This is a genomic window from Shewanella sp. CG12_big_fil_rev_8_21_14_0_65_47_15, assembly GCF_002783505.1.
GTDB lineage: Bacteria > Pseudomonadota > Gammaproteobacteria > Enterobacterales > Shewanellaceae > Shewanella.
Window position 1 is genome coordinate 1 of the sequence record NZ_PFGL01000027.1, and the last position, 57,671, is coordinate 57,671.

Consider the following 57,671-nt stretch of genomic DNA (forward strand, 5'->3'; position numbering starts at 1 on the left):
AGCCAATGCAATCGGCACAGCCAATGCAATCGGCACAGCCAATGCAATCGGCGCAGCCAATGCAATCGGCACAAGCCAATGCAATCGGCACAGCCAATGCAATCGGCACAGCCAATGCAATCGGCGCAGCCAATGCAATCGGCACAGCCAAGGCAATCGGCACAGCCAATACAATCGACGCAGCCAATGCAATCGACGCAGCCAATGCAATCGACGCAGCCAATGCAATCGACGCAGCCAAGACAATCGGCACAGCCAATGCAATCGGCGCAGCCAAGGCAATCGGCACAGCCAATGCAATCGGCACAGCCAATGCAATCGGCACAGCCAAGGCAATCGGCACAGCCAAGGCAATCGGCACAGCCAATGCAATTAGCAGTGAATACGGGTAAGGCCACTGTCTTAGCGACGGTTATGCCTATGACTATGACGTTCATCCCTATGGCGGCTAAAGTTCAGTCTAGGTTGGCTGTTGATGCTGACAGGGGAATTTCCGCTGAGGAGAAGAATACGTTTATTGCTCAAGTGCTTTTGCCAGTTCATTCAAGTTCGGAAGTGAAGGAGGTCGGTGCGCAAGTCAGTGTGCTATCTAGTCAAGAAGAATCACCAAGGTTAATGACTCGGATGGAGTGCTTCGGTGTAGGAGCCAAATTGGCGGCGCTCGGGGCTGGGCAGATGCCCATGATTGTCCAACCTGTGTTGCCTTCCTCCATGCTGCATTACCAAATTGCGCCTGAGTATTTTACTCAATACGTGCAGCTGAATACCTATCGGGTGTTTTTCCGTAACAAGTACTACGTCTTTCAATTTGAGGATCATAAAGTGACGAATTTTCTTGAGGACTATTATGACCGTCATTGATGTCACCGCGGCCTGCTTAGAGATACTTAAAAACGCCATTATTATTTTCTCCCTGAGCTTTGTGGTGACGGGAGTCATTGTCGGTCTGTTACAAACGGTATTCAGTGTGCAAGATCCTGGTTTACCTATGGCGGCAAAGTTAGTCGTGTTTATCGTGCTACTGACACAAGTGGGTGGGGGAATTTATGATCAGTTCCATCTTCTATTTGGGCAACTCTGATGTTAGGCAATTGTTTTTGCGTTACCTGTTATTAACTTATAAATGGAAAGTATGATGAAAAAATTGAGAGAAATTGTTTATAAAACACTTGTCGATAATTTTAATATTTCACCTAACCTATTATCTAGGATTGAAGGGGATGATCCTATAGCGATTGAGTTGAAAGGGGGAGAGGAAATTTTCGTCTATCTTAACGATAGAACATTGCAAACGTTTATTGAAATTCCCTTACGTGATCAGCGGATGCTCAAAAATAAAGCCCCTAAAATAATCGAGAATCTCATGTCTGATGAAGAAATGTTCTTTAATATTAAAAAAGAAAAATTGATCCTTGTGACTGAATTTTCTGCCGATATCGCTAATGTTGAGCGAGTGTTGGCAGATAAGCTAAAGTTATTTAATAATGTGGTAGCATTTATTAAGATTTAGTTATGCCATTATCATCTGTGACTCAGTTATCTTCCCCCACGGCCATAACATCAACACTAAAAAACTCTGAAAAAGAGATAAGTGATTTTAAAAATAATGTAAAACAGGTTCGTAATATCGTTAATGGTGTTATCTATAGCCCTTTTAACAATGAAGATATGGTCACTCAAGCTATGGGGGTTAATACAGCAAGGGTGCTTAATGGCAAGCCAGCGTTACCTATTATTTGCTCTATGCTAAATAGAGGTGCACTGAAGTCTGCTATTAGTGATTTTAAATCTTCAGAATTATCCGGCCGGCTGAAAGATGGGGCTTTGTATGAAAAAAAAATGGGCCCCTATATTAAAACTATGGGAGTTAAAGAGGTGCATACGGCTTTCCCATTAGAAACAAAAAGGCTTGGAGAGTATCAATCTCTCAATCAGCTCGAAGTTATCGATCCCAAAATGTTAGCCGATAACAGCATTGAGAATATTTATGTGATAGGTCATGGAGAAGCTGGCAGACCACATTTATACGAAGCGGTAAAGTGCAATAGTGGGAGTAAGCCGATAGCTGATGTTATCAGTGATATCAATAGTCTTTTGCGAAAAAAGACGAAAGTTGGCGTAAAAATAAAAATGACGGCGTGTGAAAGTGCTGACAGAGAGACATTGCAGTCTTTTAAGCAGACAAATGAGGCTAGCCAGAGAAAGAAGGGCATTGAGCCTTTAGCCAAGAGTGCAAAAGCAGAAGCAGAAAAACATTTTGCTGAAGCGCGAGTATTTGGGTATCACGGGTTAGGTATTAGTCGTGGGAGTGATTATATTTCACAGGCTCGATGTTTGGATGCGGATTTTGATAAAGAGACAGGTAACGTATCCCAATGGATAAAGGCGAGCTCTGTTAGAAAGGAATTTTAGGGGCATCAAAAGATAAGTGAACCTTCACTATATTCAGCGTTTAAACGTTAATGGATCAAATGAACGCGAGTCGGATATCAGTGCAGTGTTTTTTGTAACCAAGTGATCTTATTAGCAATAATTTTTATCGCAAATTTTCATTATGATTCCGATTTGTTCATTTGCTTGTCAGTGACGCTGGCGATTAAATACTCATTAATTTAAAACCTAATAGATAAGAGGAGCTGCTGAAAATAATGGTAGATCTTAATGTGCAGGCAATCCAGCCGTCCGTGTTTGAAGATACCTTTAATAACATAGGTGAGGGTTTTCAAGAGATTATGGATAATTTACAAAAGATAAATGACGGCAAAACGATTACCTTGCAGGATACGTTAGCCTTACAGCAATCGGTATTTCATTACAGCATGTTTCAGGAAACTGTGACTAAAATTGCTTCTAAGTCTGCGACTGCGATTAATGATGTAATGAAGGCGCAGTGATGAGAAAATTGTACTGGATAGTTTTTCTTGTACTCATTGGATGTAATGATCAGGGACGAGTGGAAGTCGCAAATTTTGATTCAGCCGATTATGCGAATAAGGTCGTTGTGTTGCTGGCTCGATATCAAGTTGCCGCGACCTTATCGACGAGTAAGGATCGACATTTAGTCTATGTAGAGAAAGAAAACTTAGCCCAGGCGCGGGAAGTACTCACAAAGTTTAATTTCTATTTTGAGCGAGAAGATCTCAATGACTTATTAGAGTCAAAATTTGCTAGCTTGAGTAAGTTAGAGATAGTGAAAGGAAACTTACTTGAGAGTAGAGAGATATATAACAAAATCAGCGTTATTCCCAATGTGTTGCGGACAAGTGTGGTTGTAACGGGGGAAAAAAATAAGCGTGTTTCTGTTATTATTTTTAGCTTTGATGAAATTGATCGTGAAAACAAAGTGAGTATTGAGCGGTTTTTGAAGGGCATAGTTTCAGAGTTAGACACATTAACGGTCAGTTATTTTTTTCAGAATACGGGTAATGGAAAAGTATAAAAAGCTGCATCAAACTTATTTGCATTATTTGCTGGTTAATCGACGGCTTTCTCCGAATGAATATAGTGTGCTTACCTCGCTGACTGAGCGTGAGATCCAATTATGGTTTACACCCATAAGGTCGAAAATCACTCATCTAGTGACAGTGTTGGGCCGTGTTGTTATGTACCAAGCTCGAATAAACGATGTTGCGGCTCGCTCTTGGTTATTGAGTCAGCAGTGTCTTAATCAAAGGCAATATCTCTGGTCTAACACGCTGGGGATTGAGTTGAATTCGGATGGTATGACAAGCATGTGCCCCCAAACAATGGGGCTGATATTGTTGGCGGAGCACAATCCGCGTCATGCCATCATTTGGGCGATGAGACTCGGTGTGTCAGTGCCTGCATCGGTATTAGCCGTGCGCTCCCCTGCACGACTTGGGGTGTTTATTGCCCAAGTTGCTAGGGATGCCAGTATCGAACTCTCTGCCCCAAACTCTCAGTCTCAAACTCTTAGCCTTAAACCTAGGGTCGTGTAAATAACGGTTCAAACTTGGATTGAAGAAATATGAAAAAAAATGCAATACGACCCGGTGAAACCTGTGATGACTTTTTTGAACTGCTGAGTGGCACTGTGATTGAGCAAGACATTGCCGCTATGCGCAAGTCGCAGAAAATCACAATAACTCAGTTAAAATCAATTTATGAGTTAGGGGTCAAGTTTTATACTGAATTTCAGTTCAAGGAAGCTGAGATTATATTTTCTGCTTATATTGGATTGAATCCCTATGATCATCGAGGTCCAGGCTGTTTAGCTGCGATACTCTTGGAAAAGGGACAGTTTAAAAGGGCACTGGAAGTGTTGAATATCTTAAAAACATTTCCAACTAATGATCTTGATGAAACTATTCTCAATATTTCCTTGTGTCATTATAAATTGAAGGAATATACCGAGGCTAGTGTCACGTTCATTATAGTGAAAGCCGATAACTTAAATGATTTTTATTTGAAACGATACCACTACCTTAAGTTACAACTACGCCCATATTTACCTTCGTAATGGGTAATGTCACAGAATAGAGACTCTATAAATGATAGCGATGAATTCATTGGCGTTAACAGGCTCGATAAATGTCGACAGAAATAACTCACTTCAGTCTGAATTAAGTCAGGCCGATCTTAATGAGATGGATCGGTTAATTAAATCGGCCGCTCAACAAGAGGATAAGTTAGACCAGACTCTGCCTTTCACTCAGCGCGATGAGGTTCCTACTCAGACGCTGGCCGCTTTTGTTGCCCATCAAAAGCAGTTAGTCCTCTCTATGGTCAGTCAGAATCCAGAAAGTGCCATCGCCTTAGCGTTGGCGGGCAGTATAGAAGCTTATGGTAAGCAGTTGACTGTGCTTCAGGGATGGACCAATGGCGGCTTGCCTATGTTCGAGAGTGCCATGAAAGTGATGTTCGAAGGTTTTCTTAAGGATGGTGTCACGGGTAGTGAACTTGAGGACTTATTTCAGCTAGCCATCATGGATTACATCTCGCACTCCGCAGACTACCCTGGTCTCAGTCAAGGCATGATAGACCAGATGTTACATTACTTAGAGAGCACAGGTTCCGGTTCCCATGGGTACCATGAAGGCTGGGATGGGGCGCAATTTGCAGCCAATAGCACGGCGATTTTTAACGCTATGTTAGCCAATGCACCGAGTGGCAGTTTGTGCCATGAAGTTTTGACTTATATGAAAGATACACAAGGTGCGCCCACTTCCTTGGTTGCTCAGTATCAAAATAATTTTGATAAAAATGGGGGATTTATTGGTGACCCAAGCTATCCGAGTGATGCTGGGATGTCCCCCATGTTACGCATGGCACTGATGGCGGCGTATCTGGAGAAGTATCCTGATGTGAAGCAGGAAACGATAGAGATGTTCTTAACGGCGCCAGTGGGTGAGTTGAATGCCTTTATTGTCAACAATACCCCTGGTGAGACCTATACCTCTGCTATGGATTTCCTGTTTAAGAATGATGGTCAAGCGAGTGGTGGAGGCTGGCGTGAAGTCGATCAAAATGGCCATAAGGTCATTGATTGGTACGGGACCGGATTGGACGCGAATTATTTTAAGGAGATTTATTCTGATTTCCCGCCGCGCGCATTGACCGATGAAGATATTAAAGAAATTAACCGTATCGGTGATCAAGTCAAGATGCTGCAGCAGACCCTCAAGTATTGGTTGCAGATTTGCCGTGATGAACAGTTAGCGGTCGCCCGCAATATCTAACGCTCAATAAGGAGTCTTGCGATGAGTATCAATGGTGTTCCTAGTCTTCAGTCCCAGTGGACTGTGTCATCTACAACCGAAAACGTCTCACCTAAAGCTCTGCCACCCATAGTGGCAGAACCGATGGAACCTAAGCTGGCGATTGCCGACCGTGCACTTGCTTCATTCGATGCTAAAACGGGTGATGTCACTCCATTACTTATGGTTGCGGCGCAGCAAAAGCAAGTGGTTATGGCAATGGCGGGACAAAACGCTGAGGCCGTTATCGCCTCTGCACTCGCCGCCAGTATTGAAGGCTATGGCAGCCAATTGGACATAGTGAATAAGTGGACTAATGGTGGCAAATCGGCATTCGAGGCCGCCATTATGCAGATGTTCACTGCCATGAACGAGGGCGGGCTCAGCGGCATAGAGTACGAAAACATGTTCCAACTGGTGTTGCTCGATGTATTGAGCAATAGCAAAGAGTACGGTTTAGAGGACCCTAGCTTTTTGACCGAACTGGGATTCTTACTGGAAAAAACCGGTAGTGGTAGCCATACCAACTGGGATTTCACCCCCGAGCAACTGGGAGCAAAAGTTAACAGTGTTTGGAATACGCTAAATAACGCCATTCAAAGCGGAAAAATCCCAACGAACAGCATTGCTTACCAAGCGATGTCGGCTATAAGTGGCGGCAATATCTCATCGACGACACCCACAGAGTTATCGCGTCGTTTTACCTCGGCTGTGTATAACGATCCCAATGCAGGCGGTTGGATCACCGGTGGCCTTAATGATATCAGCCCTATGGCACGAATTGTGTTGTTGAGCGCGTTAAACGGCGATCAAACAGTATCGGCGGCCGAAGTCGAGACGATTCTCACTGGCAGTAAAGCCGAGGTCGATCGGCTACTCGTCAAACTAACCACTATGGATGCGATGGCGTACTTGTTCAGTGCTAAGTGTCCTGGTTGGCAGAATTCGTCGGACACCAGTAAACCGTTACCACCAGGGGTGACTCAGGCCTTCGATTATGATGGAACGATTGCGGCCCAATATTTAACGGATCTTTATAACAATTTTTCTCCCAGACAGCTGACCGATGAAGATATTAAGGAAATCAACCGGATTGGCGATCAAGTCAAGATGCTGCAGCAGACCCTTAAGTATTGGTTGCAAATTTGTCGCGATGAACAGTTAGCGGTCGCCCGCAATATCTAGAGGCTGGCGCGGGTGATAAATAAAAGGGCATGGTAACACTGGGGACATGCCGCTCGCATCGCGAGAATTTAGCTGTGCCAACTATCTTGAAAGCCATCGATAGCAAGGGTGCAGCTATTCCCAGTATCGTCACATGAAAGGAAATAAGTATGAGTACATTCATGATCACCATCGCTGCGCCGAGCCTGATTGGCCCAGTCGATGAACAGAGCCAGAGCGTTCAGCGTCAGAGCGCCGAAGCGCCAGAATCGGCGAAGCCGAATCAACCCTTGCCGGGCAATGCTATCGGTGTGTCCGATAGTCAGCTTTGGCGTATGGTGCAAGAGAGTATGAAACTGGCGGCAGAAGCGTTTTCTGGCACAGGTAAAGAAAACTCTGAAGCGAAAAAATCGCTGATCCAGCTCCAAAAAGATACACAAATCGAAGCGCTTAATGAGCGTATGGCACAAATTGAAGAGCAGAAGCAAGCCCAGAAGAGCCAAGGCATTTGGGGCAAGATTGCCATGGCATTCGGCTTCCTCGCGGCAATTATCATGGCGCCCTTTAACCCTGTGATGGCCGCTGTGATGATAGGTGTCATGATTGCTGCGATCGTGATACCTAAAATTGTCGATAAGATCATGGAAGCCGCAGGGGTTTCTGAAGAGATCCGCGGTTATGTGTCTATGGGTCTAGAGATCGCCATCGGTATTATCGGCATGATCGTTAGCTTCAATCCTGGCAATTTTTTGGCGAGTGCGAGTAAAGCAGTCGCCAGTGGTGCTGCCAAAGTCGCGACTCTGGTTGATAAAGCCGTCGATGCCCTCAACACCATCAAGTCATTCAGTACCCTATCGACCAAAATTCAAAATACGGTCAATAAGATCATGAAATTTATCGAGCCTTTGCTCGAGAAGATCAAGTCCTTTGCTGGTACCGGAGAAAAGTTGACGGCCAAAATTGGTCAGGCAAGTTCGGTCAGTTCAAATGTAACGTCTGTCGTGAGTAGTGGTTACGGGATTAAGTCGGCCGATGTCGCCAAAGATCTGGAAATCGCTCAAGCGAACCAAGAGGAGCTGGAAACACGGATCCAACAAATCTTGACCATGCTAAATCAAGCATTACGCGCGGTAAGTCATGCGTTCGAATCACTCTTTAAAGTCAATAGTGATCAGCGCGAATACAACGACAAGATGATTTCAATCAATATGTAAGAGGAAGTTAAATTATGGCAATTCAAATGAGTACACTGTCGTTACAAGCGACAATGGCTGAAGAGACTTCTTCTACTAATCACTTTAAGCCAATAGATCAAAAAGTATGGGGTAACTACGAAAATTCATTGAAGGAGGCCAATAAGGGATCAGTATCAATGGCTGACTTGCTGGCACTCTTGTCGCAAATCATAGAGTCATCGCAGCAGGTTCGCGCCCAAGTCATGAAGAACCGTATTGGTGAGGCGGTGGCTACATCGGCGCTGGCGACTATGCTCGCGCAAGATAAATGTGGTGATGCCAAGCTGCGCTTCGGTATTACCTTAGCCTCCTCGGTCGTTAATATGGGGATGACCACTGCGGCAACTGTGCGCATTGGCCAGACTAAGACGCTTAAGGATAAGCATTTATCTAAAATGGCCGATGCGGGTGGTGCAGATGCGGGCGGAGTGAAGTTATTAAAAACAACGGATCTCGAATCGGGTAAAGTGACGAATGTCGATAAATCCCCCAAAGTGTCTGATTTAACACCAAAAGAGCTGAACAAATACACTGCAAGTCTTCAGCAGCAGCGCACTGCCAAGTACAACTCTGTCACTCAGATGGGTGGAATGGCAGATGGCATGGTGGGCAATGCTAATGAAATTCAAAATGCCGAGCAGGTGAAGGTGCAGGAAGAGACTCAGGCGAGCAAAGACTTGAAAGAGAAGTTTGATGCTCAGCTCGATCAATACCTTCAAGACTTGACGGCAGAGGCCGTGAAGTTAAATGAGATCCTAGAGGCGATAGCGAAAGCGAGTTTAGTGACTAACCGATAATAGGGGGCGGAGCGAGCCTAGCTCGCTCTGATTGACTATGCTGCGACCCGTTTCCTTTGTAATGACCCAACGCACCGAAAAAATTTCGGATATCACGAGAACTCAGCAGACGCGGGATAACCGTCAGCCTCGTCGAGTTAAAGATATAAAGCAAGTCGACAAGAAGACTAAAAAGTATCCTCGGCTATTTAGGGTTAGGCGCAAACCGTTAACCTTTGAACAACAAAGACAATTTGCTCGGCAGCTCAATAGCTATCAGCTTAAGGCATTGCGCGATTGGCAAGGTTTTTCCGATAGCTTGCTCGATGTCCACTCACTAAATGATGCGCAACGTTGGATACTGCATGCGGCTGAGCACTGTGAGCACTTATATCCGTTAGCGTTAAGAAAGATGCTTAAAAAATATGTTGCAGACTTTCAAGCATCTACGGGCGAGATGGAAGCGAATGGTCAGACTGTACAACAACTCGTCGCATACGAGCATAATTTAGATGGTTTACTGTCATTATTAGTGTTATGTCGACGTTACTATATTCCAGAGTCGAATGAACATGTCTGCAAATAAACGTCATAGTCGTATCGCGCATTGTCATCTACAGGGGAAGAAACTCGACCCTTATCAATTATTAACTGCGAAATCTGAACGTCTTAGTTGGAATAGATTATCGGACGTCGAGATATATGCCGATAAACAAGCTGTCATTGAGTGGTTTGCTATATTACGAGACTATTCTGAATTAACGGTTAAAGCGATAGTGGTAGACGGTATATTAGATAGTCAATTTCATAAGATCACCTTTATTTTAACACTAGTGCAAACTGGAGATTTTGAGTCGATGACATCGAAAGAGGCTTATCAGCTGCTCTATGAGTTTGTTTGTCAAACGCCCATGGGCATACGTGATTGGATCGATGAATTAGATTTTAAGATGAGCAGAGATGTATTAGCACTTTTATCCAGGAATCGATAAGTAAGCTATGAAACAAGAGAAAGTGATATTTACCCCTCGCCATCAGATGGGTATTGACATGTATCAAATAATCAACCGGCTAGCTGGGCAATGTTTTAATAATCAATCCATTGTTATTGAAATGGGTACAGTATATAGAAGCAGTCAGCCGCAAGACCTTATATTACTCAGTTTAAGACATTTAGGCATAGAGGCTGAATTATATGTTCCTCTCGGTGAAGCGGGCAGATTGCTCGGCCTAGATTTAAAGCACCTTGAACATGATTATATCGCCTATGTCATAGCGCAAGCATTAAGTCAGTATGGCATTGAATTTAATTCCTGCCTTGGTGTTGACGAACAGGAACTGCCTCTGTTAATGACTTGTCAACTGATCATGGGAGAGATAAATATTGCAGCATTATTACAGATGGACTCACTCGTTATCGAGCCTGACTATTTACAGGCGAGTTTTACTTCATTGCCGACGAATTTATCGTTCACTACGTTTAGCACACTATTTGGAACAAGCTTGAGTGTCGATGAAATTCGAGACTTGAGTGTGAATGAACTCGTATTGGTTTATCCAAAGTAAATGAAACCTAGACCGCGTGATTATATTCAACACTTTTTGCAACGTCTCGAAACAAATGAAACAGTTATTTTAAGAGACCACAAAGATAATCTATTGCTGCCTATCTTTCCGTTTTTTCAGCTAGTGCATGTCGTTAATTTGGAGGTCACCATAGAGTTGATTTTACAATTTGAAATAGCGATGAAAGGTGTGTTTATTCGTGTCGATGGATTCCTGACTCTCACCATAGCCGAGCAAGATTATTCAGAAGATGATGTGAGACGTTTAAGCATTAATTTATTTGAAAAGATGAGATTTTAATATGGCACTGACTCCTACTCCCGTACTGACTCGCAGTACCTCTATGCCTGAGTTATCACGCTTAGATCACGAGACCCTTCCAAGAAATTTCGCACGTTCGGTTTCTTTGTTGGACGTTACCACGCCAACACTTGGCACTGCGGAACCCCAAAACCCAGATGGGGTCAGTCCTGCTCCCAGTATGTTGGAGACGGGGGAGCCCAAATCGATTGCGGAATCTAAGTCTGAAAAGCGTAAACAGAGTAGCAAAAAATCCAATAAAATTAGCACTGAAAAGAAGGCCATGTTGCATTTGGCGGCGGTCACTGGTGCCGTTACCATTGGCGCAGCTCTAGCTCCTTTTACCTTAGGATTCAGTTTATTACCTACGGTATTTGTGGTGATGTATGGTAATGCCTCTGCGATGGCCATGTATGGTGGGTCGCAGTTTGTGGTTGGCGATCAAGAGAAGAAAAAGCCAGAACCTAAGCCCGCCACCTCCACACCTAAGTCAGATACGCCGCCTAAACATCCTTTTTCTCCTTTGGCTGCGTTACCACGCCCCAAGAGCACTAAGGACACTGAGACGGAAACCGACGTTGGACGAGGGGATACTTATAATAACTGTTTCAATACTGTGAATAACTACCATAACAATTGGTATGTCTTCATTAACGCCCCGAGCCAGGCTAGCAATATAGTGCCGGAGGAATTGGGCCATACCCCCTCTGAGCCTAGTACCACTGCCAATATTAGTACTAGCCAATCGACTGATACCTCTACGCTCGAACTGATCACTCGGCCCTTTGCCGATGCAGTTACTGTGACTGAGATGACTGCGCATGAACGTCAAGCGCGGCTGAAGATTTTGATTGCTGGGCGTACAGAGCAGACTGACCCTAACTTATCAAACTTATTACACTCTCTGGACCAAGGAGAGGATACCTGTGCCCAAATGGTCGAAATAATTGGGAAAAATGGCGCCACTGCTTACGCCGTTATTCCTAAGGGCGATATATTAGTGCCTCACGGCCAAGACCTAGGCACTCAAGTCGAGGGCAGTGGTGATTCAGTTAACAGGCCTATCTCGACTCAAACAGACGAAACCTCGACCCAAACAGACGCAGCCTCGACTCAAACTATCGCGACTCAAACAGACGAAGCGCATATTGTGGCGGCGACTGAGGCAATGGGTACGGAAACGATAAAGGGTTATACCGGCCGAAAATGGCAGGTGAATATCCCGACGCCTGTGAGCCTGACAAACGGTGCACAAACGGGCAGCAATTATACTCAAGGGCCGAGACGTAACCTCAATTTAGGGGTAAGTGCAGGGCTAAATTCAGGACCAGAGCTAGGTTCAGCGGTGATCCCTAAGGGCGATATAGTAGTGCCTCACGGCCAAGACCGAGGCACTCAAGTTGAGGGCACTGGCGATTCAGTTAACAGGTCTATCTCGACTCAAACAGACGCAGCCTCGACTCAAACGATCGCGACTCAAACAGACGCAGCCTCGACTCAAACGATCACGACCCAAACAGACGAAGCGCATATTGTGGCGGCGACTGAGGCAATGGGTACGGAAACGATAAGGGGTTATACCGGCCGAAAATGGCAGGTGAATATCCCGACGCCAGTGAGCCTGACAAACGGTGCACAAACGGGCAGCAACTATACCCAAGGGCCGAGACATAACCTAAGTTCAGAGCAAGGTGTGCAAACCGATACTCCTGTGTTGGATAACGGGTTTACAACAGTCGCGCAGGCAAATGTTGGCACTCAAGCGTACCCCGCATCTCTTGCTAGCGACAGTAGTGTTGGGCCTCTTGTGCCATTGAATGTCGAGCGAAGTGAAGCAGAGACTCGAACGATCAGAAAGCAAATTCAGCTTAGTCAATCAGAGCTTGCAAAATCGACTGCGGTGCCGAGCGGTAAGGATTACACTGGCCGTAAATGGCAGGTGAATATACCAACACCTGTGAGCCTGACCCAAGGTGCCCAAACGGGCAGCAATTATACCCAGGGGCTAAAACGTAATTTAAGCTCGGAGCTAGGTTCAGAGTTAATTTCAGATCCAGTTCCAGTTCTAGATAGTGCTGAGCTAGGTTTAGATCTCGGTTCTCCGCGAGTCCTCGCGGCGGTTAGCAAAGATAGCGATATCAGTATTGGCGCTGAGGTTTTATCGAGTGTTGATCGCAGTGAGGCTGAGATACGCGTCGTTAGAAAGCAACTCGAGATCAAGACACCTGCGGTTGCCACCTCAACTCTTGCATCGACAGTCACATCGACAGTCACATCGACAGCATCGACAGTCACACCGACACCTAAGGTTGCCCTAAAGGCGGGAATCTCGGCGCCGCAAAAAAGTGCGTCTAAGTCTGCACTCGATTTAGACAAGATAGAATCACGTATCGTGGGGCGTGCGGGTGGGCATATTCAATATAAGGTGCCTAAGTTCTTAGACCGTCCAGAAGCGGGCACCTTTATGGGGTCTTGGCGGCCGATCCCTGAGTCACTGCGGGGGAAGCGGGATTCAGTCGAATTTGCGGAGTGGCGTAAAAATGATTTAGCGCAGTATTTGAAGAGTTTGAATACTAAGGTCCTACTGACTCAAGGGGCTGTCAGTATGCGCGGCCAAAATCATTTTGCTGGGAAGATGAATAATGTGCGGGAACGAGCAGAGATAAAATCTCAGTTAACGCCAATGAAGCATATGAACAGAACCGATTACTTGCAATTTACTGATTTAAATAGCGCCAGTGGTCGCTCACATTTACTCGAAACTCCCAGTGGCAAATTGATCGTTGCAGCCCCTGTTGCTGTTGACAATTTAGCCTTAGCTTCTTGAATTAATAGCTCAGTTCTAGATTAATCATTGATTAGAAAAAGATTAAATCATAAGAGTTCAGGTTTAATCTTTTTTTTTCTTTTGCTGTGAGATTTCAGGATTGAGTAAGCTTAAATGCCAAACCAGAATGAGGTATGTCTTGTATATAGAAATCAATTCATCGCATCGATTGCTTCCACAGATCGCATTTAAGAAAGAACGTCATTCAAATGTGATCAAGAAGGCTGATCTGCTGATTTATAGCGAGGCTAAGGCATTACTTGCCGCTTTAGAGGCACGAGTCGAGCAATACCAGCAAATGCTTGAAGAACAAGTCGTGCAACTGATTGAGGATAAGGAGCAGGCGCTCAATCTGCATGTCACTACTTTGTATAACGAGATAGAAGCAGAATTACAGGCTGATCAGGCGCATTGGTTTGATGAGGCGAATCAGCAACTCGTCGACCTTGTCGAAGAACAATACCAAGGCTTGAGCCAGTTGAAGGAAGAACTCAAACATCGTATTGCACAAGCCGTAACATTGCGTTTAACCGATCTAAGTATGAATGAAACACTGATTGAACATCTGGTGGCGTTACTCCATGCAGAAATAGACGACGAGGCTAAAAGTTTGGCGGTAGAGCGTACCTATGTCGATGGATTTGCCGTGCTGACGATCGAAAATGACGACAAGGTGATTAGCATCGAAACCCAATCTATCATAGAAGCACTGCGCGCTAGTTTGGAGACGACATGATACAGCGTCTTCGTCGTTACCCCATAAAGTTTAATCCCAGCAGCGTTATCATCGCCTTTACGTTGCCAACTATTATTCTGTTCACGCTTCCTGGCGTGGTGATCGATCTATTTATTTTAATTAGCTTCATCAGTTCTGTGCTCTTGCTGGTGATCATGTTGGAGAATGACCAACCTTTGAGGGTGACCTTTTTACCCACGATAGTGTTGTTGTTGACGACCTTTCGCTTGTTACTGTCGATTGCCACCACCCGCAACATCATTGCAAACGAAGATGTCGGTAATGTGATTGAAACTGTTGGTGAATTTGTAATGGGGGGGAACCTTATTTCGGGGTTACTCATCTTCATTATTATCACCATAGTACAATTTTTGGTCGTGACTAAAGGTGGTGAGAGGGTAGCAGAAGTGGGGGCTCGATTCTCTCTGGATGCGTTGCCCGGCAGGCAGATGACGATCGATGGGGATTTAAAGAGTGGTCTCATCACGGGTGAGCAAGCCCAAAAGTTACGTGCCGATTTAAGCACAGAGAATCGGCTGTTTGGTTCACTCGATGGGGCGATGAAATTCGTCAAGGGTGACGCTATCGCCGGTATTTTGATCAGTTTAGTGAACCTGTTTGGTGGTATTTATGTGGGGGTTAATCAATTTGACCTCTCCTTAGCTGACAGTGTGAGTCGATTTTCGGTATTGACGATAGGTGACGGCCTCGTCTCGCAGATCCCCAGTCTCTTGCTGTCTATCGCCTGTGGCGTATATCTCACACGTATCAAGGGGGACGAAGAATCTAGCTCGTTTATGGGGCAAATGGCTAAGCAGGTGAGCCGTTTTTGGAAAAGTCTGCTGGTGATTGGTGGCTTAATTTTAGTTTTAGGTTTACTGAGCCCCAACTTGTTTTATGTGTGTATCACGCTATTTATACTCTGTACATTGACTGCATTCTTATTATGGCGAGCACAAGGTAAGCCAAAGGCCGTGGTAAACACTGGTATTGCTGGTAGTGGATTGTATGAGTCGCTCACTTTTGTGTTGCGCGAGCCCCAGCATAGCGCCTTAGTGGACATCAGTCGTGAACGGCTTGAGCAGGCGTTGTGGGGGCAGGCACTCGGTGCGCCCTTGATCACAATAGACGAGCAATTGAGCGCCGATATTGAGGTTTATATTTCGGGTATTCGTATCTACTCTTTTTCACATGACGAGTCATTAGAGCTGATCGAAGTTCTTGGCGATGAGGTGTTTGTGAGTGATGCTGCCACCCAAAATGTCGCTACTATAGTGCAATATTTCTTACATAAGTGTTTGGTTGAAAAGTATAATCTTCAATACACCAGCAATATTATTCAAGGGCTTGCGAATCAAAGCGAGGTGATTAAAAACGAAATCGACTCGGCGCTCGGCTTAAATCGTGTTCATGATGTGATTAAGGAAATGATCCGTGCGCGGGAATTTTTCCTCGATAGGGTGACCTTCTTTGAGGCGTTAATCTATTGGTCGCGCATCGATAATGAGCCTAAAAATTGGCTGAACAGGATCCGCAATCAGGCTAAATATGAGATCACCTCACGCCTGATGAATGCCGAGGGGAAAATATATGTTGCCCTGCTGAGTTCTGAACTGACCGAGTGTATTGAGGCTTTTGTCATGGGGGAAAGCGAGGATTTGGACCGCTTAATTGAACTTCAGTCGGCATTACGTCAAGAAATTTTGCGCATGACATCGCTTTACGGCAGCAAGCCAGCCTTAGTAGTGAACGACAATGAAATTAATTCGGTTAAATCCTTTTTCCAACAGGTGGTGTCAACGATTTCTGTGTGTAGCCATGGCGATATCGCCGATCCTAGTTGTGTCGTGAGTTCTGAGCCATTGCAAGTTGTGATGTAACCCTATGTCAAACGAATCAACCGAGCCTAAAAAATATCCTCCCACGGAGAAAAAACTGCGGGATCTCAGGAAAAAAGGCCAGTTTCCCAAAACAGAACTGGCCGAACCGACCATGGAACTGGTGGTATTTGCGCTGATCTTTATTGGTAGCATTTATTTTATATTTGATTCAGCCAATGATTGGTTTGAGGTGATGTTGTATGCCGATATATCGACTGGTTTAGATATTATCTATGTGGTGATTGCCTGGGGGATATTCATTCTATTAATGATTAAACTCGTCATGGCGACCATAAGTTGGGTGATGCTGAATAAGAATGTGATTAATACTGAGTCTTTAGGTCTTAAAATGGAAAAAATTAGCCCGGTAACTGGGGCTAAGAATATATTCGGTATTGAGGCCATATCCCGCTCACTGCGTAAGGTTCTAGAATTAGTTTTTTTGTTATTCTTATTAAAATATGTCTCAGATATCGGCGGTAATGAGTTAACCGTATTAGCACAAATCAATAATACGTCTTACTTTATTTATAACTTAATGCTGTATGTCGGTTTAGTGTCATTATTGTTTTTTGTTTATGGTGTGAGTTTAGGTTGCGTGGATTTTATGGTGGAGACTTATCACTTTAATCATAAAAACCGTATGACTTTTACCGAAATGAAAAATGAAATGAAAGAAACTGAAGGTTCGCCAGAAATGAAATCTGAGCGCAGGCGACAAATGCGAGAAGTCATGGAGACTCCTATGACTAAAGGGCGCAGGCCGACCTTTGCGATTGCAAATCCGACGCATATTTTAGTGCCTATTTGTTATGACCGATTAATAGATAAAGTGCCTGTAGTACTCAAAATTACCACGGAATCGTTTGCGTTAGAGGAGCGTCGAAGATTAGAAGCACTCAATATTCCCATCTTAGAACATAGAGGGCTGGCAAGGGCATTTTATAAGAGTATGCGTACGGGAGAAGACTATATTCCCAAAGCGTTTTACCGTGATATAGCAATTATTCTCTTAGAGTTGGACAGGCGGGCAAATGCAAAAAATGGGTAAAACTTGGCTTTTGATTGGGGTGATGCTTGGACTCACGTCATGTGCTCATAATGTACGAGAGGATTCAATAATATGGGATCATGAGTGGAAGCAAGATATTTATAATTTATTGTTTTCCGAGGTTGATGATATTGACCATATGCGTTATTGGGTGAAGAGAAAACCTGAATATGTCGACGGCTCACCACATCAGACTGCATGTATTGAAGTTTCGGTGCCTTCTCACCCTAGTCGACACTATTTAGCGAATCTGCATACCTATGCTTTAAGCGAGGTAAATAATTGTGAAGCTGATTATTGGCGCTATTCAAATCTTGTCGCTGCCATCGGCGGAAATGCCTTGATTGGACAGGGAAGCACGGCTGCAGATGGGCGACAATCTATGGACGGAGATAATTTTAATTCGGCTGATGGGGAATCTTGGATATCGGACGATGGCGTGTCTTGGATATTAGACAATAACGCGGCTTGTTTGGCTGCTAATAGCGTCGAGTTCTGTCGGACTCGATTGAAACATTTGCGTTTAGTGTTTCAGGGGTTATTTCTGGTGAATGAGTCTGCGCTCACTCCAGAGGGAAAGAATATGTTAGTGCGTATGATTGAAAATCTGCGTGGAAAGCCAGTGGAAAGTATATTGGTTTATGGCATTGCTGACTCATCGGGGACCTATGCGACTAATCGACGCTTGGCCGATGCTCGGGCCAATAGTGTGAAATACTTTTTACAAACCGAAGGTATGGGAGATACACCCATCTTGTTACGTGGCAGTGTTGAAAATGGTCTGCCTAGTGCCGAACAACGTATGACTCAGCGGCGTTTTATGATTGAGATGAAGTTTAATTACGATGAAAAATAAGAAATTTGCCCTATTAATGATGGAGTTTACCCACTTAGTGCAAGGTGCATCAATATCGTTAGATGAACACCAAGCATTACTGTGCCGTTTTGGTGACCTGAACTGTCGGATTGAAGATGCCGCCCGGGTCGGCCTCTCTAATACCATTTTGATCATGGTTACGCTCGATATCGAGTGTTTCCCCGCAGAAGCGGCATTGAGGATCAATGCCGACTTTGCGCTGACATCGGGTGGTTATATTGCCAGGTTTAAGACGGATGATTATTTTTTTGTGCGTGCGATGCCTCTACCGGATCACCCACAAGGCTTGTTAAAAACCTTGAGCGATACTGTGGCAATCACGACTGCATTGAGACAAGAGTTGAACTTGCATGTGGTTAATTGAATTTGTTGAAGGGCACTTACATGGTGTCACTCTGCCCATAGAGCCTAAGCTGATTATTACTGGATCGAATGAAGGGATTGATTCAGAAACGCTTTATGTTCCAGAGGTCCTGCCTACTGGCGTACGCTGGGAGCTGTTTAATGATGGCAACGGTATCGCCATTCGTGGTCTTAAAAAAGGCGATAAATCGAAAAAGCTCAGGGCTGGGCGTATCTATCGACTGAGAGGCATAGCCTTTTTTGTCTATTTACAAGGCAAGCGTCAGCCGCAGTGGATGAGTTATCGAACTCGGAAATATCGCGCCATCATCATCTTGACCTTATTGCTTAATATTGGTTTGGGCATAGGGATTGCTATGGCATATCAGGCCAATCAAGATGCGCTGATGGCTGAACGCTTTACTTTGCTCAATGGTAGCTATATTAAAAATGGCAAGCTTAAGGTACCTAATTCTGCCGTATTCGCTGCGTTGCCGCCAGCTTGGCAAGCCAATGCGGACGTCGTGGAGGGAGCAAACTTTAGCCATCTTTCTCAACCTGTGGTGGAAGTCGTATCCAGCTACTCTAAGCTGCCCGTCAGTCACAAGGTCATAGAGAATACGGATCGCGATCAAATTCAAGTTGAGACCTTTGAGGCGGATAACAGGATCATGGCGATGTTGGGGGAATATGGATTGTCGTTTAATAAGGTCAAGGATACTTGGTTTGTCAGTGATAGTGCCAAGGCGGCAATAGTGCTGCGGGCTAATGGTTTACAGGAAATTATTCCCTTTATTTTGGCACGCAACGACAACACTCAGGTGATAGACAGTGCTAATTTCCCTTATTCGATCTTTTATTCATCGACATCCAGAGGCTATTTATATGACGATAAGTATCGATATTGGGTTGGCAGTGATGTCCCTAGTATTGGGGTGATCCAATCTATCACGCGTGACAAGGTTGTTTTTAAAGACAGAGATCAAACACGCGTTTATTTTATTCAACAATAATAGGAAAATTCACATGCTAGATATCCAAGCTAAACCTATGACTAGTGTTATTTCTGCGCCAGAATCCGAGACTAAGGCGCTCGAATTGGCCTTGAGTCAACATCCCGTTGCGGCCAAAGCCTTTAAGGCATCGCCTTCTAACTACTTATTTTCAGCGGGTAGCCGAGATCCACTGAATCTAATTGATATTATCTTGTCTAAATATATTTCTGAGCAAACTCAAAGTGCCGAAGCTAAGGCCGATAATATCTCAATAAAGTCAGAGGCCATTGCCGAGATTAACCGCCTATGGGGGTTAATTATGAGTGATCGATTACCCAATACTAAGCCGGGTGATAATAAAACTACTAAGTTAAATGAAGGCAATGCTGCGGGATTTTTGAGTGAAATTGATAATATTATTAAGACTAAACTCGGTAATCCTGCGGGAGTAGGAGAGATTGCGGGTACAGATTGGCGCACAAAAAACGTGACTTATGATCAATTGCAATCAATGAACGCGACCATGACTGCATATTGCGACACCATCCAAGTCGATTTGGATACCGAACAGCAAAAATTTAAAAATACTATGACCGAAATCACCTCGGCTCAAGAAGAAATCCGAGACGTTCGTCGTTCGATCATTTCTGTTTCTCAGGGAGGTTGATCTATGCGTATCGCGATAGATGTAGTTATTGCTAATTGTACTATGACACTGGATGAGCTTCATCGGTTACAAACGAGCCAAATTAAGCCCATAAACGATTTCGTTCAATCCGAAGTGTTATTAAAAAGTGGCAATGAACTGATAGCGACAGGAACCTTAGTTAAAGTTGATGACCAGTTCTATGTTTCTATCGAGCAAGTGAATAAATTTAACTGATTGTATATTTATGCATTAGTTTGTATAGCTGTTAATGCAGGCTTAAAACCTGCTACCTATACATTAATTGATTATCAAAGGTGCAAGTGTATTCTAGAATACTTTGTACCTTTCTGTTTGCTAGTAAATTGATTAATCTGTATTTATCGAATACAAAATAGAGGTCGAAAGGTTTTACTATAGTGAGTGTCATCGTCTTGTTTGACCCTATGTGTCGGTTCTGTGTTGCCTCAGTCACAGAATATACTGTACATCAAACAATAATATAAGGTAGTGGCATTAAATTAGGGAAAGCTACAAACCTAAACATCTAGAGTAACATTTTAACTAGTGATTAAGATTGTAGAACATGCGTAGTTGATTTGTACCAATATTTTTTGAACTCGATTAAGTTTAATAACACATTTAATTTGATGAGGACTTATGCCAATAAATACTAATTTGCCTTCTATTATTTCAGCGAAGATGGACCTTCAACCTGCCCAAAATCTAAGACCCGAGATAGACATTGTATCGGTGAGAAATTTACCCAGTGAGTCTGTAAGTCCTCTTCCTTTAATATCACCAAATAAAAAAGAGAATAAAGGGAATAGTCGAACTCAGAAAAAGATAACCAAGCCTACGGCTGGCTCTTTATTAGCAAAAAGAGAAAAACATACCTTCAACTCAATTGGCGCACTATCTCGATCTAAGCCCACAAGTGGGCAAAGTGATGAAATGCATAAGCCACTGCATTTACCGCCGATCATGAAACCAGCAGCAGAGATTGGAGGTTCAAGTAGGGAAACAGTCAATATTCTCGACAAACCCTTACTCGAAAAAAGAGGTGATATTGCTTGTGGTATGATCAAGATGTCACACGATAGTGAAAGCATTACGTCGAGTATTGTTGACTCTTCTACACCCCACGTTAGTAGCTTAACAACAAGAGGTTACGAGGGGGAGTTCTACGTGACAGATCAATGTAACGCCCCAATACCACTTGTCCATGTTCCCCTTGTTCACAGTACAAAAATGTGGGGGGGATGTCGATTTACCCTTGAAATTGACAATGATAGTGTAATGGAACTGGTGACCCCACCATTTCTAGAAAGTGAAAATGTTAAAGGTCAAGACTTTTCAAATTTAGTTAAAAAATATAGAACGGATGTAGGTAAACTTCTGCAGGAAATATCAAAAGCATATGATACAGACTTTGAAGTTCACCCAGAATGTGAAGAAAAAATAAGAACCATGCTCTTTGATTCAAAGAAATATAAAGATTTTGAAAAATCAAAGGGAAAGATTGCTCATTTATCAGGAAATGCGCTTGAAATGAGAAAAGAGAGCATTAAACAGGATGAAAAAAGATGGGAAAGTGGCAGAAAGCTTATTAAAACAATTCGTGACCTTAGTGACAAACCTTATGCCTTGGCAAGCAAGATGGCGACAAATCTAACTGGTGGAGTATCAAAAACGGTCCAAGTCAATGTCGGCCAACCTTATAAAAATTTGGTGAGCTGGGTTCGTTTGAATGCCGAGGCCATATCGACAACGAGGGGAAACAAAGAAGAGCTACAAAAGCTTGCTGGTGTAGCAAGTCAATGTAAATTTCAACACTCACATAAAGATACCATGCAAGGATTTGTTCTACATTCACTGATAGGACTTCAAGAATTGAATTGTAGGAAAAATGGGGTACAAAAAAATGTAGGCGTAATGTTTCATCCAAAAACGAGCCCAGAAGATGGCTTTTGTGCTTTGCCTATGATGAGTGAAAAGGCATTTAAAGAGATAAAGGTTGCATTACTAGAGGCCAATCAATCAATGAGGGGGGAGTTGAAGTACGTCAATCATTTGATTGAAAATTTAAATGATATTTACGCCACGCGATTGAAACAAGAGGGCGGAACACTCATCATCGAAAGAAAGAGAGAGTTTAATGATGTAGAAATTAAAAAACAAGAGAGATGGCATACGATGAACCGTCCAGACACGAGAGTTTCAATACCTATAATGAAAATTGGAAGTGCGATTGAAATAGGGACTGTATTTGAAATAAGAGATGTTAATGCACCTATTAATGTGGTTACATAAATAAGAGGTTGTTTGAGGTAGAATTAATCAAAACTCAGCTCGTTGTTTGTCCTCCTCTGATAATGTGCCTATTGCCATACCTTTGGGGAATAGCAATAGGCTAATTGCTATTCTCACTCACACCATGTTGTTAGGGGCATTTTAAGCTTTGGCAAATTTATTGGCAATATAGTCACTCATTCGAGATGCTAGCATTTGATGTACCTCTTGGCTTGGATGGACTTCATCATGAAATACATGTCGATGTGCAGGATCAAAAGCTTTACTCGTGCCACAGAGATCCACATAACCAACACTATTAGCTGTATGAGTGTCATAACCTATCTCATCGGCTTTATCTAGTAATTCAGTGAATTGATTATCGAAATCGAAAAACTGTATGTTCACTCCTTCGGCTTTATATCGATCTGCGAGTTCTGCTATTTTTTGACTTAGGCTAGCATTATGTTCACTGGCGAGAGCACTATTGCTGGTGCGATATGCTTCGTCTTGTTTCTGGGCATAGGGCGTCTTCGAGTAATCTGCAATACCCGTCACTAGAATATGTTTCACATTTTTATCTTCTATCAATTTTGTGATTTGTTTTTCATAACAGCGTACCACTTTTTGAGTGTCTTGCTTATTGAACGTCATATAATCATTGCTGCCCAGAGCGAGTATGACTAAGTCATCGGATTTAAAATCATGTTTTTTAATTTGACGTTCCATGTTGGAAATAAACCAAAAGGTAGGATTTAACTTGGAATATTTAGCCGCTACGGCACCACCTTCTGCATAATTTACCAGTTCTTTATTTAAATAGGCCGGTGAAGAGATAAAGTCTGGCCATACGAAACCATTGGTAAAACGGCCATCGTGATATTGTTTCGATGAAAGCATGATACCAAATGTTTTCGATTTCATGCGACCTTCGGAATCCGACAGGCTGTCTCCGATCACGACCAAACGTTTAATATGATCCAGTGATGCTTGCGGGGGGCTTATTGTATTCGTGGCGAGCATTTGTTGGCGTTCTTTGTGATGATTTATCGCGACTTCAAATAAGGGGGGCAAGGTGACAGGTGCAGTGGGTCCATCAACTGTATCTTGTACCGACACAGATCCCTCATTACGGGACTGATAATTTGGCAATGGATATGTGGGCTTAGATGAGGTTGATAGCGGTTGGATTTGCTTGATGGCCATTGTCGGACTGGGATTTTGGGGGGCTGCGCTGAGTGGGACGAATATTTTTCCGCGAACGATACTAAGTGGCATATGACTATCTCCTATGGGTTATCTGCCTATCACTATGACTATCAAGCTTTTTCGGCAGATAAACACCATGAAAATAATGAAATACTCTGATGAGATTTGAATGAGCACCTAATCGGTTTACATATTTTGCGAATAGGGGGAGCCTCTAGGTAAAGGCATTTTTGATGTCATAAAATGCTTTTATTGCCACAATTTACTACAATATTTCAGCGATTTTCTTCGGTTGCTTGAACCAAAGTCGACCACATTAAGAGACGAGTCATTCTTGTGGTTTTTATGGAACTTGGCATGATGTGTGCGGGATTTTATTTATTGTTCAATGCAACACTTTAGGCTCATTAGTCGCCTTAATTGGCGGTGTGATCAGCTCGATTCAGTTTCACTTTAGGGCTATGTCGGCCTTCGATTTGATTGTGATTTTAGTATTAGCCTTTGGCGGACTCGGGCTGTTCTTACGTTCGTTAAAAGAGGCGCCCGCCGAGCAGAATGATCCCAAATAACGGCTACACTGAAATCTATATTCCACCCCCATTGCCTAGGAAATCCAATGCGTTGGCGTAACAGTAATCGCAGCTCCAATATCGAAGACAGACGGGGCCAACAGATGGCCTCGGCGGGTGTGCCCAGTGCACTCCTGCTCAGGTTGTTACCTTTTCTGCTGAGAACCAAGATCGGCCGAGTGGTATTGCTGCTGGGCGGACTGTATTTCGCTTTTCAATATTTTACCGGCGGCTTATCCCTAGACCCGAGCAATCAAGCGGGATTTAGTCAGTCACAATCGGCGAGCAACACTGCGGCTCAAGATGAAAATGCCCAGTTTGTGGCGGCGATCCTCGGCACGACAGAGACCGTTTGGAACCAATTACTGCAGGGACAATATGTAGAGCCTAAGTTAGTGCTCTATCGCAATATGACTTCCACTGGCTGTGGCATGGGACAGGCGCAATCAGGGCCTTTCTATTGCCCCGCCGATAGCAAGATTTATATCGATCTTAGCTTTCTCGATGAGCTTAAAACCTTAGGCGCGCCCGGTGATTTCGCCTTTGCCTATGTGATTGCCCACGAGGTGGGCCACCATGTACAGAACCTGCTCGGCACTAGCACTAAAGTGCGTCAGGCCCAACAAGCCGTCGGCAAGGCGCAGGCCAATCAACTGAGTGTTGCCCTCGAACTGCAAGCCGACTGTTATGCCGGCGTGTGGGGACATTATGTCGATAGACAACTTAATCTACTCGACGTTGGCGATGTGGAAGAAGGCATTGCGGCGGCGAGTGCCGTCGGGGATGATCGCCTGCAAAAAATGGCGGGGCGCGCCGTGCAACCCGAAGCCTTTACCCACGGCAGCTCTGCGGACAGAGTGAAATGGTTTAATACCGGTTTTACCTCCGGCAAGCTTGCCAGCTGCAATACCTTTAATCACAACTAGTGATAACACTGCCTTAACGTGGGATTGAGACATGGCATTTGAAGATAGGTTTCGGCTCAGTAGCCATGGGGTGATCACTAACGATGCGGGCCAAGTGTTACTCCTTAAGGCAAATTACGGCAATTGCGCCTGGGGCCTACCCGGTGGCGCCTTAGAGCCCGGCGAAACGATTCATGAAGCACTGTTGCGTGAATGCCAAGAGGAACTGGGGCTGGCGGTGAACGTCCACTACCTGAGCGGTGTGTATTATCACAGCGCCTATCAATCCCAAGCCTTCATCTTTCGTTGTGAGTTCGCGACTGCGGATGCGGTGATTCACTTAAGTCATGAGCACTCAGAATTTGCCTTCCATGATATCGACACGCTCAGCGCGGTTCAGCAGCAAAGAGTCAAAGATTGTCTTAATTTCAACGGTGTTGTGATAAGTGCCAAGTTTTAAGGCTTTGCCAGCAAGCGTGGGCGGTTAATTCGGCTTGATTGCTTTTAAAAGAAAAGTCAAAGTCGTGGGGTTTCACCCCACACCCGACCAAGAGGGGATCAACAGCAATTCCCTCTTGGATCTCCCTTGCCGCCCCTAACGGAGTTGAAAGCCCCTTGGGCATTAAGCGTTCTAATGCTATCGCGTCAGACGCTCGTCCCTGATTCGACTGACGCTATCTCGGCATCCATGCCTCGATCACGCAAAGAACGCAAATGCCCTGCGGCAACTCCGAGGGGATGGTGTATTCCTTTGATTGCTGAGTTGTCTTTTGGCCACTTAAAGCATTAAAGAGTTGTGGATGTTCTGTTTCACCCGCAAAATTTAACAGTGGGTGTCTCGTTAAACTCCCTCTCGTTAAACTCCCTCAATCCATTTTGAGGGGCGCTTAGAAAACCATATCGATCTGTGAAATTAACCTGACACAGAATTATGAACAGCCTCGTTAAAAAGTGTAATCAAGCCCTGGAGACAGATGGGGATGTCCTATTTTACTTTTTCATGTAGATCGTCTAAATACGATTCTAATCCGTATCTACCATTCAATATTTCAGGTTCATCGTTTAATAATTTCTTATAGTTTATCGTTTTTAATGGGTCTTCGTAATTTCGTCTCCATCGAGCAAATTTGAAAACAACAACAGCAGAATCTGGAGATATATTTTCACATGAATTAAACATTTTATTTCCCTTAAAATATGCCCCACTCATTAGTTCTGAGTGTTGCAGTATTTTATAAAACTCATGTTCCCAATGACGTTCATTTTCTTTAATAGCTCAACCAATTCAATCATGAAGTCTCCTTTTCGCATATAACGTTGGAATTGAGGGAGCCGCTTTTTGACTGCCCCTCTAGAATGACTTGTATGGCATCATTTTTTCGCGGCAGATGGTTTGATCGTTGAGCCGAATGACTTTACATCTTTCACATCAACCATTCTGAAGCGTCTATTTTGAGCCTCGTCAGTGAGCATCATAAGGATTGCTTTATCACCCACCAACTGAACCAATCGCCAATCGGATTGTTGGAGCGAAGCATCTGGCTCTACAACCGGAAGTGGAGACGACAAAGGTGCTGCATCGCGTAATGCCCGCGCTTCACCCAAGCGGTCAGGTGCCCAGAACAGGCCAGTGAGAACAAACCAATAGATAAGCCACAGATGGCCGGAAGATATCGGCAGGCTCGACTGCCGAATATGGCCAATAAGTTCAGATATTGTTACTCCCGCAGAAATTGCGAAGAATTGCGATCCCACTGATGCAAGGATATGCGCGCCCGAAGGTGGCGCATATCCAAACAGCCCTTGGGATGCCGCCAAAAGGATGCCTGCAATTCCAAGACAAGCTGCACAGAACCAACTGAGTTTTCGCAGTGAGACTTTATGATCGAGGACGAGGATCTGGGAGAAAAATGCTGCAGCAGCAACAGTGACGATGGTGCTAGCGCTCAGTTGCAAAAGCGCCAACGGCGAAACCGAGGCGACACCCCACGCGGCACCCAAGGTGGTATAGTAGGAATTCGCTTCTCGCCAGCCAACAAAGTACCCCAAGGCGGACAAAGAAAGGATCGCGGCAATTGCTCTTGGCAATAACTCCAACCAAGCACCAAATTGAAGAGGCCATCTGCTCAGTTTGTGGTGTCATATGATTCCTAACGTCTTAGTATTTATGCGCTGCGCTGTTTGCAGGGCATAAGTCGCTTGTTGGACTTGGCCACTGCCACATCCATGTCAATTGGTATAAATGATGCTATAGGAATTTGCTTTTTTGCGGTAGCGGTTTTTTATACAGTTTGCTGGGTAATTACTTGATATTGTTTTAGCTTTCTCAGTCTTTGCTGGCTGGCAGAGATACGCAAAGGTTAATAGGATTAAGCACTGACATGGAAGTGACCGTCCGTGACAGGGATGTCACGGTCGAGCACACAGGGATGTGCTTGCTGCGTGTCACTGGAATGACAGTGCTTAATTGCTGATACAGAATTATGAACACCCTCTCTATGAATCATTAATACAGCTTTGCCCTTGTTTAATTCCTCCTCTAGACAAAGATCTGTTACCGAAGAGCTGGATTCCCGCCCACAAGCATTGCGGGAATGACGGCTATAAGAAGACAGAAAATTAACGAATTAACGAGCCACCCATTGTTAAATTTACAGAGTACATACTCGTAGAAAGGGGTCTGATTACTGTGGGGGTAGCAAGATTAAGTGCTGGCATGTAAGTGACAGACCAAAGACCGGACAGGCATTTTTCATTCTTACTTGTTACTTGCTTTTCGGTTCATTTCTAGGAACGATCCATAGAATAGCTAGCACTGGTACTAAATATAAAAGGTTTTTGCCCCACTCTTGTATTTCAGCATTTGAGTTAGCTGATACTAAAATGGCTGCTAGGATAGTTATTGTTGAAACAGTGCATGCCTGAATTTTGTACCATAAATCAAATTTTTTACCACCGAGTAGTCTCAGTAGTAATGAATAAGCGATAGCAACAATATTTAAGTACAAAAATGGATCGAACACTTTACTTCCTCGATGTAACTAACATTTTATTATTTATGCGTTGTTTGCAGGGCATAAGTCGCTTGTTGGACTTGGCCACTGCCACATCCATGTCAATTGGTATAGATGATGCTATAGGAATTTGCTTTTTTGCGGTAGCAGTTTTTAATACGGTTTTATGTGTAATTATGTGATATCGTTTTGTTTTCTCATTTTTTGCTGGCTGACGAAGATACGTAAAGGTTAATAGGATTAAGCACACAGGGATGTGCTTGCTGCGTGTCACTGGAATGACAGTGCTTAAGAATAGACTGTGCCATACCGATCATCTTATGGCTCTTGTCTCGTACCTCTTGGCTTATGCCTCTTGTCTTGTGGATCAGGCGCGCAGGCGGGTTTTCTTCTGTTATAATGCCACCTCGATTTTTTGGAGGCGAGAATGGACGTATCTTCTTTACTTGACGGCCTGAATGATAAACAGCGCGAGGCTGTCGCGGCACCGCAATCTAGCATGTTAGTGCTTGCGGGCGCAGGCAGTGGTAAAACGCGAGTATTAACCCACCGTATCGCGTGGTTAATGCAGGTCGAACAGCAGAGTCCTTACTCGATTCTTGCGGTGACATTTACCAATAAAGCCGCGGCCGAGATGCGTGAGCGGGTTGAAAAGGTCGCCGGTACTAATATGGGCCGCATGTGGATTGGTACCTTCCACGGGTTAGCGCATCGTCTGTTACGTACTCACTTCCAAGATGCGGGTCTGCCGCAGAGTTTCCAAATTCTCGATTCGGACGATCAGCTGCGTTTGCTGAAACGCATCCTTAAAAGTTTGAATCTGGATGAAAAACAATATCCTCCCCGTCAGGCGCAGGGTTATATCAATGGCAAGAAAGACCAAGGATTAAGACCAAAACATATCGATGCGGGTGGCTTCCCGATTGAACAGAATCTGCTGAAAATTTATCAGGTCTATCAAGAGTCCTGCGATCGCGCAGGCCTAGTCGACTTTGCCGAAATCCTGCTGCGTGCCCACGAACTTTGGCTCAATAAGCCACATCTATTGGCCCATTATCAAGAACGCTTTAAGCATATTCTGGTGGACGAGTTCCAAGATACCAACGCCATTCAATACGCCTGGATTAGAGTGCTTGCCGGCCAAACCGCCAATGTAATGATAGTCGGTGATGACGACCAATCTATTTACGGTTGGCGTGGTGCTCAGGTTGAAAACCTGCACCGCTTCCTTCAAGATTTTCCTACCGCAACCACCATTCGCCTCGAGCAAAATTATCGCTCCAAGGGCAATATTTTGAAGGCATCGAACGCCCTTATCGCCAATAACCCCGAACGTTTAGGCAAAGAGCTGTGGACCGACGAAGCCGATGGTGAGCCCATTTCCCTCTACTGCGCCTTTAACGAAATGGACGAAGCGCGCTTTATTGTCGGCCGGATTAATGATTGGTACGAAAAAGGTGGCAATTTAAGTGACTGCGCTATTCTCTATCGCTCCAATGCCCAGTCGCGGGTGCTCGAAGAAGCCTTATTACACAAAGGTTTAGCCTATCGTATTTACGGTGGCTTGCGTTTCTTCGAACGCCAAGAGATTAAAGACGCTATGGGCTATATGCGGCTTATCAGCAATAAAAATGATGATGCTGCCTTCGAGCGGGTGGTCAATACGCCGCCCCGCGGGATTGGCGACAGAACCTTAGATATTCTGCGTTCTACCGCCCGTCAACAGGAACTCACCCTGTGGCAGGCCTGTTTACGTCTGCTGGATGAGAAAGTACTTGCAGGCCGCGCAGCCTCAGCGGTGTGTGGCTTTATGGATCTTATCGTCACCCTGCAGGAAGAAACCCAGGATATGGCCTTGTATCGCATGGCCGACACTGTCATTCAAGCCTCTGGCCTTAAGGCCATGTACGAGATGGAAAAGGGCGAGAAGGCCCACGCCCGTATCGAAAACTTAGAGGAACTCGTCACCGCCGCGCGCACCTTTGAAATGCCAGAGGAGCTTGAGGATATGGGCGAGCTTAATGCCTTCTTATCCCACGCGGCCTTAGAGGCGGGCGAAGGTCAGGCCGATGCCTTTACCGATGCGGTGCAACTGATGACACTGCACTCGGCCAAGGGGCTGGAGTTCACTATGGTGTTTATGGCGGGTGTCGAGGAGGGCATTTTTCCGAGCAAGATGGCGCTCGAAGAGGGCGACAGACTCGATGAAGAACGCCGCCTCTGCTACGTGGGCATGACCCGCGCCATGGAAAAACTCTATATCACCTATGCCGAATCCCGCCGTATCTATGGCCGCGAAGATTACGCCCGTCCCTCGCGCTTTATTAAGGAAATCCCGCCGCAATATGTGGACGAAATTCGCCTAAAGGCGCAGGTTTCAACCCCGATGGCGAATAATCGCTTCAGTGCGCAAAAATCGGCCGCGGCCAATGATACGGGTTTTAATGTCGGCCAAAGAGTCAATCACCCTAAGTTTGGCGAAGGCAAAGTGACTAACTTTGAAGGCAGTGGCGCGCAGGCTAGGGTGCAGGTGAATTTTAACGATTTTGGCAGCAAATGGCTGGTGGTTGCCTATGCGCGCCTAGAGGCGCGTTAAGATAAGGTGTTGGCTGGCTTGTTATTTTTATGACAGATTTTACGGCCTTGAAACTCGCTTCAGGGGGAGCTTGGGTATATGATGCTCACCCTGAATGCTAAGACAAAATGTGAGCAAAAATTAGGAGTGGGAGTACCTAGTTAATGAATTTAAAGCAGAAGTGGGATGTGTATTCCCGCCTGACTCGACTCGACCGCCCCATTGGTACGCTGTTATTACTGTGGCCATGTCTGATGGCCTTGATGCTAGCCGCCGGGGGGATGCCCGATCTTAAGGTCTTGATTATCTTTGTGGTTGGCGTAGTGATCATGCGAGCCTGCGGCTGCATTATTAATGATTATGCCGATCGCGACCTCGACTCCCACGTTGAACGCACTAAATCCCGTCCCCTCGCTAGCGGCGAAATCGGCACCAAAGAAGCGCTACTCCTGTTTGTGGTTTTAGGCTTGGCAGCCTTTGGGTTAGTCTTATTGCTCAATGGCTTAGTGGTTAAATTGTCCGTCGTTGGTATCATTCTCACCATTATCTACCCCTTTACTAAGCGCGTGACTAACATGCCGCAGATGTTTTTGGGTGTGGTGTGGAGCTGGTCGATTCCTATGGCCTATGCGGCTCAAACGGGTGAAGTACCGATCGAGGCCTGGTGGTTATTTGCGGCCAATTGGTTCTGGACCGTCGCCTACGATACCATGTATGCCATGGTCGACAGAGATGATGATCTCAAGGTGGGCATTAAATCCACTGCGATTTTGTTTGGTAAATATGACCGTCAAATCATAGGCTTATTTCAACTAGCCGCGCTGATTTGTTTTATCGCCGCCGGTTGGAGTGCCGACCGAGGCTTAATATATGGTCTCGGTTTACTGACTTTTGTAGGTTTTAGCACTTACCAGCAGATACTGATTTTTGGTCGTGAAAGAGCACCTTGCTTTAAAGCCTTCCTCAACAATAACTGGGCGGGTCTGGCGTTATTTGTTGGTTTGGGCGCCGACTATCTGATTTAGACGACTCTTATCAGTTTTGAGTCGATAGGAGCACTCTTATCGACTCAGAATATGCTTATAACATATTGTAATTTAGCTATTTTAATTATTGATCTCTTAGCTTTAACATCAAGGTGTACCTCTAAACACTCGTGCTTTAGCCCCTGCGACTGGTTTTTACACTATGGCATAGTTTATAGTGAGACTCTGTTTTTACCTTAGGTAGCGTCACAGGGAGTTGCTATGTTTATACCGCCAGGATTTGCACTCATCAACCCGTATATGATTGTCGACAATGCACAACTGTTAGTCGAATTTTTAAATCAAGCCTTTGGCGCAAAAGTTATCCACCTTTCCCATAGACCCGATGGCAAGATAGCCAATGCACAGATACAGATTGGTGACTGCCAATTTATGTTAAGCGAGGCGACAGCGGCATTTCCAGCCATGCCTGCCTCCTATTATGTGTATGTGGAAGATGCTGATAAGTCGGTGCAACAGGCAGTAGCCGCGGGATCTGAACTCATTATGGCCGTTACAGATAAGCCCTATGGTGATCGCCAAGGCGGAGTGCGGGATCCCGTTGGCAATTTATGGTGGATCTCCCAGCGTTTAGTTGCTGGCCCCTATCAGGATTGAGCCCCAAGGAGGTGGGATATGCCGTGTCAGCTAACCCGATTATTTGGAATCGAATTTCCTATTATTCAAGCCCCTATGGCGGGTGTGCAGGGCAGTGCACTTACCATCGCCGTATCCCAGGCGGGTGGGCTTGGTTCCTTACCCTGTGCCATGTTGTCCCTTGAGGCGCTCGAGGCCGAACTGGCAGTCATCCGCACAAACACGACTAAACCTTTCAATGTGAACTTTTTTTGCCATAGCGAGCCCTTGCCACAGGCTGCCAAGCAAGCGGCTTGGCTCGAACAACTTAGTCCTTATTTTGCAGAGTTTAATCTCGACCCGAATGCGCAGCCTGCTGGCGCGCAGCGTACACCCTACAGTAAGGCGCAGGCCGAGGTGTTAGCCAAATTTAAGCCCGAGGTGGTGAGCTTCCACTTTGGTCTGCCCGATGAAGAGCTACTGCTGGAAATCAAATCCTGGGGCTCAAAAGTCATCTCTACAGCGACCACAATCGAGGAGGCGTTGTGGTTAGAGGCCCGTGGCGTTGATGCGATTATTGCCCAAGGCTTAGAGGCGGGTGGGCATAGGGGGCATTTCTTATCTGAGGATTTAACCGAACAGTCGGGGACCTTTAGCCTACTGCCGCAAATTATTGCGGCGGTAGATATCCCAGTTATTGCCGCGGGCGGCATAGTGGATACGAAAACCGTGCGCGCCGCCATGGCAATGGGGGCATCTGCGGTGCAGGTGGGGACGGCTTATTTACTCTGCCCCGAGTGCACTACCACTGATATTCACCGCGACGCACTACAAAGTGACGCGGCGCAGCATACGGCGCTGACGAACTTATTTTCCGGCCGACCCGCTCGCGGCATAGTGAACCGTTTTATGGCTGAAATGGGACCGATTAACGATGCCGTGCCCGATTTTCCCTTGGCATCCTCTGCGGTTGCAGGCTTAAGAACTGCGGCAGAGCAACAAGGATTCGGTGATTTTAGCCCACTTTGGTGCGGCCAAAATACCACCGGCTGTCAGGCGATTCCCGCCGCTGAACTAACAAGGCAGTTGGCTTTAGGTGTGATGGTTTAATGCTTGATATGGTTTAGCTATTTTTGGATTTTAGGTGGCCATAGTTCCGTTGCTTTTATGCCTCTACTACCTGCATTTATATTACTAAAAGTGCAGAAAACATCGAATTCAAAGAGCAATGATTAGTTTCAGCTTTTTATTCTCCATAAGAGTTTCACTGCATGTTAGGGCGTACTGGTAATCTAATGCTTTCTATTGGATTCCAACTGAATATACCGAAGTAACATGTCGCTCTCTATGTTTATTATTTGTTGATTTATTTCTAAGCCAGCCTTGTATTCATTCTGGTCTCCCCCAATGTACTTGATAAGCCAAGCTACTTTGTTGGTTTTCACTATCATAGGTTTGGCAGTTATGCTTTAACTGCCATATGTTGAATAGCTCAACTTACAGGGATGTTAAATGCTAAAAATCCGACTTAGACGCCCAGTTAAATATCGAATAGCCTTCCTCTTACTGATGATTTCGGTATATGTCCTAGGCTTTAATTTGCTGCCAGAACAGATAACACAAACAAGCGAGCAGTTGTCCTTGGTTGTCGTTAGCGCGCTATATTTTGTGTTGTTGCCTCTGCTCTATTGGTATTGGATTATCAAAATAGGTGCGCAAAAAGCTTGGAAATTATTGTTCATCCTTAGTTTGAGCAGCCTAATGGCTCGCCTTAGTTATCCTGATGAAATTGCAGAGTATTTCGAATTTATCGCTTGGTTGCGTTTCCCTATTATCGCAGTATTATTGCTCGTCGAACTGTACTTAATGGTGAGTATTATTAAGGGATTGTGGCAGGCGAGAAAGGCGACTGGCGATCCAAGATTAGCGATAATTGCTCAATATGCTGCAACTGTGGAGCAGGAGAAGGGCAAGGGGTCGAATGAACCTCGATCGCTTAACATTGAGGGCACATCAAATTCTGAATCTTCAAAGGATAAAATGCCTGACGATAAGAAGCTGACCTTAGGTTTAATGCTCGCCACTGAACCTGCGAGTTGGTATTACGCCATTCCCTATTTTTCCCGTCGTCATCCATCGGCTATCACCCAGCTTAAGTTGCTTAGTGCTCAGCCTTGGCATGTTGTAATGTCCATCGTATGTTTAATGGCCTCATCCTTGTTGAGTTACTGGCTACTCGATAATGTTAGCCATATTGCAGCCATATTGGTTTCTGGTTTGCTCTTGTATTCAATGGTATTAATCGCTGCCAACTATCGTATTAGCCGTTATTACTCCCTATATCAAAGGGAAGGTAAGCTGATTATCAATAACGGCATCTGGGGTTTTATGTCGATTGATTTAACCCAGATAAGCGATCTGAAATTGGGGGCGTTTTCGGCTCTGACGCCGTCCCTGAAAGTGGGTGATAAATCGTTAGGTATGGTATCTACAGCATCATCACCAGAAATATTGACTATAGGTCGTGGCGATACCGCCAATGTGCAGCTGCTATTTAAGCAGCCCCAAGTTTATTATGGCGGGATGGGACAATTGTCAGAGTCGTTAACTATGGTTAACCTCGTTGTGGATGATCCTCAGGAGTTAGTCGATACACTGTTAGCCTATACTCCCAAAATGCAACAAGCCTCTTAGGATCAATTTATAATGCCCTAATTAGATGATTTATTGGCTTATCTAAGTTAGTCTGCTGTGCGTTTGTTGGATATCTTTATACAGTTAGGGCATTCGCTCTTACTTACTATCGTTAAATCGAGGAGCAGTTTGACTATGGCACCCATTTTCAGTAATGCCGCAGTTGGCCGTACCCTCCTGATCCTATTGTTATGTGCCGGCGTGTTCTTTTTTATCGACTTTTTAGTCCCCGCCTTAGCCGCCTTGATTGTGTGTTTTTCGAGTTGGCCCCTCTATCAAAAACTGTTGGCAAAATGCGGCGGTCGCTCGGCATTGGCGGCGAGTATTGCTATGGTGTGTATTGTGTTTGGATTGGTCACACCGCTGGTATTCGTATTTTCCTATGCTTTACAAGAGATTAGAACTTGGGTTGAGTGGTTGGTTCATGCTAATCAGCATGGTGCTGCCGTGCCTATATGGATCAATGATTTTCCAGGGATAGGGGAGTGGTTAACCCTAAAGTGGCAGCAATTTATTGGCGAGCCCCACGAACTGGGTAAAATAGTCAGCGCGATTAGCGGGCAGAATCTGAGTGGGATTTCCCGTTGGGTGTTGCAATTGGGCTGGAATACCTTGGGATTATTATTGACCTTACTCTTTATGCTGATCACTTTGTTTTTCTTGTATAAAGATGGTGAACAAGTCGCAAGGCAGCTGGATATTGTCGGCGAACGAGTGCTACCGGCACGCTGGCATAGCTTCTCCCGCGTGGTGCCGGCCACGGTCAGTTCGACTGTGATTGGTATGACGCTTATCGCGATTGGCGAGGGGATTGTGCTTGGCACAGCCTATTGGATTGCAGGTGTTCCTTCTGCCGTGGCCTTTGGAGTATTAACGGCATTTATGGCATTGATCCCCGGCGGTGCGCCCACTATGTTTACCCTGATTTCCCTCTATCTGGTGGGGACGGGCGATCTTACTGCGGGTGTCGGTCTGTTTCTTTGGGGGAGTATAGAGCTGTTTATCGTCGATAAAACTCTGCGGCCTAATCTTGTCGGCGGACCGATTAAATTGCCTTTTTTACCGACTTTTTTCGGTCTGATCGGCGGTGTAAAAACCATGGGGTTTGTCGGCTTATTTGTCGGCCCAGTATTGATGGCCCTGTTGGTGGCCATTTGGCGTGAGTGGCTAAGGGAAGAACCTGAGATTATACAAATAGATTAACAGGCAAAAGCTAGACGCTAAGACTTAATCTACTGCTAAGGTACTTTTCCGCTCATCGGTGTAAAACCACCAAGGTTTAGGATCTTCGCCCGCCATAAAGCGGGTGATGGAGATAAACACATCTATCATGCACGGGTCGTGTCTCTGGTTCGTTTGGTCGCACAGTGTTTGGTACATTTTATAGGGATTTTGACCTAACAGTTGCTCAGGCTTATCTATGCCAAGCAAACGTAAATCCGCCGCACAGGCTTTACCAATATTCGGTAAATCAGTTAGTTGCTTAACCTTTGCCCGCACGACTTTCGCAGGATTCATAGGAATTGCCTCATTAAAGCATATGCTGAAAAGTCAGCACCACCGGATAATCGCCTTGGCGAAATAAGAGCCTGCGAATAACAGGCTCCTCACCTCAATAGTAAAATTTAGGCTTTAACCAGTTTAGTGAGATCCGCTGGGCGGTAATAAACTGATTTGAGTACCTTGCCTTGGCGAACCACTTTACCCGCCATTTCCACATCTTTAGCGCATTTTGCAATGATAAAGTCGCCTTGTTGGCTACCCACAATATCAACACCTTGCTCGGCATAGAAGGTAATTGTCTCAGCAAGTTCCTGCTCGTTGCGGCACACTTTACTCATATTGCTCGAGTGGACTTCGTTCCAGCAGTTAATAAAGTCGATTTCACGGTTTTTAGCGACGCAAAGTAACAAGTCAATCAGGTAACTGATCTCGAGCCTGTCGGTGATTGCTTGCGCACCCAAATGCACTAAACGCCCCATTAATACATATACAGAATCGACAATGGCATCGGCTTGCTCGATACGGCTATCGGCTTCGGCAAGTTCAGTTAATTCCTCAATAATCAACGAGGTATGTAAGGTATCGGCCTTGTCGTCTAATGAGCTTAAATCATTTACCGCTAAATCGAAGGTGCAACGAAACTCACTGATATCACGATATAAGTGGTCATAAATAGGTTGAGTTAAACAGGTGAGTTTCATTTGGATTGCCTTGGAATAAAGAGTTTGATGGCAATTTTAAAGAAATGCACCGCAAAATACAAAGTTCAGTCTGTCTCGATAGACTGGCTCAAAATGTTTGCATTAACTTTTTATCATAAAAAGTGGCTTTATTTTACTTCTTCATTCAGTGCCAGTTACACTGCCCAACTTAGTCATATAAGATAAATACAATAATAAAAGAGAGAGGAATCATTCATGTCGGACCGTCTTATTCCCGTGTTGTTACTGTCTACTTCAGTACTGACGGGGCTCACTGCTTGCAGTGATAACACCTCAGAAAACACCGTAAAAACTAGCGAAGGTGCACCCCAAAGCCAAGAGGTTGCCACTCAAATGCCGGTTGGTATCAATGTCGCGGCGATGACGCCCACGGTAAAGCCTGGAGATGATTTTTATAGCTACGCCAATGGCGAGTGGATGAAAACGACGATGATCCCAGCCGATCGCTCAAGCACAGGTGCATTTTTAGTCGCCTTCCAAGAGACTGAAAAGCATAAGACCAGCCTGATCGCCGACTTAGTGAAGGCCGAACACGCCGCTGGCAGCGATGATGCCCGCATTGCCGATTTCTACAAGGCCTATACCGATACCGCGGCAATCGATGCGGCGGGAACGAAGCCAATGGAGGCCGATTTAGCCCGTTATCAAGCGATTGCGGACAAACAAGCCCTGTCGGCGGCGCTCGGTGCTAACCTGCGTGCCGATGTGGATCCACTCAATGCCACCGACTTTTTCACCGAAAACCTCTTTGGTATTTTCGTGACCCAAGGTCTGGCGACACCGGGTGAAGTATTACCTTATATTCTTCAAGGTGGTTTAGGGCTACCCGAGCGCGAATACTATCTCGCGGACGACCCTAAAATGATCGAGATCCGCACCGCTTACCGCGCCTATGTCGAAACCCTGCTGGCCGATGCGGGAGTGAGCGATGCCGCCGTCCGTGCCGATCGTATTTTTGCCCTCGAGCACAAGATCGCCACCGCCCACGCCAGCCGTGCAGACAGTGAAGACTTCACTAAGGCATCGGGAGTATGGAGCCGGGCCGACTTTGATGCTAAAGCCCCAGGTATCGACTGGACAGCCTTCTTAGATGCCGCGCAGCTTGGCATGCAAGACAAATTTGCCGCCTACCACGCCAGTGCCATTACGGGACTTTCGGCGCTGGTGGCCTCAGAGCCGTTGGATGCCTGGAAAGACTGGTTAGTGTTCCACCATATCAATAGCCATGCGGATGTGTTGCCGTCCACTATCGATAACGCTTCCTTTGCCTTTAATGGCACTAAGCTGTCGGGCACGCCTGAGCAGCGCAGCCGTGATAAGCGCGCATTAAGTGCATTGGATGAGTACCTTGGCGATGCCGTCGGTCGCGCCTATGCCGAGCATTATTTCCCTGCCTCGGCCAAGGCCGAAGTCAGCACTATGGTGGATAACATCGTCAGTGCCTTTGGCAAACGTGTCGAAAAACTCGAGTGGATGGACCCTTCGACCAAGAAGGAAGCGCTGGCTAAGGTCGCGACCATCGCCGTTGGCGTGGGTTACCCCGATAAGTGGCGCAATTACGATGCCTATGCCGTATCGCCAACGAATGCTTATGCCAATGCTATCAATGGTGAAAAGGTGGAATACGCCCATCAACTCGCCAAAATCGGCAAACCTATGGATAAGGGCGAGTGGTGGATGACGCCGCAAGTGGTTAACGCGGTCAACCTGCCAGTGCAGAACGCGCTTAACTTCCCAGCGGGGATTTTGCAGCCACCATTCTTCGATGCTAAGGCCGATGCCGCCTATAACTATGGCGCGATTGGTGCCGTGATTGGCCATGAGATCAGCCATAGTTTCGATAACAATGGTGCCGCCTTCGATTCGACTGGCGCTATGCGTAACTGGTGGACTCCGGCGGACTTTGCCCAGTTTGCCAAACAAGGCGAGGCACTGGCGCAGCAGTTTGATGCCTATGTGCCATTCCCCGATCTGCATGTGAACGGCAAGCTGACCTTGGGCGAAAACATTGCCGACGTAGCGGGCTTAGCGGCGGCACTCGATGCCTATCATGCGTCCTTAAAAGACCAAGCAGCGCCAGTGATCGAAGGCTTTACTGGCGATCAACGCTTCTTTATCGGCTTCGCGCAAACTTGGGCGACTAAGATGCGGGACGAAGCCCTGCGTGCCCGCGTCGCGACCGATGGTCATGCCCCCGGCATGTATCGCGCGCTAACGGTGCGTAACTTAGATGCTTGGTATACGGCATTCGATGTGAAGCCCGGCGATAAGCTGTATTTAGCGCCAGAGGATCGGGTGAAGATCTGGTAAGTCCAATGCGGTAAAAGCAAGGGGAACACTATGTTCCCCTTATACATTGAATGATTCATCCATAACGAGATTTTGTGGATGGATGAAGTCCTGTAAGATAGCGGCTTAGCATTTTCATTGTGATTAAGGGATGGAATATGACCGCAGAAAACCGCTATTTCTATGAGCCGAGCAAGGGACATGGACTATCGCACGACCCCTTAAATGCCATTGTCGCACCCAGACCCATAGGTTGGATCTCCTCGCGCAGTGCTCAGGGGCAACGTAATCTCGCGCCCTATAGTTTTTTCAATTGTTTCAATTACAACCCCCCTATCATCGGCTTTGCCAGCACAGGCTGGAAAGACAGTGTCGCTAATATTGTCGACACGGGTGAATTTGTGTGGAACCTCACTACCCGCAGCCTTGCCGAGAAAATGAACCAAACCTCCGCCATGCTGCCCCGTGGTGAAGATGAATTTGCCTTTGCCGGACTCACCCCTAGGGCGGGCACTATTGTAAAGGCCGACTTAGTGGCTGAAAGCCCAGTGAATTTTGAATGTAAGCTCTCCCAATGTATTCAACTCACTGCCGCCAACGGTGACAAGATCGATACTTGGTTAGTGTTAGGTGAAGTGGTGGCCGTGCATATTGCCAAGCATTTACTCGATAATGAAGGCGTGTATCAAACCGCCCTCGCTGAACCCGTACTGCGCGCCGGCGGCCCATCGGCCTACTATGGGATCTCCGAAGATCTGCGGTTTGATTTGAATAGACCACAAGTGTAGGTATTGGTACTCAAACTTCGTTTGAGTTTTTAATTCAAATCAAAGTCGTGGGGCTTCACCCCCTGATTTTTGATAACGAGTCGACCAAGGAGGAGTAACTTACCTCTTTGTTAACAAGAGTCCTTGCCGAACAACGTCCATGCCTAACTGCCAGTTCGCCGTCCATGGCTCTCGTTCGAAATGCTGCTACGCAGCACTCACCCTAGCGAAGTTACATGCATTGGTGAGTGGCTTCGTGCTTATTCGAAAATCGCTAACGCTTCCGATGGTACATCCCCTTTGCGCTAAACAGAGAGTCCGAAAGCTAACTCGGCATCCATGCCTCGCTCACGCGATTTTCTTCAACACCCTTCAGCAACTTCGCAGGGGGAGGTGAACTTCTGTAGCCTTGGTATGTGGGCTGTTAATCCCCACAGATTTGTGCCTGTCCTATCTTTTAATTGGCAACCATGGCCCGATTGGTAATGGCGATAACATTCATATCGCGGGTAATCATGGTGGCGGTGCTGTAGGCAACGTTGTCGGCCGTGTTCTGTAATCGCACCCGCTCGGTCGCGACCACACCTGAGTCATACAAAGAAAATACCGCCAAACCAATTGCGGCAAATATCGCCAGAAAAAGGACGCTGGCGTATCCTGCCTGCCGGTGAGGGAATCGACTTAAATTAGCTTTTGCAGCGGCTCTGTATAACAGGTAGCGGTAGAACACTTGCATGGCTCAATCCTTGACCGTGGTTTCTGTCCTTCGAGTGGCGCACGCCGTGAACTCTTCCGATATTGAGAGCATGGAAAAGCCGACGGCGATGCTTGAATGCTCAGCCTTTATTCACATTAAATTTGTTGTTTGGGTGTAGGAATGCCTGCTATTGATATTCTGCCTTCCATAAAGTCAAAGGTTCGGCAGAGCACCATTGCCAGAATTTCGTTTCCACCATGTCACTGGCCTCGGCAGCATCCCGCCCCTCAAACAAGCGCCAATTTGCCTCTGCAGATTTCAGGGCATACTGTCTCAAGTGATCGGTGACAGTCTCGAAAGCGGATGGCTCAAGAAGAAATATGCTGCCATCTCTGTAATACTCCCAGGGCACCTGATCTTTAGGTTGTCGTTGATGATTCTGGAAGAACGCCTCGCTGTAGATGCTGGCCGAACCGCCTGCCGACACACAGTCGTCCCAACGTTGGCAGCGAAAGAAATACTCGTCCTCAGCCTCAGCCGTGCCACTTAATTCACTGTAGGGGCATGGCCGCTCCCAAGCCTTATCGATATTGGTTTCGGCTATACCTTTACGCGCCAGTTCAACCTCATGGGGCTTAGGAATGGCCATTTCCAATAACAAGTCATAGCCGGATTTTTCCTCTGCGATGGAAAAAGCTGCGGCGCTGAGCAGCGAGACACAAAGTAAAAATTTTGTCTGAAATAACCTTATTCTGAATCGCATTTTTACACCTAAGTCACTGTTGATATGAAGTTGAAATACATGCCAATCCTAATCATCTAATTTACTTTTCCAAATAGACAAAGGTTCGACCGCGCACCATTGCCAGAATTGCTTTTTAACGAGTTTGTCGGCTTCGCCAGCACTGCGCCCTTCAAACAAGCGCCAGTTTTTTTCGGCAAACTTCAAGGCATGGTTATACGAATGCCCCGAACCGCCACCAAATTCTGCGTCATTCTTGGCCAAGTCTTCGCCATCTTGTTTCCACTGCTGAGGAATTTTCTCCCCCGTTTTATGGTGCTTGAAAAAACCTTCAGTAAACCGACTCGCATTAGCGCCCGCTGTTTTACAATCTTGCCAGCGGCGACAACGGAGATGAATTTCGTCTAAGTCAATATCGCCCGAATCGTCAAAGAGCAAGCGAGAACTGTTATATGGGCATGGCCGCTCCCAAGCATTCTCTATGCTTATCTCTGCCACACCTTTACGCGCAAATTCAACCTCATGGGGTTTAGGTGCATTAGCAAGGATACTTTGCACAGTTAGTACTTTTTCTTCTGCTATAGAAGTAGGTGTCGCGCTGAGCATTGATACAAAAAGTAAAAAATTTACATGAGATAACTTTATTTTGAATCGCATTTTTGCAAAGTCCTTTGAGCATGAGTTTAGCTAGCCAGAAACGGAAAAGACCAAATAAAGTGATAGCCTTAGTTGCATTATGCCTTTGTTATTGACGACCCGTTTCCGGCATCGTCTTTGTATCCGTTAACGTCACCCGTGTTTGCTGAATGAGTAAACATTTTCTATTTGTAATTTCATCAACATATAAAGATAAGGCTTTCGGAAAAATTTATTTCCCTTTTATAAGGTGATGTATTGCTGATGGCTATAACACTAAAGAGGGATTTCTAACTAGTTAACTGCATCGGTCGTAAATGGAAATACCTGTTGTCGAAAATGTCACTCGCTCAAGCGGCATAGCAAAACTACCCTAGGGCAACTTATGGGTGAGATGACTTTTTGCTAGGTGGCTATGTTTCGATATCTTTTGTGCAGTTTTAGTTTAGTGCTCCTGTATCCGACGGGGATTGATATGTACTTGGTCGGCTTACCACAAATCGCCCAGGATTTAGGGGCAAGCGAGGCTCAGCTGCATATTGCTTTTTCTGTGTATCTCGCGGGGATGGCGACCGCTATGTTATTTGCTGGCAGTTTAGCCGACAGAATAGGGCGCAAACCTATTACGTTGGTTGGCGCGCTACTGTTTGCCATTGCGTCTTACCTTGCGGGTAGTGCACAGACAAGCGACCTCTTTTTAATGGCACGATTTGGACAGGGGATTGGTGCAGGCACTTGTTATGTAGTGGCTTTTGCGATTTTACGTGATGTATTAGACGAGCAGCACCGGGCAAAAGTGCTCTCGATGATCAATGGGGTGACCTTTGAACTCGTGCTCGAGTCGCCGTTATTGCTCATTATGCTTAATGAGTTAACGCAGGCTATTTATGGGCGATATCCCGATGCCAAAGTGAAGGTGCGCAATTGGGACTATGATTCGCTAGAGGCCATTATTCGCGGTGAGGCCGATATAGGGTTTACCGGCCGAGAGAGTCATCCACGTTCCAAGGAATCCCTCGATCTCTTACCCTATTTTATCGATTTTGAAGTGTTATTTACCGATCTACCTATGGTGTATTTACGCCGCGATCATCCCGCCTTACAGGAAGAGTGGAATCTAGACACCTTTCTTAAATATCCCCATATCAATATCCTGTGGGAAAAGAGTGAAACCTGGGCCTTGGATGATGTGCTTATTGAATTTGGACTCAGTCGCAATATCGTGTTGACCTTGGCCAGTTTTGAGCAATCCCTCTTTATGGCCGCTAAGCCAAACCACAGCATGATGGCAATAGCGCCGCAATATTGTGGGCAGTATGCACAGCTGCTGCACCCTGAGTTAGTGTGCAGGCCCATACCGATAGCTGCGGAATATCTCGATAAGCTCGCCATTCCTTTTACCTTGATTTGGCATAAGAGAAACAGCCATAACCCCAAAATCACTTGGCTGCGAAGCAAGATAAAAGCGATTTATGGTTCAGAACAGTTGCGATAGCCGGGCGAACTAAGTGCTCGCTTTGACATAGTCAGGGTAATTTGTATCAAAATCTCGGCCAAAAAGTGTGGTTTGTATCACTATTTATGGTGTTATTGAAATGTTTGTTAAGTGTTTGAGTTTGTGAAATATTTGTTTTTGTTTTTAGGGTAAATAGCCATTGTTGTGACGGCAAATCTGCGTAGACTGAAGTTGATTTTTCACTGGTCTATGAGGGACATAATGATAAAAAGTAAATTAAAGGGATTTGCAACCTTTGCAGTCGCATGCTTGGCCATGACGGCCTGTGGTTCAGATGATAAAGATGAAGGCAGCACAGATCAAAGTGGTACTTATGTGCAATTTTATAACGCTGTGGCTGGCAGCACGGCAACTGCACTCAAAGTCGCCGATAAAACCTATGAAAGTGTAAGCTACGGGGACGCTATGCCGCGTTTCACCTCGAAGGCGGGGGTCACCGCGATTGACATCATAGCTAAAGATGCCGCAAATAACGATACATCTATCTATAAAGAAGATATTGATCTAAAAGATAAAACAGATCATTTCTTTGTACTGCATGGTGATTTTGCCGAACCTAAATTACTCAATATCAACTATTCCCGCACTGAACTCGATAAGCTTAACGAAACCGCTGAAAACAGTAAGATGCAGCTCTTGATTGCGAATACGGCTGTGCATGCCCAAGCCTTTGATGCCTATATTTCTAAGTCGAGTGAGACCTTTGCCGATGCCGCTTTACTGGGCAGTGTCGCCTATGGCGAAGTATCTTCACCGCAAATTATGGACACAGGGGAATACAAGTTGTACCTCGCACCAGAGGGAACGACCAATGTGTCCTACACGACGGCGAGCATTAAATTCAATTCTAAGGTGCCCTATAAGCTGATCATCCGTGAAGGTTTTGGCGCTTCGGATGCAAAAATCACCTTAGACAGCGTCGATTCAAGCACCAATGTACGTAACCATGTGGCCCTCGAAGCTAGCGTCGATTACCGTGTATTCAATGGCTTAGGTTCACACGCTGTGGATGTTAAAGTCGTTAGCAATACCCAGGATACGCTATTTAGCGCAGTGCCATCATTTGGGGTGACTAACTATCAGAGTGCTGAGTTTAATGACTTTAGTGTAAGTGTGTTCGAAAGCGGTACCCAAAATAAGTTGCTGGATAATGTGCTTATTACCCTGAACCAAGATGAAATCAAAACGATCTTTATCTATGAACAAACTAATGACGAGGGCAGCCAAGTCAAGGCGATGGAGATGAAACAAACTCAGACACCTAGCCCCTACAGCTTTAAGTTCGACATAGTAAGTTTTGCCGATAAAAGCAATCTCACTGTATATTTCTTAAAAGCAAATGACACGATTGAAACTGCGGTAAATAAAATCACTGCGGTCAACCCAGCTAGCCCTCAGTCAGTGACTGTACCTGCAGGCGAGTATTCGATTAAAATCATCGCAGTCGAAAACGGTGTTAAAACTGTTGTTTATGCATCGGATTTAATGGATTTCAGTAATGAAGACAATGTGACTATGGTGCTGAATATCGATCCTTCTACTAGCTTTGGTTATAACTTGATTAAGATCTAACCGCTATGGTGAGTAAACTTAGCTAATACAACAGCGCTACTTAGGTAGCGCTTTTTATTGATTGTGGCGGTGGGGTTAATGTAGGCTAACCGGCAAAAATTTAGCTGAGCATTGTTGCTGTGTGAATAGTGCTGTTGTGTGAATAACGCAAGCAATATAGGAAAAGGAGTTCACTGTGATGAGTAAAGGATTTAAAGACGGCCATTTCCAAATTGGTGAAGGCAGTATTAGCGGTACCATAGCGTGTATGTTAGCCATATTATCGTTTCTGGGTGTATTGGCGTTTCATTTCCCCGAATATCTCACCACCCCTGAATTACGCCAAAGCTATAATGTCGATATTATTCGCAGTTTGATATTTGTCGCCTTAGTGGTGTCGGGCAGTTTAGGTTTATTGAATTTTATTCGAAATAAAAATAAACGATTTGGCTTTGTGGCTTGGGTATTTGTGAGCTTGGCGATTGCCTTTGGTGGCCATCAAGTCGAAGTCGAGCCTTTTGCCAATCATAAGGTCTCACTGGGGTTAGATTGGTTTATTTTAGACTTATTAGGTTCAACCTTAATTTTTATTTTTATCGAAAAATGGTTACCCCATAAACCAGAACAGCCAATATTGAGACCGGAATGGCAAGGGGATTTAAATCATTTTTTGGTGAATCACTTAGCGATTGGATTTGTATTATTGGTGGCAAACCAATTTGTGCAGTCGAGCTTTTCTTGGGCCATTTCCAGCACAGTGCAAAGCTTTATCGCGGGTCTTCCCTTTGTGTTGCAACTGTTGTTGATTCTACTAGTCGCCGATTTAATGCAATATGCGGCGCATCGCGCTTACCACGAGATCCCATTCCTGTGGCGTTTCCATTCGGTGCACCATAGCGCCAAGCATTTAGATTGGTTGGCGGGATCTAGGCAACATATGTTTGAGTTGATTGCCACCCGCTGTTTAGTGCTTACGCCGATTTTTATATTGGGATTCTCCAAAGATATCATCAGTATTTATGTGATTATCGTTGGCGTACAGGCGGTATTTAACCATGCCAATGTCCAAGTTAACTTTGGCTGGTTGCGTTATTTAATTGTCAGTCCGCAGTTTCACCATTGGCATCATGCTTCCGATAAGGCGGCCATAGATCGTAACTATGCAGCCCACTTTTCATTTTTAGATTATCTATTTGGGACCGCAGTTCGAGGTCATAAAGAGTGGCCAGAGCAATATGGTGTCGTCGGCGATTACATGCCCGTTGGCATGTTTAAGCAGCAATTATATCCCCTCGGTTTAGCGAAGAAGGACACAAAATAACTGCGCTGCATTTGGAGTGGTTTGTTTTGGAATGATTGCCTGAGAGTAAATATTAGGTCAACTGAGTAGCAACGCTTAAGTGATGGTTAACTCTGACACTGGACAGAAAAAAGCCCAACACAGCGTTTGGGCTTTTTGTCGTTCAAACTGCAAGCGTTATTCGCTGATTTTCAGTTCTTGGCCGGGCTTAATAATGCTCTTGCCATTGAGCTGGTTCCACTTCATTAAGTCAGCCAGTTTAACCTTGTTCTTACGGGCGATTTTATCCAGTGAATCGCCGGATTTCACCTTGTAGGTTTTCGCTTTTGCGGCAGGCTCGGCTGTTGTCGCGGCTGTGCTTGGCGTGTCGCTCGCTTTTACCTTAGTTGATGACTTCTTACTCGTGTCAGTTTGAGCCTTATCATTTTCGGCCATTGGCGTTAATAGCATAAGCTCTTGGCCTACTTTTATCCGGTCCGATGTCAGGTTATTGGCTTGTTTTAATGCACTGACTGAGATATCAAATTTGGCCGCAATTGCGCCTAAGCTATCACCGGATTTGACTATGTAGCTTTGGCTGTCATAGCGTTTTTGGGCGTAGAGTTTGTCGTGATTTTCCTGATATTGACCTATGTTTTCCAGCGGCAGGGCGATTTGATATTTGCCTTTGCTCGGGATCACGCCTTGGCGAAAGCCAGGGTTATAGGTTTTAAATTCGGCCTTACTCAGCCCTGCCGCATTGGCTATCTGGTCGATATCCACGCCATTGGGTGCAGGGACTCTATCTAAGAAAGGACGGTTAGCGATTGGCGGCACTGTTAGATTGTAATGATTAGGGGTGCGAATAATTTGAATAAATGCCAACCATTTAGGCACAGTTTGCACCCGCTTGGCCGGAATGCCCAGCGACCAAAAGTCCGTTGGTTTACCCTTGGCTTTGTTCTTGTCGATGGCGGCTTTAATCACCAGTTCACCGGTATTGTAGGCGGCGACGGCGTTGATCCAGTCGTTATCTAAGGTGTCGTATAAATGCTGTAGATAGTCGAGCACGGCATCGGTTGAGGCCAGCGCATCTTTACGGCCATCGTAGGCCGAGTTGATGCTAAGGCCAAAATTACGCCCTGTGGCGGGGATCATCTGCCACAGTCCCGCTGGACCGTTGGCTTGTGCTAAAGGGTTGTAGCCGCTTTCGACTATGGGTAATAAGGCCAATTCTAATGGCATATTACGGGCTTCAAGCTGGCTGACGATGTAATACAAGAATGGCTCGGCACGTTCGCCGATTTGGTTCATAAATTTTTGTTTATCATCGAAAAAGTTACGCTGTTTACGCACTTCGGCATCGTCATGTACATCAATGGTATTGGCGTGCTGGATTTTTTCCCAAACGTCGCTGTACTGCTCAACCACAGCGGGTGGCGTGTGCTGCTGTTGTTGCTGTGAGTGCTCGTTATCGCTGCTCACCTCATTTGCGGGGGCACTGAAGTCAGTGGTCGATGGGCTTGCCGATGTGGTCGCGCAACCGCTCAGTTGGGCCATAAGCATGGCTAGCATAAGCAGGGTAAAAGAGTGCATTTGGCGAAAAGGTTTCCGCATGATTGTCCTGTGATGAGTTAACTGGGCATTCCATATTGGTGCACATGCTAATCTGTTTTCGAGTTTCTGAATAGCTTTCCACGGTTTTCCTACTGCCTAGGGTTCAGTTTTAAGTCGATTGCACCGCCCTTTGGCTGGGGATCTTGCGTTTAGCTTTAGCCATTAATGCGCTACCATAGCGGCGATTTTTCATTGACTTGGGTAGCAGAGTGCAGACGTTAGCGCAATTAAGAGCAGGGCAGTTACAGGGGATCACGCGTTTACAATTGGTCGAGGAGTTAACCGAGTTTCCGCGGGAGATTTTTGACTTAGCCGATAGCCTCGAAATCCTCGATTTATCGAATAATCAATTGAATGCTTTGCCCGAGGACCTGCACCGTCTATCGCGTTTAAAGATACTCTTTGCTTCTAATAACCGCTTCGAACACTTACCCGAGGCATTAGGGCGCTGTGCAAATTTAGAGATGATTGGCTTTAAGGCGAATCAAATCCACACTGTGACTGCCGCCGCGTTACCGCCACAAACCCGCTGGCTCATCCTAACCGATAACCAAATCGAGACCTTGCCTGCGGCTATGGGGGATTTGCCTCGTCTGCAAAAATTAGCCTTGGCGGGCAATAGGTTAACGGCCTTGCCCGAGTCGATGGCCAATTGCCGTAACTTAGAATTAGTGCGTCTATCGGCCAATCAACTGCAGATGCTGCCAGCTTGGTTACTGGGTTTGCCTAAGCTGACTTGGCTCGCCTTTGCGGGTAATCCATTTAGCCATACCTTGGTCGATCCCCATGCCGATGTGGCCACAGTGGCGAATGTGACTCTGGGTGATATTAAGCTGGCTGAAAAGCTGGGCGAAGGCGCCTCTGGGGTAATTTACCGTGGCGATTGGTTGAATCAAGCCATGGTCACTACGACGGGTTCGTCACAGGTTGCGGTAAAACTCTTTAAGGGTGAAGTGACCAGTGATGGTTATCCCGCCGACGAGTTAGATTGCTGCCTGACCACGGGAGATCACCCGAGCCTTATTAAGGTGGTGGCGCACATCAGTCAAAAAGATCAATTGGGCTTAGTGATGGAGTTAATCCCGCCGGGATTTAGTAACTTAGGCTTACCGCCAAGCCTAGCGACATGTACCCGCGATACCTTTCACGCCGATACCCAGTTCAGCCTCGATGAGGTGGCAATGATTGCACTCCAACTTGCCGATGCGATGGCGCATATGCATGCCAAGCAAGTCAGTCATGGCGATGTCTACGCCCATAACATTATGGTTGATGCAAAGATGAACCTGTTGTTTGGTGATTTTGGCGCGGCATCCAATTTACGTCATCTGTCTACAGTCGAGCGCTTGGCGATGGAGGCGATTGAAGTGCGTGCGCTGGGCTGCTTGATTGAAGATCTGCTGGCCTATGTGGATGCGTCGGCCTATGTGAGTACCTCGATGGACCCTGAATACTATAAAAAATTGAGCGCGATTAAGGACGAGTGCATGCAATTAGATATGACTCAGCGCCCCAGTTTTGCAGAGGTGAAAAAGGCGTTAGAGGCACAATAATAGAGCTAAATGCTGCCGTTATACCTGTCTTTTACATCTGTATTTTATTTGTTGCGTTTTACACTTCTTTGTGAGATTTGGGTTTTCTCCATTAAAGTTAGCGTTAACCCATTGTTTTATCTGAATGTGTAACCGAATTTTTACTGGCACAGACAGGGACTATGCCTATAGGCTGTCCCTTGAGTCGTAGAAAGATAGGTTTGCATACTATGTTTAAACAGAGTGCCCCGAAACAGATCCGCAGCACATGGGATATTCCACTAAAAAGCCCCCCCCAACATCTTCCTAGGACGTCCTTATTCGCGCAGTCAGTAGTTTTACTGGCGAGTCTGTTCATCTTTGTCCCTATGGCTTCGTTGGCTGTGGATAAGGTCGATACGACCCCTGTGACTGTCGAGGCCATTAGGGAGGCTGCTCTCGCCGATGTGGTGAAGGAAGTCGGTAAAATTAACGCCATCGATTCGGCGATACTCAACTTTAACGCCAGCGAAAAAATCAGCGCCATCCATTTTAGTAACGGCGATAACGTCACTAAAGGCCAAGTGATTGCCGAGCAGGATAACACTAAGGCCAAGGCGGATTTAGACAAGGCCAAGAGCACCTTAGCACTGGCAAAAACTAAGCTTGAGCGTATTGAAGACCTGCTGATCAAGGAACCCTTTGCACTCGCTAAGCAGGATGTGGATGAGCTGAGGGAAAATGTGAATCTGGCCGATGCGGATGTTCGCCAGAAACAGGCGACCATGAAGGACTATCTGATCATCGCGCCCTTCGATGGTCAATTGACCAGCTTTAGTCAGTCCATCGGCAGTCAAATTGGCGCTGGCACGGCGTTAGTCACCCTCTATAGTTTACATCCCGTCGAAGTGCGTTATGCCATCAGCCAGAAGGATTTAGGCAAGGCGCAGAAGGGCCAAGGGGTGGATGTCACCGTTGAAGCCTATGGTAATAAGGTGTTTAAAGGATTAGTGAATTATGTGGCCCCCGCGGTGGATGAGAGTTCCGGGCGGGTTGAAATCCATGCGACCTTAGATAACCCGGAGTTCAAACTGGCCCCCGGTATGTTCGCCAATATTAAGCAATTCTACAGCCATGATATTAAACATTTATTAGTGCCGCAAAATTCAATTATCGCCAATAATGACGAACGTTTTGTCTGGTTGGTACGCGGCGATAGCGCCGTAAAGCAAGTGGTTAAACTCGCGCAAAACACCAATGATGGCTATGCGGTTGTGGCCGAAGGTTTAACCGAAGGCGATCTCGTGGTTAAGACGGGTATGCAAAACCTCAAGGCCGATAGCAAGATCAAAGTCATTCAGGATAAAAATACGCTAGAAGATATCGCAAGCGCGAGCCCCAACCCAAAGGCTAGCGTAGACACTGAGCCAAGTGCTAGCACTAGCTTAAATCCAAATCCAAATCCAAATCCAGACACTAGCACTAACACAAGCTCAAGCAGTGGGGGCGCCAACTAATGCGTTTACCCGAAGTCTGTATTCGCCATCCTATCTTCGCCTCCGTGCTCAGTATCATGGCAGTGTTACTGGGCTTGATTGCCTTTCAAAAACTCGATATCCGATATTTTCCTGAGCACACCACCCATTCGGCATCGGTGAATGCATCGATTGCAGGGGCGAGCGCCGATTTTATGTCGAGCAATGTGGCCGATAAGTTGATTGCGGCGGCTTCGGGCATAGACAAGGTCGATACTATGTCGACCGACTGTAGCGAGGGGCGCTGCTCGTTAACCATTAAGTTTGTTGATGATACCAACGATATCGAATACACCAACTTAATGAATAAGTTGCGTAGCAGCGTCGAAGGGATTAACGATTTCCCCCAGAGCATGATAGATAAACCGACCGTCACCGACGATACCTCGGCTACCGATGCTGCCAGTAATATCATTACCTTTGTGAACGCGGGTGGCATGGAAAAGCAGGCCATGTACGACTACATTAGCCAGCAGCTAGTGCCGCAGCTCAAGCAAGTGCAAGGTGTTGGCGCTGTGTGGGGGCCCTATGGCGGCTCACAAAAGGCGGTTCGAGTCTGGCTCAACCCCGAGCAGATGAAGGCGCTGAACATTAAGGCCGCCGATGTGGTGGGCACCTTAGGCTCCTACAATGCCAGCTTCACCTCGGGGGCGATTAAAGGTAAGTCGCGGGATTTCTCGATTAACCCTTTGAATCAAGTTGAAACGCTCGATGATGTGAAGGACTTAGTGATCAAGGTCAGCGAGGGCAAGATCATCCGTGTGGCCGATGTCGCCGATGTGGTGATGGGCGAAGAAAGCCTGTCGCCGAGTCTGTTGTCTATCGGCGGACATAGCGCCATGTCGCTGCAAATTTTACCTTTGAGTAATGCTAACCCTGTGACTGTGGCCTCGAACATTAAGGCCGAAATTGCGCGCATGCAGCAGCACTTACCCCAAGGGTTAGAAATGACCTTGGCCTACAATCAGGCCGATTTTATCGAGGCTTCCATCGACGAAGGTTTTTCCGCGCTGATTGAGGCGGTAATCTTAGTATCCTTAATTGTGGTGTTATTTTTAGGTAGCCTGCGGGCGGCATCGATCCCGATTATAACCATTCCTGTGTGTGTGATCGGGGTGTTTGCCGTGATGTCGGCCCTCGGTTTTAGCATCAATGTGTTGACCATTCTGGCGATAATCTTGGCCATTGGGTTAGTGGTAGATGACGCCATTGTGGTGGTGGAGAACTGCTATCGCCACATCGAAAACGGTGAAACCCCTTTTAATGCGGCGATTAAAGGCTGTCAGGAAATCATCTTCCCGATCATTGCCATGACCCTAACGCTCGCGGCCGTGTATTTGCCGATAGGACTCATGTCGGGGTTAACCGCCGATCTGTTTCGGCAATTCTCCTTCACCTTGGCCGCCGCCGTGATGATCTCTGGTGTGGTGGCGTTGACTTTGTCGCCTATGATGAGCGCCTATCTTATCAATACCACCGAGCAGCAGCCTAAATGGTTTAGCCGAGTCGAGCATGCACTGCAGCAGTTAAATAATTTGTATATCAAAGAGCTGGATAAGTGGTTCGGCCGTAAGCGTTTAATGCTCGGCGCGGCAGTGGTGCTTGTCGGTCTTGCGGGCATTGCTTACTGGCAGCTGCCGAAAATACTCTTGCCCGCGGAAGATTCAGGCTTTATCGATGTGGCGTCCAATGGCCCAACGGGTGTGGGTCGCCAGTATCATCTGAACCATAATGCTGAGCTTAATGGCGTGATGGACGAGCATTCTGCCGTTGGAGCGAACTTGTCTTACATCGAGGGCGAGCCAGTAAACCATGTGCTACTCAAACCTTGGGGTGAGCGCAGCGAGGGCATAGATGAGGTGATCAGCGACTTGATGACTAAATCGAAGCAAAGCGTTTCTGCCTACAACATGTCCTTTAGCATTCGCTCGGCGGATAATCTCAGCATTGCCAATAACCTGCGCTTAGAGTTAACGACCTTAGATCGCAATAAGGATGAACTGAATAACACCGCCGCCAAAGTGCAAAAGTTACTCGAGGATTATCCAGGGCTGAACAACGTGGGTAACTCGGTGCTGAGGGATCAACTGCGTTACGATCTGTCTATCGATCGCAATGCGATTATCCTCTCGGGGGTGAGTTATGGCGATGTGACCAATGCGCTTTCTACCTTCCTTGGCTCAGTCAAGGCGGCGGATTTACATGCCACCGATGGCTTTACTTATCCCATTCAAGTGCAAGTGAACTTAGATAAGCTAAGTGATTTCAAAGTATTGAATAAGCTGTACGTCACCTCTGAATCGGGGCAAGCATTGCCGTTATCGCAGTTTGTGTCGATTAAGCAGACCACGGCAGAGTCGAACATTAAGACCTTTATGGGCCTCGATAGCGCCGAGCTGACGGCGGATATTATGCCCGGTTATTCCACCGATGAAATTAAAGCCTATTTAGACGAGCAACTGCCGACGCTGCTCAATGACGCCCAAGGCTTTAAATACAATGGGGTAGTGAAAGATTTAATGGATTCGCAGGCGGGGACTCAGTCGTTATTTTTGCTGGCACTGGTGTTTATCTATTTGATTTTAGCCGCGCAGTTTGAAAGCTTCGTCGATCCCTTAATTATCTTACTGACTGTACCTTTGTGTATTGTTGGCGCGCTGCTGACCTTAACCTTGTTTGGCCAGAGCGTGAATATTTACTCGCAGATAGGGTTATTAACCTTAGTGGGACTAGTGACCAAACACGGCATCTTGCTGGTGGAGTTTGCCAATAAGCAACAGGTCCAAGGCATGAGTGCGATTGAGGCGGCGCTAAGCAGTGCCAAATCGCGCTTAAGACCGATCCTAATGACGTCGTTAACCATGATTTTAAGTGCCATTCCCTTAGCGCTGGCTTCTGGGCCTGGCTCATTAGGGTTAGCCAACATAGGTTTAGTCTTAGTCGGAGGCCTGTTGGCGGGGACCTTCTTCTCGTTATTTGTAGTGCCTGTGGCCTATGTCGCTATGACTGAGCTTAAAGAAAAAGATGTGCTGTCCATATTGCGCTGAGCTTAAGTTATTTCATCTGCGACGATGTGAGTCGGTTACATTTAAATCAGTTCGTTGCTCGCTCCATTTTCGCCAATAAAAGTCCCTGCCGTAGCAGGGATTTTTTTATTTAAAAGGCTAGGTCTAAACGACTAGAGACCCACTAGCGCAAGTCAAGCTGCAATGCGACGCCCGAACTTTGGGGTTCACTCTGCACTGTGATGTAATACCAACCCAGGCTTGGTGCATCGACTGTGATACTTTCTTGAGTGTTAGCTGGCGTGACAGACGCTGCATCGAAGTGTTGAGCATTGGCCCAAGTCGTCCCCGAAAACAGGCTCACATCACCACTGCCGTGGGCCGAGTTGATGCTTAACTGACTCGTACCTTCTGGCACTCAAAGATAGTAATCGCTGCGGCCATCGGCGGTGCAGATGGCTTTGCCTGAACTCAGCTCACCATAACTCAAGGGAGATTGCGTCGCGCAGGCATTGGCGATGAGAGCCGGCGTAGGTGTGTTGCTTGCGCCTGTATTGAGGGTGAGTGTGACGCCGCTAAACTCAGTGGCAGTATCTACTGTGATATAACGCCAGCCGCGATTGGCACTAAAGTTAAGCGACTCTTGATTACCCACTTGGGTGCTCCTAGCATCGGCATTATCGGCGTCGGCCCACTGACTGGCATTGAAGTAAAGATTGGCATCCCCAGAGCCGCCCTTAGTGGTGACGGTGAACTGGGTATTATCTTCCTCAACCCAGAAGTAGAAGCTGTTGCGTCCACCACTGATACACTCATTTTTGCCCAGTGTGAGCTGGCCGTAATCTAAGGTCACTGCACCGCAATTTGCTGGTGGCTCAGGATCTACGCCGCCATCTCCCAGATCGGGATCGACATCAGCGAACAGCTCAGTGGTGCTGACTTGCATATCGACACCACCAAAATCCCCCGACAAGGTAATGTAGTGCCAATATTCGTCAGGGTTTAACTGCACTTTAATGACTTGATAGTTACCGTTGCCGATCCCCGCGCCTTGGTTTTGCTCTGGGCTTGCCCAGCCTCTAGAATCGAAATAAATGTCGGCATCACCCCAACCGCCGCCAATCTTGATCCAAAGATCTTGGGCCGAGCGATCGGTATTAGTGAAGCTAAAACTGGCGCGGCCGAGTTTAGAATCAATACATTCCATCGGCACATCGATTTTCAGGCTAGCCGATTCAGTGTAACGGTAGGCTTCGTTCGTCACTTGGCAAGGTGAGTAATCCTTACTGATAGTGCCCGCAGGGCCAGTCCAATTACCTTCTCGGCCACTGGGCTCAGCGTCGACATCACTCGGGCCTTTATCGACAATGCCATTGTCAGCCGTGCTCAAGCCGCTGGCGAGCCAACCTTGCCACTCGTTGTCGTAACCTGTGCCAATACCATCCATAAAGGTTTGATATTCAGCGTATTGGTCGTTACGTAGGTAGGCCAGAATCTGTCTTACATCGTCCCTGTGGTGCTCAAACATAAAGCGCACCGCCAGATAACCCCAGCGATAGATGCGGTCTTGGCCCGATTCATAGTTGTTTTTGAATATGGTCGACAACATAAACTCACCGGTTTCGCCCATGGCAATCGCCGCTGGATTTGCGTCACGGTAAGAAATGTATTCTGCGAGGCCTTCAATCCACCAAATAGTATTGGCCGACGTGCCGCGGCTAAAGTCACCAAACAGGTTATAGCGCCCGTCTAGGTAGTGCACATATTCGTGTTGCAGGTTCCAGACGTGGAAATCCGGCGTGCGCCATTCGGCTTCATAGGCGATAAAACGTGCCTGATTTTTGAGTCCGGCGGGCGAACCTTCGAGGTACATGCCGCCGTTGTCGGTATTGATACCAAAGATACTGTTGGCTAAGGATTGATATTCGGACGAACTGCCGAAGATCACTAGCTCTAAGTCATCGTTGTTATCTTGCCCCACGGGTTGCATGCCCGTTTCGAGCTTACTGTGGAAATAGCTTTCTTGGCTGGTCAGCACATCACAGGCCCACTTGGCTTGATCTTGATAGAGATCTTGGGCGCGGATCTTAAGACTGTCGGAGCATTTCCAATTAAAAGGTAAAGCATCGGCCTCTAACTGCGCCTTAAAACCACAGATATTGTAATCGTTACAATGGCTGCGATCGTAATAGTCGGCCATTTCTGCCGCCGCGTACCAAAGCACTTTACTCGGTTCGGTTTTGCTGGTGCTGTTGAGGATGTTTTTAACCAGCTGGGTCACTCGCGGGCGCATGGCATCAATGTAATACAGTCTAGATAACTCTTTGACTGAGTTGACTAACAGATACTCAGCATTGGTACCTAACAAGTCGCGATGTTCGAGCTGGAAATTATTTAGCGCATCTAAAATACCTTGATCGCGAGCGAACAGCGCCTGCATGTCATCATTCCACTGGGCGCGGAATAAGGTGGTAAACACTGAGTTTGCTGCGGCGTTCATCGCGAAACTGGCTTGCCAGTTAGCGTCGTAGTCCGTTAGCACTTTAATGGTGACATGATTAAAATCGGCGCCGAGTTCGGCTGAGTCAATCAGGATTAAGGCTTCTTTCAACACGCCAGCATTGTCATCGGAGACAGTCCAAATTGCAGCGTTCGCAAATAAAGCGTTGAGGGTCGATTTTAAGCTGGCCTTTGCGGCGCTGCTGTAAGCGGGCACATCATTTGGGCTGTAAAACTGCACATAGAGGGCGGCGCGGACAAAGTAAATATGTGATTCGAGATGCTGAACATCGACCCCAGTGTAGTCCTTGGCTTTAGTGGCAATGGCATTAGCCACACTGATCACATTGGCCTCGCTAAATAGCACGGTGGCGCTACTGCCTTTGAGGCTATAGAGCTTACCGACGCATTCGGGTGTCGATTGGCTCAGTTCATCGACTAGTGCCTGACCTGATTTCCCAACAAAGTCACTGCAGTCGCTGACTTGCATCGCGGCGCTATGATTCTGCAACTTAAGTGGCGGTTGCTCAGATACTTCTCGCTTCTTGCGCGAATGCATCTTAGGCGGTTCTGTCACTGTCTGTTCTGTCATAGTTGGCTCATTCGGGGATGCCATCAATGGCGTCTCCCGCAGCAGTGGTCTATGTGATTCAATTAAGCTAATCGGTGCAGAGGGCGGTGGTGGGACGGGTTGAACTGGTGAACTGTTTGATGTGTTGTTACCGAATGGGGGGCTTGCATGAGTGTTATTGGCAAGAACGGGGGTTGCAATCGCTAAGCTAATCGCTGCGAAGAGTAGTGTGTTTTTCATTGTGTATCCGTAGTTATCTA

General features: G+C 46.2%; 53 protein-coding genes and 1 pseudogene. 44 read left to right on the top strand and 10 right to left on the bottom strand.

Annotated features, from left to right (window positions below; all coding sequences use genetic code 11):
- From COW15_RS07685 to COW15_RS07815, 27 genes are all read left to right on the top strand, one after another.
- On the top strand, nucleotides 1–392 hold a 392-nt coding region (locus COW15_RS07685), incomplete at its 5' end, for a hypothetical protein (protein ID WP_293631472.1).
- A complete protein-coding gene (locus COW15_RS07690; protein ID WP_293631474.1) occupies nucleotides 367–861 on the top strand; it encodes a hypothetical protein in 495 nt (164 codons plus the stop codon). The genes COW15_RS07685 and COW15_RS07690, both read left to right, overlap by 26 nt.
- Complete coding sequence (locus COW15_RS07695; protein WP_293631477.1) at nucleotides 848–1,081, top strand: flagellar biosynthetic protein FliQ; 234 nt, start codon at nucleotides 848–850, stop codon at nucleotides 1,079–1,081. The genes COW15_RS07690 and COW15_RS07695 overlap by 14 nt, the downstream gene beginning before the upstream one ends.
- 54 nt (nucleotides 1,082–1,135) lie before the next feature.
- Nucleotides 1,136–1,510, top strand: a complete 375-nt coding sequence (locus COW15_RS07700; protein WP_293631479.1) for a hypothetical protein — start codon at nucleotides 1,136–1,138, stop codon at nucleotides 1,508–1,510.
- Nucleotides 1,511–1,512: 2 nt separating this feature from the next.
- The gene (locus COW15_RS07705; RefSeq protein ID WP_293631481.1) at nucleotides 1,513–2,412 is read left to right on the top strand and encodes a hypothetical protein; all 900 of its coding nucleotides are present in this window, start codon (nucleotides 1,513–1,515) and stop codon (nucleotides 2,410–2,412) included.
- A 236-nt stretch (nucleotides 2,413–2,648) separates the two neighbouring features.
- Nucleotides 2,649–2,894: a type III secretion system inner rod subunit SctI gene (gene sctI, locus COW15_RS07710; RefSeq protein WP_212601786.1), complete on the top strand. Its 246-nt coding sequence runs from the start codon at nucleotides 2,649–2,651 to the stop codon at nucleotides 2,892–2,894.
- Nucleotides 2,894–3,439 carry a type III secretion protein gene (locus tag COW15_RS07715; protein WP_293631490.1) on the top strand — a complete coding sequence of 182 codons (546 nt, stop codon included), beginning with the start codon at nucleotides 2,894–2,896 and terminating at the stop codon, nucleotides 3,437–3,439. Before sctI ends, COW15_RS07715 begins: the two co-directional genes overlap by 1 nt.
- Nucleotides 3,426–3,959 (top strand): regulator, encoded by a 534-nt coding sequence (locus tag COW15_RS07720; RefSeq protein WP_293631492.1) that lies wholly within the window; start codon nucleotides 3,426–3,428, stop codon nucleotides 3,957–3,959. Before COW15_RS07715 ends, COW15_RS07720 begins: the two co-directional genes overlap by 14 nt.
- A gap of 29 nt (nucleotides 3,960–3,988) precedes the next feature.
- The gene (locus tag COW15_RS07725) at nucleotides 3,989–4,480 is read left to right on the top strand and encodes a regulator (RefSeq protein WP_293631494.1); all 492 of its coding nucleotides are present in this window, start codon (nucleotides 3,989–3,991) and stop codon (nucleotides 4,478–4,480) included.
- 31 nt (nucleotides 4,481–4,511) lie between these two features.
- Entirely contained in the window at nucleotides 4,512–5,699 is a 1,188-nt protein-coding gene (locus tag COW15_RS07730; RefSeq protein WP_293631495.1) for a hypothetical protein, read from the top strand.
- 21 nt (nucleotides 5,700–5,720) lie between these two features.
- On the top strand, nucleotides 5,721–6,902 hold the full coding sequence (locus tag COW15_RS07735; RefSeq protein ID WP_293631497.1) for a hypothetical protein: 1,182 nt from the start codon (nucleotides 5,721–5,723) through the stop codon (nucleotides 6,900–6,902).
- Between the two features lie 149 nt (nucleotides 6,903–7,051).
- Nucleotides 7,052–8,095, top strand: a complete 1,044-nt coding sequence (locus COW15_RS07740; protein WP_293631499.1) for a VspD — start codon at nucleotides 7,052–7,054, stop codon at nucleotides 8,093–8,095.
- A gap of 14 nt (nucleotides 8,096–8,109) precedes the next feature.
- The gene (locus tag COW15_RS07745) at nucleotides 8,110–8,913 is read left to right on the top strand and encodes a type III secretion system protein (RefSeq protein WP_293631501.1); all 804 of its coding nucleotides are present in this window, start codon (nucleotides 8,110–8,112) and stop codon (nucleotides 8,911–8,913) included.
- 37 nt (nucleotides 8,914–8,950) lie between these two features.
- A complete protein-coding gene (locus tag COW15_RS07750; protein ID WP_293631503.1) occupies nucleotides 8,951–9,478 on the top strand; it encodes a hypothetical protein in 528 nt (175 codons plus the stop codon).
- On the top strand, nucleotides 9,465–9,884 hold the full coding sequence (locus COW15_RS07755) for a hypothetical protein (protein ID WP_293631505.1): 420 nt from the start codon (nucleotides 9,465–9,467) through the stop codon (nucleotides 9,882–9,884). Before COW15_RS07750 ends, COW15_RS07755 begins: the two co-directional genes overlap by 14 nt.
- A gap of 7 nt (nucleotides 9,885–9,891) precedes the next feature.
- The gene (locus tag COW15_RS07760; protein WP_293631507.1) at nucleotides 9,892–10,458 is read left to right on the top strand and encodes a hypothetical protein; all 567 of its coding nucleotides are present in this window, start codon (nucleotides 9,892–9,894) and stop codon (nucleotides 10,456–10,458) included.
- Nucleotides 10,459–10,758, top strand: coding sequence for a hypothetical protein (locus COW15_RS07765; protein ID WP_293631509.1), 300 nt, complete (start codon nucleotides 10,459–10,461; stop codon nucleotides 10,756–10,758).
- Nucleotide 10,759: 1 nt separating this feature from the next.
- Nucleotides 10,760–13,585, top strand: coding sequence for a hypothetical protein (locus tag COW15_RS07770; protein ID WP_293631511.1), 2,826 nt, complete (start codon nucleotides 10,760–10,762; stop codon nucleotides 13,583–13,585).
- A gap of 211 nt (nucleotides 13,586–13,796) precedes the next feature.
- Complete coding sequence (locus tag COW15_RS07775) at nucleotides 13,797–14,321, top strand: hypothetical protein (protein ID WP_293631512.1); 525 nt, start codon at nucleotides 13,797–13,799, stop codon at nucleotides 14,319–14,321.
- Nucleotides 14,318–16,201 (top strand): FHIPEP family type III secretion protein, encoded by a 1,884-nt coding sequence (locus COW15_RS07780; RefSeq protein WP_293631513.1) that lies wholly within the window; start codon nucleotides 14,318–14,320, stop codon nucleotides 16,199–16,201. The genes COW15_RS07775 and COW15_RS07780 overlap by 4 nt, the downstream gene beginning before the upstream one ends.
- A gap of 4 nt (nucleotides 16,202–16,205) precedes the next feature.
- Entirely contained in the window at nucleotides 16,206–17,252 is a 1,047-nt protein-coding gene (locus COW15_RS07785) for an EscU/YscU/HrcU family type III secretion system export apparatus switch protein (protein ID WP_293631514.1), read from the top strand.
- Complete coding sequence (locus COW15_RS07790) at nucleotides 17,236–18,108, top strand: OmpA family protein (RefSeq protein ID WP_293631516.1); 873 nt, start codon at nucleotides 17,236–17,238, stop codon at nucleotides 18,106–18,108. Before COW15_RS07785 ends, COW15_RS07790 begins: the two co-directional genes overlap by 17 nt.
- The gene (locus COW15_RS07795; RefSeq protein WP_293631517.1) at nucleotides 18,098–18,493 is read left to right on the top strand and encodes a hypothetical protein; all 396 of its coding nucleotides are present in this window, start codon (nucleotides 18,098–18,100) and stop codon (nucleotides 18,491–18,493) included. The genes COW15_RS07790 and COW15_RS07795 overlap by 11 nt, the downstream gene beginning before the upstream one ends.
- Complete coding sequence (locus tag COW15_RS07800; RefSeq protein WP_293631519.1) at nucleotides 18,480–19,484, top strand: hypothetical protein; 1,005 nt, start codon at nucleotides 18,480–18,482, stop codon at nucleotides 19,482–19,484. The genes COW15_RS07795 and COW15_RS07800 overlap by 14 nt, the downstream gene beginning before the upstream one ends.
- Nucleotides 19,485–19,497: 13 nt before the next feature.
- Nucleotides 19,498–20,133: a hypothetical protein gene (locus tag COW15_RS07805; protein ID WP_293631520.1), complete on the top strand. Its 636-nt coding sequence runs from the start codon at nucleotides 19,498–19,500 to the stop codon at nucleotides 20,131–20,133.
- Nucleotides 20,134–20,136: 3 nt separating this feature from the next.
- Nucleotides 20,137–20,349, top strand: a complete 213-nt coding sequence (locus tag COW15_RS07810) for a FliM/FliN family flagellar motor C-terminal domain-containing protein (protein WP_293631522.1) — start codon at nucleotides 20,137–20,139, stop codon at nucleotides 20,347–20,349.
- Nucleotides 20,350–20,772: 423 nt separating this feature from the next.
- A complete protein-coding gene (locus COW15_RS07815) occupies nucleotides 20,773–22,425 on the top strand; it encodes a hypothetical protein (protein WP_293631524.1) in 1,653 nt (550 codons plus the stop codon).
- A gap of 141 nt (nucleotides 22,426–22,566) precedes the next feature.
- On the opposite strand, the gene COW15_RS07820 is transcribed toward COW15_RS07815, so the two are convergent.
- On the bottom strand, nucleotides 22,567–23,523 hold the full coding sequence (locus COW15_RS07820; protein WP_293631526.1) for an SGNH/GDSL hydrolase family protein: 957 nt from the start codon (nucleotides 23,521–23,523) through the stop codon (nucleotides 22,567–22,569).
- 452 nt (nucleotides 23,524–23,975) lie between these two features.
- On the opposite strand from COW15_RS07820, the gene COW15_RS07825 reads away from it, so the two are divergent.
- The 3 genes from COW15_RS07825 to COW15_RS07835 are packed head-to-tail and all read left to right on the top strand — an operon-like array spanning nucleotide 23,976 to nucleotide 25,547.
- On the top strand, nucleotides 23,976–24,182 hold the full coding sequence (locus tag COW15_RS07825) for a hypothetical protein (RefSeq protein WP_293631630.1): 207 nt from the start codon (nucleotides 23,976–23,978) through the stop codon (nucleotides 24,180–24,182).
- Between the two features lie 47 nt (nucleotides 24,183–24,229).
- Entirely contained in the window at nucleotides 24,230–25,108 is an 879-nt protein-coding gene (locus COW15_RS07830; RefSeq protein WP_293631528.1) for a neutral zinc metallopeptidase, read from the top strand.
- A 31-nt stretch (nucleotides 25,109–25,139) separates the two neighbouring features.
- Nucleotides 25,140–25,547 (top strand): NUDIX domain-containing protein, encoded by a 408-nt coding sequence (locus COW15_RS07835; RefSeq protein ID WP_293631530.1) that lies wholly within the window; start codon nucleotides 25,140–25,142, stop codon nucleotides 25,545–25,547.
- A gap of 911 nt (nucleotides 25,548–26,458) precedes the next feature.
- On the opposite strand, the gene COW15_RS07840 is transcribed toward COW15_RS07835, so the two are convergent.
- Both COW15_RS07840 and COW15_RS07845 read right to left on the bottom strand, forming a co-directional pair.
- Complete coding sequence (locus tag COW15_RS07840) at nucleotides 26,459–27,184, bottom strand: hypothetical protein (RefSeq protein WP_293631532.1); 726 nt, start codon at nucleotides 27,182–27,184, stop codon at nucleotides 26,459–26,461.
- 668 nt (nucleotides 27,185–27,852) lie between these two features.
- Nucleotides 27,853–28,110 (bottom strand): hypothetical protein, encoded by a 258-nt coding sequence (locus COW15_RS07845; RefSeq protein WP_293631533.1) that lies wholly within the window; start codon nucleotides 28,108–28,110, stop codon nucleotides 27,853–27,855.
- Between the two features lie 418 nt (nucleotides 28,111–28,528).
- On the opposite strand from COW15_RS07845, the gene uvrD reads away from it, so the two are divergent.
- The 6 genes from uvrD (at nucleotide 28,529) to COW15_RS07875 (ending at nucleotide 36,174) form a co-directional block, all read left to right on the top strand.
- The gene (uvrD, locus tag COW15_RS07850) at nucleotides 28,529–30,697 is read left to right on the top strand and encodes a DNA helicase II (protein WP_293631535.1); all 2,169 of its coding nucleotides are present in this window, start codon (nucleotides 28,529–28,531) and stop codon (nucleotides 30,695–30,697) included.
- A 143-nt stretch (nucleotides 30,698–30,840) separates the two neighbouring features.
- The gene (gene ubiA, locus COW15_RS07855; protein ID WP_293631537.1) at nucleotides 30,841–31,701 is read left to right on the top strand and encodes a 4-hydroxybenzoate octaprenyltransferase; all 861 of its coding nucleotides are present in this window, start codon (nucleotides 30,841–30,843) and stop codon (nucleotides 31,699–31,701) included.
- A gap of 222 nt (nucleotides 31,702–31,923) precedes the next feature.
- Complete coding sequence (locus COW15_RS07860; protein ID WP_293631538.1) at nucleotides 31,924–32,319, top strand: VOC family protein; 396 nt, start codon at nucleotides 31,924–31,926, stop codon at nucleotides 32,317–32,319.
- An 18-nt stretch (nucleotides 32,320–32,337) separates the two neighbouring features.
- Nucleotides 32,338–33,387 carry a nitronate monooxygenase gene (locus tag COW15_RS07865; protein ID WP_293631540.1) on the top strand — a complete coding sequence of 350 codons (1,050 nt, stop codon included), beginning with the start codon at nucleotides 32,338–32,340 and terminating at the stop codon, nucleotides 33,385–33,387.
- Nucleotides 33,388–33,789: 402 nt separating this feature from the next.
- The gene (locus COW15_RS07870; protein WP_293631542.1) at nucleotides 33,790–34,971 is read left to right on the top strand and encodes a hypothetical protein; all 1,182 of its coding nucleotides are present in this window, start codon (nucleotides 33,790–33,792) and stop codon (nucleotides 34,969–34,971) included.
- 135 nt (nucleotides 34,972–35,106) lie between these two features.
- Entirely contained in the window at nucleotides 35,107–36,174 is a 1,068-nt protein-coding gene (locus tag COW15_RS07875; protein ID WP_293631543.1) for an AI-2E family transporter, read from the top strand.
- Nucleotides 36,175–36,198: 24 nt separating this feature from the next.
- Here COW15_RS07875 and COW15_RS07880 read toward each other — a convergent pair whose 3' ends face one another.
- A complete protein-coding gene (locus COW15_RS07880; protein WP_293631545.1) occupies nucleotides 36,199–36,489 on the bottom strand; it encodes a helix-hairpin-helix domain-containing protein in 291 nt (96 codons plus the stop codon).
- A 107-nt stretch (nucleotides 36,490–36,596) separates the two neighbouring features.
- Nucleotides 36,597–37,175 (bottom strand): nucleoside triphosphate pyrophosphohydrolase family protein, encoded by a 579-nt coding sequence (locus COW15_RS07885; RefSeq protein WP_293631547.1) that lies wholly within the window; start codon nucleotides 37,173–37,175, stop codon nucleotides 36,597–36,599.
- 216 nt (nucleotides 37,176–37,391) lie between these two features.
- Here COW15_RS07885 and COW15_RS07890 point away from each other — a divergent pair, with 216 nt between their 5' ends.
- Nucleotides 37,392–39,506 (top strand): M13 family metallopeptidase, encoded by a 2,115-nt coding sequence (locus COW15_RS07890; RefSeq protein WP_293631548.1) that lies wholly within the window; start codon nucleotides 37,392–37,394, stop codon nucleotides 39,504–39,506.
- Between the two features lie 137 nt (nucleotides 39,507–39,643).
- Nucleotides 39,644–40,273 (top strand): flavin reductase family protein, encoded by a 630-nt coding sequence (locus COW15_RS07895; protein ID WP_293631550.1) that lies wholly within the window; start codon nucleotides 39,644–39,646, stop codon nucleotides 40,271–40,273.
- A gap of 436 nt (nucleotides 40,274–40,709) precedes the next feature.
- On the opposite strand, the gene COW15_RS07900 is transcribed toward COW15_RS07895, so the two are convergent.
- The 3 genes from COW15_RS07900 to COW15_RS07910 form a co-directional block, all read right to left on the bottom strand.
- Nucleotides 40,710–40,988: a pilus assembly protein TadG-related protein gene (locus COW15_RS07900; RefSeq protein WP_293631552.1), complete on the bottom strand. Its 279-nt coding sequence runs from the start codon at nucleotides 40,986–40,988 to the stop codon at nucleotides 40,710–40,712.
- 148 nt (nucleotides 40,989–41,136) lie between these two features.
- A complete protein-coding gene (locus tag COW15_RS07905; protein ID WP_293631553.1) occupies nucleotides 41,137–41,712 on the bottom strand; it encodes a hypothetical protein in 576 nt (191 codons plus the stop codon).
- Nucleotides 41,713–41,760: 48 nt separating this feature from the next.
- Entirely contained in the window at nucleotides 41,761–42,348 is a 588-nt protein-coding gene (locus COW15_RS07910; RefSeq protein WP_293631554.1) for a hypothetical protein, read from the bottom strand.
- Nucleotides 42,349–42,742: 394 nt separating this feature from the next.
- Between COW15_RS07910 and yidZ the strand changes: the two genes are divergently transcribed.
- The 3 genes from yidZ (at nucleotide 42,743) to COW15_RS07925 (ending at nucleotide 46,715) form a co-directional block, all read left to right on the top strand.
- Complete coding sequence (gene yidZ, locus COW15_RS07915) at nucleotides 42,743–43,822, top strand: HTH-type transcriptional regulator YidZ (protein WP_293631556.1); 1,080 nt, start codon at nucleotides 42,743–42,745, stop codon at nucleotides 43,820–43,822.
- Between the two features lie 222 nt (nucleotides 43,823–44,044).
- Nucleotides 44,045–45,415, top strand: a complete 1,371-nt coding sequence (locus COW15_RS07920; RefSeq protein WP_293631558.1) for a DUF4397 domain-containing protein — start codon at nucleotides 44,045–44,047, stop codon at nucleotides 45,413–45,415.
- A gap of 178 nt (nucleotides 45,416–45,593) precedes the next feature.
- Nucleotides 45,594–46,715 (top strand): sterol desaturase family protein, encoded by a 1,122-nt coding sequence (locus tag COW15_RS07925; protein WP_293631560.1) that lies wholly within the window; start codon nucleotides 45,594–45,596, stop codon nucleotides 46,713–46,715.
- Nucleotides 46,716–46,871: 156 nt separating this feature from the next.
- Here COW15_RS07925 and COW15_RS07930 read toward each other — a convergent pair whose 3' ends face one another.
- Complete coding sequence (locus COW15_RS07930) at nucleotides 46,872–48,290, bottom strand: LysM peptidoglycan-binding domain-containing protein (RefSeq protein WP_293631562.1); 1,419 nt, start codon at nucleotides 48,288–48,290, stop codon at nucleotides 46,872–46,874.
- Between the two features lie 209 nt (nucleotides 48,291–48,499).
- Between COW15_RS07930 and COW15_RS07935 the strand changes: the two genes are divergently transcribed.
- From COW15_RS07935 to COW15_RS07945, 3 genes are all read left to right on the top strand, one after another.
- Nucleotides 48,500–49,843, top strand: a complete 1,344-nt coding sequence (locus COW15_RS07935) for a leucine-rich repeat-containing protein kinase family protein (protein WP_293631564.1) — start codon at nucleotides 48,500–48,502, stop codon at nucleotides 49,841–49,843.
- 209 nt (nucleotides 49,844–50,052) lie between these two features.
- A complete protein-coding gene (locus COW15_RS07940; protein WP_293631566.1) occupies nucleotides 50,053–51,318 on the top strand; it encodes an efflux RND transporter periplasmic adaptor subunit in 1,266 nt (421 codons plus the stop codon).
- Nucleotides 51,318–54,383, top strand: a complete 3,066-nt coding sequence (locus tag COW15_RS07945) for an efflux RND transporter permease subunit (RefSeq protein WP_293631568.1) — start codon at nucleotides 51,318–51,320, stop codon at nucleotides 54,381–54,383. The genes COW15_RS07940 and COW15_RS07945 overlap by 1 nt, the downstream gene beginning before the upstream one ends.
- 142 nt (nucleotides 54,384–54,525) lie before the next feature.
- On the opposite strand, the pseudogene COW15_RS07955 reads toward COW15_RS07945, so the two are convergent.
- Nucleotides 54,526–57,651, bottom strand: a pseudogene (locus COW15_RS07955) (M9 family metallopeptidase).
- Between the last annotated feature and the right edge of the window lie 20 nt (nucleotides 57,652–57,671).

Excerpts from the sequence above, each read along its gene's own strand:
- COW15_RS07690 (WP_293631474.1), top strand. The coding sequence starts at position 367 with ATGCAATTAGCAGTGAATACGGGTAAGGCCACTGTCTTAGCGACGGTT.
- COW15_RS07695 (WP_293631477.1), top strand. The coding sequence starts at position 848 with ATGACCGTCATTGATGTCACCGCGGCCTGCTTAGAGATACTTAAAAAC.
- COW15_RS07700 (WP_293631479.1), top strand. The coding sequence starts at position 1,136 with ATGAAAAAATTGAGAGAAATTGTTTATAAAACACTTGTCGATAATTTT.
- COW15_RS07705 (WP_293631481.1), top strand. The coding sequence starts at position 1,513 with ATGCCATTATCATCTGTGACTCAGTTATCTTCCCCCACGGCCATAACA.
- sctI (WP_212601786.1), top strand. The coding sequence starts at position 2,649 with ATGGTAGATCTTAATGTGCAGGCAATCCAGCCGTCCGTGTTTGAAGAT.
- COW15_RS07715 (WP_293631490.1), top strand. The coding sequence starts at position 2,894 with ATGAGAAAATTGTACTGGATAGTTTTTCTTGTACTCATTGGATGTAAT.
- COW15_RS07720 (WP_293631492.1), top strand. The coding sequence starts at position 3,426 with ATGGAAAAGTATAAAAAGCTGCATCAAACTTATTTGCATTATTTGCTG.
- COW15_RS07725 (WP_293631494.1), top strand. The coding sequence starts at position 3,989 with ATGAAAAAAAATGCAATACGACCCGGTGAAACCTGTGATGACTTTTTT.
- COW15_RS07730 (WP_293631495.1), top strand. The coding sequence starts at position 4,512 with ATGATAGCGATGAATTCATTGGCGTTAACAGGCTCGATAAATGTCGAC.
- COW15_RS07735 (WP_293631497.1), top strand. The coding sequence starts at position 5,721 with ATGAGTATCAATGGTGTTCCTAGTCTTCAGTCCCAGTGGACTGTGTCA.
- COW15_RS07740 (WP_293631499.1), top strand. The coding sequence starts at position 7,052 with ATGAGTACATTCATGATCACCATCGCTGCGCCGAGCCTGATTGGCCCA.
- COW15_RS07745 (WP_293631501.1), top strand. The coding sequence starts at position 8,110 with ATGGCAATTCAAATGAGTACACTGTCGTTACAAGCGACAATGGCTGAA.
- COW15_RS07750 (WP_293631503.1), top strand. The coding sequence starts at position 8,951 with ATGCTGCGACCCGTTTCCTTTGTAATGACCCAACGCACCGAAAAAATT.
- COW15_RS07755 (WP_293631505.1), top strand. The coding sequence starts at position 9,465 with ATGTCTGCAAATAAACGTCATAGTCGTATCGCGCATTGTCATCTACAG.
- COW15_RS07760 (WP_293631507.1), top strand. The coding sequence starts at position 9,892 with ATGAAACAAGAGAAAGTGATATTTACCCCTCGCCATCAGATGGGTATT.
- COW15_RS07765 (WP_293631509.1), top strand. The coding sequence starts at position 10,459 with ATGAAACCTAGACCGCGTGATTATATTCAACACTTTTTGCAACGTCTC.
- COW15_RS07770 (WP_293631511.1), top strand. The coding sequence starts at position 10,760 with ATGGCACTGACTCCTACTCCCGTACTGACTCGCAGTACCTCTATGCCT.
- COW15_RS07780 (WP_293631513.1), top strand. The coding sequence starts at position 14,318 with ATGATACAGCGTCTTCGTCGTTACCCCATAAAGTTTAATCCCAGCAGC.
- COW15_RS07785 (WP_293631514.1), top strand. The coding sequence starts at position 16,206 with ATGTCAAACGAATCAACCGAGCCTAAAAAATATCCTCCCACGGAGAAA.
- COW15_RS07790 (WP_293631516.1), top strand. The coding sequence starts at position 17,236 with ATGCAAAAAATGGGTAAAACTTGGCTTTTGATTGGGGTGATGCTTGGA.
- COW15_RS07795 (WP_293631517.1), top strand. The coding sequence starts at position 18,098 with ATGAAAAATAAGAAATTTGCCCTATTAATGATGGAGTTTACCCACTTA.
- COW15_RS07800 (WP_293631519.1), top strand. The coding sequence starts at position 18,480 with ATGTGGTTAATTGAATTTGTTGAAGGGCACTTACATGGTGTCACTCTG.
- COW15_RS07805 (WP_293631520.1), top strand. The coding sequence starts at position 19,498 with ATGCTAGATATCCAAGCTAAACCTATGACTAGTGTTATTTCTGCGCCA.
- COW15_RS07810 (WP_293631522.1), top strand. The coding sequence starts at position 20,137 with ATGCGTATCGCGATAGATGTAGTTATTGCTAATTGTACTATGACACTG.
- COW15_RS07815 (WP_293631524.1), top strand. The coding sequence starts at position 20,773 with ATGCCAATAAATACTAATTTGCCTTCTATTATTTCAGCGAAGATGGAC.
- COW15_RS07830 (WP_293631528.1), top strand. The coding sequence starts at position 24,230 with ATGCGTTGGCGTAACAGTAATCGCAGCTCCAATATCGAAGACAGACGG.
- COW15_RS07835 (WP_293631530.1), top strand. The coding sequence starts at position 25,140 with ATGGCATTTGAAGATAGGTTTCGGCTCAGTAGCCATGGGGTGATCACT.
- uvrD (WP_293631535.1), top strand. The coding sequence starts at position 28,529 with ATGGACGTATCTTCTTTACTTGACGGCCTGAATGATAAACAGCGCGAG.
- ubiA (WP_293631537.1), top strand. The coding sequence starts at position 30,841 with ATGAATTTAAAGCAGAAGTGGGATGTGTATTCCCGCCTGACTCGACTC.
- COW15_RS07860 (WP_293631538.1), top strand. The coding sequence starts at position 31,924 with ATGTTTATACCGCCAGGATTTGCACTCATCAACCCGTATATGATTGTC.
- COW15_RS07865 (WP_293631540.1), top strand. The coding sequence starts at position 32,338 with ATGCCGTGTCAGCTAACCCGATTATTTGGAATCGAATTTCCTATTATT.
- COW15_RS07870 (WP_293631542.1), top strand. The coding sequence starts at position 33,790 with ATGCTAAAAATCCGACTTAGACGCCCAGTTAAATATCGAATAGCCTTC.
- COW15_RS07875 (WP_293631543.1), top strand. The coding sequence starts at position 35,107 with ATGGCACCCATTTTCAGTAATGCCGCAGTTGGCCGTACCCTCCTGATC.
- COW15_RS07880 (WP_293631545.1), bottom strand. The coding sequence starts at position 36,489 with ATGAATCCTGCGAAAGTCGTGCGGGCAAAGGTTAAGCAACTAACTGAT.
- COW15_RS07885 (WP_293631547.1), bottom strand. The coding sequence starts at position 37,175 with ATGAAACTCACCTGTTTAACTCAACCTATTTATGACCACTTATATCGT.
- COW15_RS07890 (WP_293631548.1), top strand. The coding sequence starts at position 37,392 with ATGTCGGACCGTCTTATTCCCGTGTTGTTACTGTCTACTTCAGTACTG.
- COW15_RS07895 (WP_293631550.1), top strand. The coding sequence starts at position 39,644 with ATGACCGCAGAAAACCGCTATTTCTATGAGCCGAGCAAGGGACATGGA.
- COW15_RS07900 (WP_293631552.1), bottom strand. The coding sequence starts at position 40,988 with ATGCAAGTGTTCTACCGCTACCTGTTATACAGAGCCGCTGCAAAAGCT.
- COW15_RS07905 (WP_293631553.1), bottom strand. The coding sequence starts at position 41,712 with ATGCGATTCAGAATAAGGTTATTTCAGACAAAATTTTTACTTTGTGTC.
- COW15_RS07910 (WP_293631554.1), bottom strand. The coding sequence starts at position 42,348 with ATGCGATTCAAAATAAAGTTATCTCATGTAAATTTTTTACTTTTTGTA.
- yidZ (WP_293631556.1), top strand. The coding sequence starts at position 42,743 with ATGTTTCGATATCTTTTGTGCAGTTTTAGTTTAGTGCTCCTGTATCCG.
- COW15_RS07920 (WP_293631558.1), top strand. The coding sequence starts at position 44,045 with ATGATAAAAAGTAAATTAAAGGGATTTGCAACCTTTGCAGTCGCATGC.
- COW15_RS07925 (WP_293631560.1), top strand. The coding sequence starts at position 45,594 with ATGAGTAAAGGATTTAAAGACGGCCATTTCCAAATTGGTGAAGGCAGT.
- COW15_RS07930 (WP_293631562.1), bottom strand. The coding sequence starts at position 48,290 with ATGCGGAAACCTTTTCGCCAAATGCACTCTTTTACCCTGCTTATGCTA.
- COW15_RS07940 (WP_293631566.1), top strand. The coding sequence starts at position 50,053 with ATGTTTAAACAGAGTGCCCCGAAACAGATCCGCAGCACATGGGATATT.
- COW15_RS07945 (WP_293631568.1), top strand. The coding sequence starts at position 51,318 with ATGCGTTTACCCGAAGTCTGTATTCGCCATCCTATCTTCGCCTCCGTG.